Source organism: Moorena sp. SIO3E8, assembly GCF_010692445.1.
GTDB classification, from domain to species: Bacteria; Cyanobacteriota; Cyanobacteriia; order Cyanobacteriales; family Coleofasciculaceae; genus Moorena; species Moorena bouillonii.
Genome location: NZ_JAAHHM010000064.1, coordinates 1 through 40785 on the forward strand (window position 1 = coordinate 1; position 40785 = coordinate 40785).

35 protein-coding genes and 2 pseudogenes are annotated in these 40785 nt (G+C 43.4%); 14 read left to right on the forward strand and 23 right to left on the reverse strand.

Features of this window, described 5'->3' with window-relative positions:
• Window positions 1-478: 478 nt before the first annotated feature.
• From F6K46_RS23410 to F6K46_RS23435, 6 genes and pseudogenes are all read left to right on the forward strand, one after another.
• Window positions 479-895, forward strand: coding sequence for a XisH family protein (locus F6K46_RS23410; RefSeq protein ID WP_293061485.1), 417 nt, complete (start codon window positions 479-481; stop codon window positions 893-895).
• A complete protein-coding gene (locus F6K46_RS23415) occupies window positions 883-1227 on the forward strand; it encodes a XisI protein (RefSeq protein WP_293061487.1) in 345 nt (114 codons plus the stop codon). The genes F6K46_RS23410 and F6K46_RS23415 overlap by 13 nt, the downstream gene beginning before the upstream one ends.
• 424 nt (window positions 1228-1651) lie before the next feature.
• Window positions 1652-1957, forward strand: coding sequence for a type II toxin-antitoxin system prevent-host-death family antitoxin (locus tag F6K46_RS23420; protein WP_293061489.1), 306 nt, complete (start codon window positions 1652-1654; stop codon window positions 1955-1957).
• Window positions 1902-2246, forward strand: a complete 345-nt coding sequence (locus F6K46_RS23425; RefSeq protein ID WP_293061491.1) for a Txe/YoeB family addiction module toxin — start codon at window positions 1902-1904, stop codon at window positions 2244-2246. The genes F6K46_RS23420 and F6K46_RS23425 overlap by 56 nt, the downstream gene beginning before the upstream one ends.
• A 27-nt stretch (window positions 2247-2273) precedes the next feature.
• Window positions 2274-2477, forward strand: a pseudogene (locus F6K46_RS23430) (element excision factor XisI family protein); the annotation flags it as partial.
• A 106-nt stretch (window positions 2478-2583) separates the two neighbouring features.
• Window positions 2584-2850 carry a hypothetical protein gene (locus F6K46_RS23435; protein ID WP_293061493.1) on the forward strand — a complete coding sequence of 89 codons (267 nt, stop codon included), beginning with the start codon at window positions 2584-2586 and terminating at the stop codon, window positions 2848-2850.
• Window positions 2851-3074: 224 nt separating this feature from the next.
• Here F6K46_RS23435 and F6K46_RS23440 read toward each other — a convergent pair whose 3' ends face one another.
• The gene (locus tag F6K46_RS23440; RefSeq protein ID WP_293061495.1) at window positions 3075-3974 is read right to left on the reverse strand and encodes a hypothetical protein; all 900 of its coding nucleotides are present in this window, start codon (window positions 3972-3974) and stop codon (window positions 3075-3077) included.
• 65 nt (window positions 3975-4039) lie between these two features.
• On the opposite strand from F6K46_RS23440, the gene F6K46_RS23445 reads away from it, so the two are divergent.
• Window positions 4040-4639, forward strand: coding sequence for a tRNA 2'-phosphotransferase (locus F6K46_RS23445; protein ID WP_293061497.1), 600 nt, complete (start codon window positions 4040-4042; stop codon window positions 4637-4639).
• 103 nt (window positions 4640-4742) lie between these two features.
• Here the strand turns inward: F6K46_RS23445 and F6K46_RS23450 are convergent, their stop codons facing one another.
• From F6K46_RS23450 to F6K46_RS23535, 19 genes are all read right to left on the reverse strand, one after another.
• Window positions 4743-5090: a hypothetical protein gene (locus tag F6K46_RS23450; RefSeq protein WP_293061499.1), complete on the reverse strand. Its 348-nt coding sequence runs from the start codon at window positions 5088-5090 to the stop codon at window positions 4743-4745.
• Window positions 5091-5299: 209 nt separating this feature from the next.
• On the reverse strand, window positions 5300-9658 hold the full coding sequence (locus F6K46_RS23455; RefSeq protein ID WP_293061501.1) for a DUF4157 domain-containing protein: 4359 nt from the start codon (window positions 9656-9658) through the stop codon (window positions 5300-5302).
• Between the two features lie 149 nt (window positions 9659-9807).
• Window positions 9808-14469 carry a tail fiber domain-containing protein gene (locus F6K46_RS23460; RefSeq protein WP_293061503.1) on the reverse strand — a complete coding sequence of 1554 codons (4662 nt, stop codon included), beginning with the start codon at window positions 14467-14469 and terminating at the stop codon, window positions 9808-9810.
• Window positions 14470-14721: 252 nt separating this feature from the next.
• Complete coding sequence (locus F6K46_RS23465; protein ID WP_293061505.1) at window positions 14722-18630, reverse strand: tail fiber domain-containing protein; 3909 nt, start codon at window positions 18628-18630, stop codon at window positions 14722-14724.
• A 133-nt stretch (window positions 18631-18763) separates the two neighbouring features.
• Window positions 18764-19558 (reverse strand): phage tail protein, encoded by a 795-nt coding sequence (locus F6K46_RS23470; protein ID WP_070391993.1) that lies wholly within the window; start codon window positions 19556-19558, stop codon window positions 18764-18766.
• A 6-nt stretch (window positions 19559-19564) separates the two neighbouring features.
• Entirely contained in the window at window positions 19565-20578 is a 1014-nt protein-coding gene (locus F6K46_RS23475; RefSeq protein ID WP_293061515.1) for a baseplate J/gp47 family protein, read from the reverse strand.
• A gap of 12 nt (window positions 20579-20590) precedes the next feature.
• Window positions 20591-24268, reverse strand: coding sequence for a putative baseplate assembly protein (locus tag F6K46_RS23480; protein ID WP_293061517.1), 3678 nt, complete (start codon window positions 24266-24268; stop codon window positions 20591-20593).
• Window positions 24268-24660 carry a GPW/gp25 family protein gene (locus F6K46_RS23485; RefSeq protein WP_075905909.1) on the reverse strand — a complete coding sequence of 131 codons (393 nt, stop codon included), beginning with the start codon at window positions 24658-24660 and terminating at the stop codon, window positions 24268-24270. Before F6K46_RS23485 ends, F6K46_RS23480 begins: the two co-directional genes overlap by 1 nt.
• A 418-nt stretch (window positions 24661-25078) precedes the next feature.
• Window positions 25079-25474 (reverse strand): PAAR domain-containing protein, encoded by a 396-nt coding sequence (locus tag F6K46_RS23490; protein ID WP_293061521.1) that lies wholly within the window; start codon window positions 25472-25474, stop codon window positions 25079-25081.
• 143 nt (window positions 25475-25617) lie between these two features.
• On the reverse strand, window positions 25618-26265 hold the full coding sequence (locus F6K46_RS23495; protein WP_293061523.1) for a phage baseplate assembly protein V: 648 nt from the start codon (window positions 26263-26265) through the stop codon (window positions 25618-25620).
• Window positions 26262-27329 (reverse strand): contractile injection system protein, VgrG/Pvc8 family, encoded by a 1068-nt coding sequence (locus tag F6K46_RS23500; RefSeq protein ID WP_293061525.1) that lies wholly within the window; start codon window positions 27327-27329, stop codon window positions 26262-26264. Before F6K46_RS23500 ends, F6K46_RS23495 begins: the two co-directional genes overlap by 4 nt.
• 9 nt (window positions 27330-27338) lie before the next feature.
• Complete coding sequence (locus F6K46_RS23505) at window positions 27339-27506, reverse strand: hypothetical protein (protein ID WP_293061527.1); 168 nt, start codon at window positions 27504-27506, stop codon at window positions 27339-27341.
• A gap of 36 nt (window positions 27507-27542) precedes the next feature.
• On the reverse strand, window positions 27543-28292 hold the full coding sequence (locus F6K46_RS23510; RefSeq protein ID WP_293061529.1) for a LysM peptidoglycan-binding domain-containing protein: 750 nt from the start codon (window positions 28290-28292) through the stop codon (window positions 27543-27545).
• The gene (locus F6K46_RS23515; protein ID WP_293117402.1) at window positions 28283-31384 is read right to left on the reverse strand and encodes a hypothetical protein; all 3102 of its coding nucleotides are present in this window, start codon (window positions 31382-31384) and stop codon (window positions 28283-28285) included. The genes F6K46_RS23510 and F6K46_RS23515 overlap by 10 nt, the downstream gene beginning before the upstream one ends.
• A 133-nt stretch (window positions 31385-31517) precedes the next feature.
• Window positions 31518-31697: a DUF6760 family protein gene (locus F6K46_RS40240; protein WP_083305059.1), complete on the reverse strand. Its 180-nt coding sequence runs from the start codon at window positions 31695-31697 to the stop codon at window positions 31518-31520.
• Window positions 31691-32089 (reverse strand): phage tail assembly protein, encoded by a 399-nt coding sequence (locus F6K46_RS23520; RefSeq protein ID WP_366510755.1) that lies wholly within the window; start codon window positions 32087-32089, stop codon window positions 31691-31693. Before F6K46_RS23520 ends, F6K46_RS40240 begins: the two co-directional genes overlap by 7 nt.
• A 3-nt stretch (window positions 32090-32092) precedes the next feature.
• Window positions 32093-32518: a phage tail protein gene (locus F6K46_RS23525; RefSeq protein WP_293061533.1), complete on the reverse strand. Its 426-nt coding sequence runs from the start codon at window positions 32516-32518 to the stop codon at window positions 32093-32095.
• A 200-nt stretch (window positions 32519-32718) separates the two neighbouring features.
• Window positions 32719-33927, reverse strand: a complete 1209-nt coding sequence (locus F6K46_RS23530) for a phage tail sheath subtilisin-like domain-containing protein (protein ID WP_075898050.1) — start codon at window positions 33925-33927, stop codon at window positions 32719-32721.
• Between the two features lie 28 nt (window positions 33928-33955).
• Window positions 33956-34828 carry a Pvc16 family protein gene (locus F6K46_RS23535; RefSeq protein WP_293061545.1) on the reverse strand — a complete coding sequence of 291 codons (873 nt, stop codon included), beginning with the start codon at window positions 34826-34828 and terminating at the stop codon, window positions 33956-33958.
• A gap of 237 nt (window positions 34829-35065) precedes the next feature.
• Between F6K46_RS23535 and F6K46_RS23540 the strand changes: the two genes are divergently transcribed.
• The 3 genes from F6K46_RS23540 to F6K46_RS23550 all read left to right on the forward strand — a co-directional run bounded on the left by F6K46_RS23540 (window position 35066) and on the right by F6K46_RS23550 (window position 37589).
• The gene (locus F6K46_RS23540) at window positions 35066-35428 is read left to right on the forward strand and encodes a hypothetical protein (RefSeq protein ID WP_293061549.1); all 363 of its coding nucleotides are present in this window, start codon (window positions 35066-35068) and stop codon (window positions 35426-35428) included.
• A gap of 224 nt (window positions 35429-35652) precedes the next feature.
• Window positions 35653-36591: a hypothetical protein gene (locus F6K46_RS23545; protein ID WP_293061550.1), complete on the forward strand. Its 939-nt coding sequence runs from the start codon at window positions 35653-35655 to the stop codon at window positions 36589-36591.
• Window positions 36592-37100: 509 nt separating this feature from the next.
• Window positions 37101-37589 carry a LuxR C-terminal-related transcriptional regulator gene (locus F6K46_RS23550; RefSeq protein ID WP_293061552.1) on the forward strand — a complete coding sequence of 163 codons (489 nt, stop codon included), beginning with the start codon at window positions 37101-37103 and terminating at the stop codon, window positions 37587-37589.
• A gap of 112 nt (window positions 37590-37701) precedes the next feature.
• Here the strand turns inward: F6K46_RS23550 and F6K46_RS23555 are convergent, their stop codons facing one another.
• The gene (locus F6K46_RS23555) at window positions 37702-37932 is read right to left on the reverse strand and encodes a hypothetical protein (RefSeq protein ID WP_293061554.1); all 231 of its coding nucleotides are present in this window, start codon (window positions 37930-37932) and stop codon (window positions 37702-37704) included.
• 153 nt (window positions 37933-38085) lie between these two features.
• Here F6K46_RS23555 and F6K46_RS23560 point away from each other — a divergent pair, with 153 nt between their 5' ends.
• Window positions 38086-38274, forward strand: a complete 189-nt coding sequence (locus tag F6K46_RS23560; protein WP_293061556.1) for a hypothetical protein — start codon at window positions 38086-38088, stop codon at window positions 38272-38274.
• Here the strand turns inward: F6K46_RS23560 and F6K46_RS23565 are convergent.
• A complete protein-coding gene (locus F6K46_RS23565; protein WP_293061558.1) occupies window positions 38263-38502 on the reverse strand; it encodes a hypothetical protein in 240 nt (79 codons plus the stop codon). The two genes, F6K46_RS23560 and F6K46_RS23565, sit on opposite strands and share 12 nt — an antisense overlap.
• Window positions 38503-39623: 1121 nt before the next feature.
• On the opposite strand from F6K46_RS23565, the gene F6K46_RS23570 reads away from it, so the two are divergent.
• The 3 genes from F6K46_RS23570 to F6K46_RS23580 all read left to right on the forward strand — a co-directional run bounded on the left by F6K46_RS23570 (window position 39624) and on the right by F6K46_RS23580 (window position 40557).
• Window positions 39624-40034 (forward strand): XisH family protein, encoded by a 411-nt coding sequence (locus F6K46_RS23570; protein ID WP_075898016.1) that lies wholly within the window; start codon window positions 39624-39626, stop codon window positions 40032-40034.
• On the forward strand, window positions 40025-40366 hold the full coding sequence (locus tag F6K46_RS23575) for a XisI protein (protein ID WP_075898014.1): 342 nt from the start codon (window positions 40025-40027) through the stop codon (window positions 40364-40366). The genes F6K46_RS23570 and F6K46_RS23575 overlap by 10 nt, the downstream gene beginning before the upstream one ends.
• 68 nt (window positions 40367-40434) lie before the next feature.
• The gene (locus F6K46_RS23580) at window positions 40435-40557 is read left to right on the forward strand and encodes a hypothetical protein (protein ID WP_293061560.1); all 123 of its coding nucleotides are present in this window, start codon (window positions 40435-40437) and stop codon (window positions 40555-40557) included.
• On the opposite strand, the pseudogene F6K46_RS23585 reads toward F6K46_RS23580, so the two are convergent.
• Window positions 40533-40785 (reverse strand): annotated as a pseudogene (locus tag F6K46_RS23585) (hypothetical protein); the annotation flags it as partial. The gene F6K46_RS23580 and the pseudogene F6K46_RS23585 overlap by 25 nt on opposite strands.

Sequence of the window (40785 nt, forward strand, 5' to 3'; positions counted from 1 at the left end):
ATTTTGCGACCGCAGTCTTGGGAAATCCCTGTTAGTTTAATAATGGCTCTCACCACTCCTCTCCCAATCCTTGCCTAAATCCTAGTCTCTATCACTGTTTCGACTACTTTTGCCTAATGGATAGCTTTTTTAAGGGGGATAATGGGGGATCTCCGAGTTTGAAGACACGCCCTAGCCCCCCAACTTTGGGGGGAAAAAGAGTCAATTTTATTCTAAAAGTCCCCCAAAATTGGGGGATTTAGGGGGCTTGGATGTAGCAAATGAGACTTCTCAGACAAACTCTTATAAATCAGGAAAAAAGCCAATTAAAAAATTAATTGATGAATGAAAATCACTTTTACCGAAGCACTTGCGCGATCGCGCAAGTGCTGCTGCAAGTAGATCAGCTCCGCTGGTGTCGCAGGTGATCGCATTTTGGTATTCATCCGTAAATCTTGAGGGCGTTAGAATCAAAGAGGTCTGTGCTACAATAAAGCCAATGCCTGCTAAAGATATTTACCATAATGCTGTTAGATTTGCATTAGTCAAAGATGGCTGGAAGATTTTAACAGAAGATTATACTTTGGAGTATGGTGGCGATCGCTTATACGTGGATATTGCCGCAGAAAAATCGATCGCAGCAGAAAAGCAGGGGCGAAAAATTCTTGTGGAGGTCAAGAGTTTCTTGGGTCGCTCGTTTGTAAATGACCTAGAACAAGCTGTGGGTCAGTATATCGTTTATAGGGATATTTTAGTAGAAAAAGAATTAGATTTTAAACTGTATTTGGCCATCACAAAAGGAACTTACAAAAATTATTTTAAACGTCAGTTAACTCAGATGATTATTAATCGCAATCAGGTTAATGTGTTGGTCGTTGATTCAGAAAGTGAGGTGATTGAGGAATGGATAGATTAAAGCGTTATCGGGAAATTGTTCAGGAAGTTTTAAGAGAATATCATCAGCTCAATGAAAAATCTGGTTCTACAATTGAAAGTGCTTTAGCTTTTGATGAGGTACAGGATCAGTACCTTTTGCTGCTGATGGGTTGGCACAAAGATGAACGGATTAAGAGTGTGATGATTCATATCCGTTTGAAGGATGACAAGCTTTGGATTGAGGAAGATTGGACAGAGGATGGGGTGGCGACAGATTTGTTACAGAAAGGGATACTACGAGAGGAGATTGTTTTGGCATTTCATCCACCTCATGTTAGACAATATACTGAATTTGGGGCGTTGCTGAATTAAGGAATGAATGCGCGATCATATGGTTTTGTTAAAGCCCCCTAAATCCCCCAAATTTGGGGGACGCAAGAAAATTTTGTTCCCCCCAGAATTGGGGGGCTAGGGGGGCGAAACCATACCCAGAATCAGCAACGCCGAATTTGCAATTGCTTAGCGTTGCACTTTGTTTGGTGAGGGATAGGTAGGTGCGCTCTTACCATTAAGAATTAAATTCGCCACGGGTCGCACCTGAAGTTGTGGAAATGGTTAAGGGATTGCAGGAGTCGCTTAAGGTTAACTCTTTGTCTAAAGGGAAATTTTCAGTATGATTACTCATAACAATTTACAATTCATAAAGTCAGATCAGGTTTTGGTTTCAAGGAAAGCATCTGTTGCTTGATTTGGTATAAGTGATATAATATATGTACGTAAATCTGTACATAAACTGATGTTTGATTACGAGATTACATCTCCAAATGATGCTAAAAATAACTTCTTTAAGTTGTTGGATATAGTTGCACAAAATAATCAGGTATATATCATCAATCGTCGGGATGGTGAGAATGTTGCTTTGATTACAGAATCGGATTTGAGGAGTTTAGTAGAGACGGTTTATCTCTTAAGAAACTCTACTAATGCAATTCGCCTGTTGGATGCCATTGAGGAGTCTAAGACTGGAAAAATAAAACCTCAAACCATTGAAGAACTTTACTCTGAGTTGGGAATTGAGCAAGAAGAAGAAGAAAAAGGCTGAATCCGATCAAGTAAAGCCAGTTGTGGTAAATCGCAGTCCTGGTTTTAGCTCTAGGTTTAAGGAAGATTTGGCTTGGTGGTTCAAGCATGATTTTAAAGTGGCGTCGAAAATTTTGGATTTGGTTACTGCTGTAATGAACAATCCATTTGAGGGCATTGGTAAACCAGAACGGTTAAAGTATATGGATGCAGATATTTGGTCACGGCGCATTGATTTAGAGCATCGGCTGGTTGATCGGGTGGGAAGTAGTCAGATTGATTTTCTGGCTTGTCGGTATCATTATGAGTGATGTTTTGTTGGGTCTTATTTTTTACTAAGCTACTCCGTAGCCTGTGTAAGGACGTTTATAACTGGGATTGTTCATGGTTCAATGCGCCATGGTAAAGTCTGGATTCACTACGACGGTATTGAAGATGGAATCACGGATAAACTGGTTGCTTCAGGAGTACCGAAAGATAGGATTGTTCTTGCTTTTCATCCCCCCGAGATTCGTGAACATACTGGGTATGCGGTTGCATAGCGTTTGCTTTGGTGGGTTACACTGTTTAAGGGCGCACCCTTGTATATTAGAAGAAGTAGTATACCGTAAAACACCGCAATATTTGAAATATTTTAAAATAAATTCTATGACAGTCAATTTACCTATCAAACTAGAAAATCTACCTAGAAGTTTACCTCTCGATGGTGCTGTCCGGATCGATTTAGTGGAAGGGGTGCCAATTTTTCGTGCTTCTAGTTTTGTGATTGAACGAATTGAAGTACTCCTCGGCAAACAAAAAGAAACTACACTCACGGAGGAGGAAGAAAAAGAATTGGATGGATATGAAGAACTAGATGATTATTTAAGTTTGGTTAATCGTCTGATTCGTAATAATTCGATAATTTACAGTTGATTTTTGTATTTTTGAATCGAAAACGAATTATTAATATTCGCGCTGCTGACAAATAAGTTGGACGACATCCACCATAAAATGACCCTATTCAAAGTTAAAAATTGTGGGTACATAGCATAATTTTATTTTTGATAATAATTCGGCAATTCAGAGTTAATTTTTGTATTAAAATATCTCACTAACTGTGTTGCTTTGTTAGTTGTTGAGTGGAGTAATCGATTGAACTAGAAACTACTTTCGTAGACGTACACTTTCGTAGTAAGGGGAGCGTTAGGATAAAGCTTAAGCCCTACGTAGTCAAATTTTTTCTTTTCGGAAAGTTCCAAAAGGAATTGAGTTTGTTCGCGGGCTTTTTGAGAGCATCTCGTTTGCTTCATTAAATTTCCCACTGTATTAAAATCCACTCCCCCTACATCTAATTTTGCACCTGGTATGAGGTGCCCGTCCCCAAAAGTTAGTGAAAAGAATAGGGGGCGATCGCTTAAAGCATCCTGGTGAGGTACAAGAGTTTGCCAGGAGTCATCAGTCAAACCTACAAGTTGACCTGCTATACGAACTCGTTTCCAGGCATAGCCGTCCTCCCGTTGGCTAAAGTAGATTTTTTGAAGACTTTGACCGTTAGGGCATTCGGCAGCAGCGAGGAAATGAACGGAGTGCTTTTGTAATACCTGAGCGCAATCTTCTATTAAGCTGAGTTCTTTAATATCAACACCAGTATCGGCTAACCAAGCTCGCGCAACCTCCAATGAGGAACGTCGGCGAAAATAATAGGAAAACTCTACAAGTCCTTCTGAGCCAATTTCAACTTTAAAGAAGAGATTGCGATACTCCAAAAATTGGGCACGAACTAGGAAACGCCGTAATCTTTCTTCATCAATGCCGTGGGTTTCCATGTAATGTGCTACGCGGAAGGCAAAATCTTTGCCATTGCCACAAGTCATCACGCCCATATTTTCTCCCGTGTTATTCAGGGATAGTTCCTGGTAGGTATTAAGTTCATCTGAGAAAGTAGAGACATAAGGGGTTATTTGATACCAGGAGAGGTCGAGGCTGCCTAGAAGTATACCGAGGCGGGCGGCACCACGGAAAAGGTTACTGCATGAATTTGAAGTAGTTTCATACATAATGCATATGTTCTATTATTATAAAAGGAAACTTTTAACGTATCAAGGTAAAAGCAATCACTAAATTGGACCGTCAATTAGTCAATAAAAGTAAACAACTGTCCTGGCTGTTACGTCATGGTGCCCACGAGCAAAGATTGGCGATGGACGAGGCTGGGTGGATGGATGTGGACGAACTCCTAGCTTTTCTTAATATATCCCGAACTGAACTAGAACTTATTGTGAATACAAACAACAAAGCTAGATTTCAGTTGGTTGACCAACGCGTTCGCGCTTGTCAGGGACATTCAGTTGAAAATCATGCAGTGACTCGCAAGGCTCTTGAGGCTTCATGGTCAGAATATGTTGGTAACGCGTCCATCTGGCATGGAACCACAGCAGATGCAGTTGAGAATATTGCCCATCAAGGAATTTTACCTATTACACGAACTCATGTTCATTGTGCATCTGCCTGGGACAGTATTGTCGGAAAACGTGCTAACGTAGCGGTAATGCTTGAAATTTCACCAGCAAAAATTCGCAAAGCTGGTTTCAATATATTTTTTGCTCCCAATGGAGTCGTACTGGTTAGGCACATACCTCCAGATGCAATTATTAGTCTGGTAGCGCTAACCAAACGCGCAAAGAAGCGAGAAACCGAATTACGAGGATACCTGGGGCTTTAATCCTTCAACTCGTTAGGTCTTTCAAGCTGGTAACTTAATCCATCAGCTATTTTAATCATTACTTGGAACACTAAACCAATGGAGGTTGGAAAACCTAGCACTGTTAACTTGTGGATGTAGATAAAGTAGCCCAACGCTCAATGTCCTCACGAGTCAGCTTCGGTTCAACGATGATGAACTTTCTTTCACTATCTTTGAAATAGGTCTTACCCGTAGGTTCAAGGAGACTCCTTGCTAGAATAGCCTCAATAATGGCATCCTTGGGATCATTTGACTGACCCATTTCTCCACGGAGGATACTACACATTTGTTCTCGTTGCTCTGGTGCTTTGGGAGGATATTCTGCATCTACATATGTACTTGTTGATGTGTGGTACGAGTGATGTGCTCTAGCGACAAAGTCCGTTCCCACTTCAATAGGTTGCTCGACTTTAACGAGATCGGCTAACACGGGACGATTCTCAACCCACTGATTTACAGCTTGAATAAGGTCGGCAAATGGCTTGACATAAGTAGCTGGGAGATCGCTGTCGAAGTGACGAACCATTACTCTAGCTCTTCCTGGCGTAAATGGAACAAAGTAGAGAGTCCCGAGTTGACTTCCGAGAAACCTCTTCAGTCCAAGTTCAGTTTGTATATTGCTAAATTTACGCATAACTACTATTGCATATCGATGATGACAAACTTTTGCTTATTTGGCGACCAGTGAATATTATCTGATGGAGGTTGACGAAGAAGCTTGCCCCTTAAGTTTTGGAGGAACTCATTTTCAGTGCCTTCAAGTGCTTCAATGGCTGCCTGAAGTTTAGATGATATATCTGTATCATCCATCGCCCTTGGTAGTGGGATCGTATCTATGTCAAAGTCTCGAATGATCCAGTCCCTTCCTTGCTCATAAATCTTCACAACTTCAAAATCTTCCTTAAGTTTAGGATGGGCTTCAACAGCTTCTTGAATGCCCTTGAGAAGACGGATGGATTCACCCATATCTCCCAACCTCTTCTGGAACCAGCGCTTGAGAGCTAGCTCTGGATGATTTTCGGATAAGAAAAGTTGTCCTTCTCCACCACGAAATCCATCAGGAAGTTCAATGTTTTTGTCACCACGGAACTCAAGAAGCCTTTCCTTAAACTTATCATGAAGGCTAGGTTCAAAGCTCTTCCAAGACGGTGGAAAATCTTTCTTGGCAAGTTCAGTCTCATCCCTGCCTCCTGATATCCTCCTACCCTCAAAAAATATGTTTGCACGCTCTAAGTCGTAAGTTCCATCCTGGTTTTTATAAGCATTCTCCATTCCTTGGAATTCCTTCTGAGAACGAAGCCTTATCTGCTGCATAAAGCCTTCTTTGGCATCGTCAGAGAGACGGCGGGAAAGGTCTTTGAGTTCAGCCGAGAGATCGCGAAACAGCTCGGCATGATCTTCTAAACGATAAAGGGCTTTTCTAAATTGTGCAGGGTCAGAAATCTCTGCAATTTCATCTAATTTAGTTTTGATCCAATTGTTTTGATCTATCTCACCAGAAAATTTATCCGCAAATTCGGTAACATCCTGACAATATGGAGAACATAGATAGCTGCGCCCATTTTTAGTATACTTCAGTTTGTGTCTGCCGGGTAAATCTATAACCCCCTCAAGCTCACCCAAATTTTCTTCTGGCTTAATAGTAGCAGTATTAGCGGTTGGCTGTTCTAAATTAGTTGTAGATTTTTCTGCTCTAGTGCTTGGTTCTTCAGTCCTGATAGTTGATTCTGTTGTTAGAGCAGATGGCTCATCAACTCTGGCAGTTGGTTCTTCAGCGTTGATCGTCGGTTCATCAAGTGCTTTTCCCCGCAATCTTGGTCCAAAAACTTCCCCAATACTCTTGAAACCTGCCCCAGCAAAACCACCAGCAAGCCCACTCATGGCAGCATTAGTTGCCACTGACTCACCCATGTTGGAGAAGAAATCTTCAATTTCACCAGACCAAGTTTCTTCTCGCGCCATTCCTTGAATGATACCTTCTCCAATTCCACCAACTGTAGCATCTATGCTGCCTTCTAAGCCCGCCTGTAGAATCCGATTCCCCGCTTGACCAAAAACCCTCTGCACCGATGGGCCAACTGATTGAGCGAGGGCTGTTTTACCAACTCCTTGCATAACCTGACTTGCGAGTTGACCACCCACCATTGTAAGACCTATCTCTACCCCAGCCGAAACTGCATCAACAAGTGCTTGGCTACTCGTAACATCGTATCCTTCACCTTGAATAGCACGATTTAGACCAACTTTGAGAGCCGCAGCTAAAACCATTGCTTCTGCAGCAACTGCAATATTACCCCCCAAAGTGGCTGCTAGTCCAGCAACAAATGGTCCTGCTGCTCCGGCAGTTAAGATAGTAGCAGCAATACCCACAATAGCAACAGCAATCGTTGTTGCCCACTGGGAAACCGTAGCCGCAGTTTCCCGATATTCAGCCGTCATACGTTGTGAATACGCTTCATCCCGTCGAAGAAGCCCTTGCTCTTCTTCGGTAAGTTCCCCATCTTCTAGTGCCTGATTATAAGTTGCTTGATATTCTCGCCAAGCATCATCAGCTTGTTCACCACTGGAAGACAAAGAATCCATGATGCTGGCGCTGATACCACTCCGTTCGCGTTCGAGCATTTCTTTGGCGCGAGCTAAACGTTCTTCCTCTGTTTGAGGTTCACCCCGAATTAAATCAAGCGCTTGCCAGTAGTCTCGCGTACTAAGTTCGTCCTGCAAGATAGCATCTACTTCACTGTTGATTTCACCATTGCTATACCACTGGGAACCATATTGTCTGCATAGTTGAAAAACTAAATCTTCATCAGTTCCAGCCATCGCCGTAGCCCAATCCAACCGCATTCTTGCTGTGAATTGACCTGTTTGCAGTGCTTCAAGAAATACTTGATACTGAGTGTCAGACATATCATCTTGAATTTGCGATCGCAGTTGAGCATCTGCCAAAATCTCGGATGCTACTCCTTCCCGCAAAATACGGTCAATGGCATTGTAAAGTAAGCTTTCGTCTGTGCCCCAACCCTCTACTGCCTGTCGAATTGCTGTCGCTGCCGAGCCAGCACCACCTACCAAAATCTGCATAACTCGTTCATAATCGCTTTCGGACAAATCATCCCGAAGTATATTTAATACTCCCTCTGGATTGCGTTCTCGGATAAATTGTCGCTCTGCCTCTGTCAGCGAATTTAGAGTCTGCCATATTGCCTCATCATCTGTACCCAAACCTGCGGAGGCAGCCTTAAGCCGACCTACTGCTGACTGACTTTGACCTTCACCTGCAAATAAGGCCGACTGACCTTCATCTTCGAGAACATCTTCACCTAGGGATGTACTTTGTTTTCGAAGGTAAGCTTCTTGGTACTCTGGATCAAATGACAATCGCTTTTGGTGTAGAATTTCTTGGGCTTCTACCAGGTCATCTCCCGAAAGCTCAGATTCGAGCAGTTGGTCTACATTACTTGGTAAATGAGGAAATTCTTGTTCTTTTAAACCAGAAAGAGCGGCTTTGAGAGCAGTTTCATCAGTGCCCCAGCCAGCCGCCGCCATTTGAATTCGATCTACATTAGTTAATGTGCCCCTTAAACTGCGTTCGCAGCGAATCCAATCTGCTTCAGAAAGATCCTCCCGTAGATCCTTCATTAGTTTGGGTTGGGACAAAATAAAATTACGTTCTTCTTGAGTTGCTCCTTCAATCGCATGCCAAATTTCTGCTTCGTCAGTTCCCCAACTCGCTACTGCCCGTCTCAAGCGCCCTGCTAAAGTCCTTTGATCACTTAGATACGCGTTTACAAGACTTAGGTCTTCACCACTCAAATCATCTCGTAAGTGTGCTAATAATCTTCGGTCATTTCGTAGTTCATTTAATTCTTCTTCGCTAGCACGCTCTAGGGCATTAAATATTTTTTCTTCGTCTGTACCCCATCCATCAACAGATTCTCTAATTTTATCTCGCAGCGTCAGTTCACCATGTCCCAAAATTTGTAACGCTCTGCGTAAATCATCCCCAGATAGTTCATCATGTAACGCTACTTCCAGATTAGGACGGTAGCGTGCATTGTAAGCTCTTTCAATTGCTTGAGTTAAATGACGACTTCCCGTCCAAAGAGCATCCAAGACTTTTCGTTCATCTGTGCCCCACCCGTCAAACGCTTCATGGAGTTCTTGAGCTTTTTGGTCTGGATCGAAACCTGGAGGAAATTGTGGACTAGTTTCATCTGTATCTTCACTACTTTCATCTTGACGTTGTAATAGCGGTTGAAGATTAACGCCAGCCGTCTGCTGGATCGTATGGGTCAACTCATGGGCTGTCAAACTATTCTTACCAGGAGACTTCCCCGCACCATAGAAAATATCCCTACCATGGGTAAAGGCTTGGGCTCCCAACTCTTTATTCATCTGTACGGCACTAGAGTCTGTATGCACCCGCACGCTACTAAAGTCAGCCCCAAATCTGGGTTCCATGAAAGCACGGGTAGAGTCTGGCAGAGGTTGACCGGTACCCTGTCGGGATTGGATTTTGGTTTCTAAATGAGGGGATACTTGTGGGGTTTGACCAGGATTTGCTTTGGTTTGTATTTCCTCTTCGTCGGATTGTAACTGTAGGGCTATGGGCTTAGTTTGTATTTCTTCTTCGTCGGATTGTAACTGTAGGGCTATGGGCTTAGTTTGTATTTCTTCTTCGTCGGATTGTAACTGTAGCGCTATCTGCTTAGTTTGAATGTCCTCTTCCTCAGTTTGATTTTGCACTGGTGGTGCTGACATCCGCATGACTTGGGCTGCAACACTGTCTGCTTCCTTTTCGTAGACATCATTTGGTTCCCCTACTTGCATTTTGGTCTGGATCAGACGATTGACGGCTTGGTTACCGATGATGCTTTGCAGTTTCAGGAGGGGGTGAACCGGACTATGGGTACCCAAGGGGGTTGGCTTGGCTTGAACGGTTTTTCCCTTTGGGGTTGTTTGGTTGTTTTTGGTTTGGCTTGCCCGTTGATAGCCCATGAGGTTCACCTTTCAGTTAGTTGTTCAGAAGTAATTTTTGAACTAATCTTTTAGCTCCCCCCTAGCCCCCTTATCAAGGAGGGAAAGCAAAAATCAGTGTTTTCTTACCTCCCCCTTATTAAGGGGGATTGAGGGGGATCTAGTCTTAACTATTGACTTTTGTGTTCCAAAGTTTGTACCTTCTCCATTAGCAAGGAAATCGTGTTATTTTGCTCCTTCACCACTTTAGTTAAAACCGCCACAATATCCATCGGACTGAGGGTTTTGCGATCGCTACTTGCTACTAAATCCGGCACATCTTCGGCAATAAATCCAATGTGGGTTTCTTTTTGGTGATCTTCTTTGTAGCGGAATTGGACGGGATTGAGTCCTTCCAGGGTTTCTATGGCATCTTCTATTGCCAGGGTATTAATATTTTCTTTGAGCTGTCGTGAGGATCTTTGTTGGAGATTGTTAGCTCTTATAAACTCCTTAGCAGTTATATTACCTGTTACATGCACTCTACCATTGAAGTAGCCAGCATAATTGTTGCCAGCACCTATGGCACTACCGTAAACACCAAAGGAGGTACTTCCTTCACTACCTGTTACTTCACTGTAAACTCCGTAGACAGTAAATGCCCCACTATTGATAGCAGTGAAATAGCCACCATATCCAGATTTTAACAAAAGTGGCTTTGAAGGTATGTCTCCTTCAATGGTATCAATGGTATCAATAGGTTGAACAGTACCCCCTTTAATGGTATCAACTGCCTCTACAGAGATCTCAGTTCGCTCTTCGAGAAAATCCCCAGATTTCACAGACTCAGGACTGTTTTCCGGAGTAATGCCTCCTAAAATTGAAATATTCTCTTTAAGAATATCATCTGTGGTATCTTTAGGCTCATCTTTAACTATAATTTCGTCGTCTGGATGTTTTTCATCTTTTACAACGATAGACGTTAGAAAACCCTGGAAATGACCCCTAACACCGTAGCAGCGCGGAATATTATTTACTTTTTCTGTTATGGCGAAGCTGGCACCGGATACTCCTCTTTCTTGGGAGTCATTAGTTCTAGGGAGAAGGTAATTACCAACCAAAACACCGCCATTGTAGCGAATATGGTTACCGGATAAGGTCTGCCACTTTCCGTCGCCACTAATACCAGTTAAACCAGAACCATCCCCTTCAAACTTAGTAGCTTTTACAGTTCCAGATACCTCTAATTTGCTATTCCTAATGGTGATATTACCATTGCGATAGAAAATTATGCCTTTGTTCCAATCCCACTCCCCGTCAGGTTTATCACAAGTGAAGTGGAGTAAATCTCCATTTTTAAAAGTTCTTGAATGAAAAATAAACTTCTGGTTATTGGCATCTTTGCCAAGAACTAAGTCACCGACAATATGCTGTGTGCTCTTAGGGGTTTTGGTACCAATGCCGACATTGCCAGCATTATAGTAAATACTGTTACTATCACCATCAGACCACTTGGTTTCACCACCAGCGCTAATCCCAGTTAAACCAGAACCATCTCCTTCAAACTTAGTGGCTTTAACAGCTCCATCCACCTCTAATTTTTCAATAGGATTATTTGTCCCAATGCCGACATTGCCAGCATTATAGTAAATCTTGTTACTACCACCATCAGACCACTTTCCAGCACTAATACCAGTTAAAGCCGAACCATCCCCTTCAAAGTTAGTGGCCTTGACAGTTCCAGCCACCTCTAATTTTTCACTAGGATTGGTTGTCCCAATACCGACATTACCATCCACTGTCAGAGCACCAGTGGTATGTAAAGCATCATCCACCCTCAGTGCCCCAGATGAATGCCCTGAGCGAATTACCCCTGTAACTTTGACTTCATCATTATCCGCATCCCCCAAGGACACATTCCCTTTTACTTCCAGCAAACCATTCACTGTCAGGGAACCATCGATGATTGAGTCTCCTGTCAGGTTTAAGTTGGTGGCCTTAACAGTTCCAGCCACCTCTAATTTTTCACTAGGATTATTTGTGCCAATACCGACATTGCCGTTTGGCTGTAACCTCATTATTTCTTGACCATCTGCAGCACCACCGCTCGCCGCAAAAATGAATCTGAATGCATCATTGGTATTATCTCCCCATGCCAGTACAGAATCTTTGCGATCTGCCCCTTGATCTTTCAATCCTAGAAATAGATGGTCAGTATCCCAAGCAACTTGTAGTCCTCTTGTCATCCAGGGGCGGGGGGCACTAATACCTCCTACTCCAACTTGCAAAAGGGATTGTGGATTAGTTGTCCCAATACCCACATTGCCATTGGGGTCAATCGTCATACGGTGTTGATAGTTAGTAGCAAAGGTTAATGGGTGGTTCGATTCCGTTCCAATTACGCCTCTGGCTCCATTCCAATCATCATGACTAAAAACACTGGTTACTACCCCACCACCAGACCTGACATTTAACCGAGCATGCTGTGAACCTAAAATGTCTAAAACTTTGTGCCAACCCTGAGGATTATGAATAGAGGTTGTGCCAATGCCTACATTGCCATCCACTGTCAGGGAACCAAAAGCCGAATCATCCCCCTCAAACCTAGTGGCTTTGACAGTTCCAGCCACCTCTAATTTTTGACTAGGATTGGTTGTCCCAATGCCTACATTGCCGTTTCCTTTAATAACAAGGGCAGTTTCTTCAACTCCATCGTTACCCGTATTAACAAAAGCAATTCCTCCATCAGGGTTAGGGTTATTCCCATCGGTTTTTTCAATCACTAAAGCATCTTGACTAGTCCCAAAGAAATTGTTGTCGTACCTGAGTCGAAAACCATCTCCAGTAGGTGTACCGGATTCATTAGTACTATGAAAAATCTGAGTTCCTGTAGTCGCTAATTTTAAAGCACCAGATACTTCTAAAGTGCTAGCCAGCACACCACCCACAGTTAAGTTATTTTCTATGGTAAGGGAACCTGTTACCCGATCGGTCACACTTAATTGAGCAGTAGCGATCGCATTACCAACACTGAGATTCCCATCCACTGTCAGAGGACCAGTGGTATGTAACGCATCATCCACCCTCAGCGCCCCAGATGAATGCCCTGAGCGAATTACCCCTGCAATTGTCACTTCATCATTATCCGCATCCCCCAAGGAGACATTCCCTTTTACTTCCAGCAAACCATTCACTGTCAGGGAACCATCGATGGTTGAATTTCCTGCCCCCTGAAATTTAGTGGCTTTGACAGTTCCAGCCACCTCTAATTTTTCACTAGGATTATTTGTGCCAATGCCGACATTGCCGTTTGGCTGTAACCTCATTATTTCTTGACCATCTGCAGCACCACCGCTCGCCGCAAAAATGAATCTGAATACATCATTGGTATTATCTCCCCATGCCAGTACAGAATCTTTGCGATCTGCCCCTTCATCTTTCAATCCTAGAAATACATTGTCACTATCCCAAGCAACTTGTAGTCCTGTTGTCATCCAGGGGCGATTACCACCTCCTAATCCATCTCCAACTTGCAAAAGGGATTGTGGATTAGTTGTCCCAATACCCACATTGCCATTGGGGTCAATCGTCATACGGTGTTGATAGTTAGTAGCAAAGGTCAATGGGTGGTTCGATTCCGTTCCAATTACGCCTCTGGCTCCATTCCAACTATCATGACTAAAAACACTGGTTACTACCCCACCACCAGACCTGACATTTAACCGAGCATGCTGTGAACCTAAGATGTCTAAAACTTTGTTCCAATCCTGAGGATTATGAATAGAGGTTGTGCCAATGCCTACATTGCCATCCACTGTCAGAGCACCAGTGGTATGTAACGCATCATCCACCCTCAGCGCCCCAGATGAATGCTCTGAGCGAATTACCCCTGCAATTATCACTTGATCATTATCACCATTCCCCAAGGACACATTCCCAGGCATATGCTCGGTATCACGGGCAATCACATCCCCCTGTACTTCCAGGTTTCCAGCAACGGTTAGGGAACCATCGATGGTTGAGTCTCCTGTCAGGTTTAAGTTGGTGGCCTTAACAGTTCCAGCCACCTCTATTTTTTCACTAGGATTATTTGTCCCAATACCTACATTGCCATTTCCTTTAATAACAAGGGCAGTTTCTACAACTCCATCGTCACCCGTATTAACAAAAGCAATCCCTCCATCAGGATTAGGGTGATTAAGATCTCTTTGTTCAATCACTAAAGCATCTTGATTAGCCCCAAAGAAATTGTAGTCGTATCTGACTCGAAAAGCATCTGCAGTAGATAACTTAGCACCAGCAAGCTTGCGTACATAATTATCCACTGCACTAATCTTACCGTCGTTGTCTAGGGTCACCCGTGCCAACAGAATCACATTATCCTCGGGAGGAGGACTATCAGCATTTTTTAAATCTACATTACCGTCTTGGAGATTGTCTTGACTTGTGTTACTCCCGTAAATGACAAACTTGGGACGTTCAGTGGTGCGAGTGTATTTGATTTCGCTACCTACTCGGTAACCCTTGTCCTTAATTTCCCGATACATGACGGTAATTTCAATAGTTGCCTTGAGTGGTAATCCATCTAAGTTAATCGTGTTAATCGTGTCCGGTACTGTACAATTGGGTAAAACAATAATTTCTTGACCATCTTTATCAATGGCCATACCCTTACTAACCGCAATTTTTTTATCCCCGGCTCTGGTTACTTCTAATCCTTCCACCACACCCCATTCATGGAGTAAACGATTGTGACGCAGGCGCATGTCACGATGGTAGGCTTGCTCATCCTTAAAATCTTCTTCTACTAGAAACTGGGAAGTAAAGTAATTGGGACGTTGAATATTTTTCATTATGGTTATTATAGTACTTTGAAATTGGGTCTGGGAAAAATTATTGGTTTTAGGGAGCAGGGAATAGGGAGCAGGGAGCAGGGAATAGGGAATAGGGAATAGGGAACAGGGAATAGGGAGCAGGGAGCAGGGAGCAGGGGAAAGAGGCAGTATTCATAAATTTTTGTTAGTTAAATAGCCTCATTTTCCTTATAAATTAAGCTTTCTGAGTGTTTTAACTGGAAATGAGCGGATAGCAGGTACTGAAGAAGGCTAAAAAGCGCTAGATTGAGTTTTATGTTCCAAAGTTTGTACCTTCTCTATTAGCAAGGAAATCGTGTTGTTTTGCTCCTTCACCACTTTAGTTAAAACCGCCACGATATCCATCGGACTGAGGGTTTTCCGATCATGACTGGCCACTAAATCCGGCACATCTTCCGCAATAAATCCAATGTGGGTTTCTTTTTGGTGATCTTTTTTGTAGCTGAATTGGACCGGATTGAGTCCTTCCAGGGTTTCTATGGCGTCTTCTATGGCCAGGGTATTAATATTCTCTTTCAACTCTCGTGAGGATACTTGCCCAATAGTGCGATATGTTAAATGACCTGTTACATTTGCATTACCCTCGAAGTAGCCAGCATAACTAGTCTTGCCACCGCCTGCACGACCGTAGACACCGTATACAGTTGCACTGCTATTATTCTCAGCACTGGCAATGCCGTAGACACCAAATCGGGTACCACTGGTACCACCCCTTGCTTGTGCATATAAACCATATTTAGTGCCATCGTGATTGTCTTCTACACCGCAACGAACTCCGTAGGCTGTAGTATTCCCTGTATTAAGAGCACTGAAAAAACCACCAAATGGAGTTTTTCCACCCTCTGCACGACCGTAGACACCAAATTGATTACCAGTGGTACCACCCCTTACTTTTCCATACAAACCATACTTAGTGCCATTTTTACTGCCATCTACTTCGCTGTAAACTCCGTAGGCGGTACTATTGTCCGTATTAGTAGCAGTGAAATGGCCACCAAATTGAGTTTGTCCCCCAGAGGCAATACCCCTGACACCAAATCGGGCACCACTGCTACCACCCGTTGCTTGTGCATGCAAACCAAATTTAGTGCCATTGCCATTGCCACCTGCCCTGCTGTGAACTCCGAAGGCGGTAGTATTGCCCGTATTAGTAGCAGTGAAATGGCCACCAAATTGAGTTTGTCCACCCTGTGCATGACCGTAGACACCAAATCGGGCACCACTGCTACCACCCGTTGCTTGTGCATGCAAACCAAATTTAGTGCCATTGCGATTGCCTCCTACAAGGCTTTGAACTCCATAGGCCGTTCTATTGCCCGTATTAGTAGCAATGGCCTTGACGCTTCCAGCCACTTCTAATTTTTGAGTAGGATTATTTGTGCCAATGCCGACATTGCCAGCATTATAGTAAATCCTGTTACTACCACCATCAGACCACTTTGTGCCACCAGCACTAATACCAGTTAAACCAGAACCATCCCCTTCAAACCTAGTGGCTTTAACAGTTCCAGCTACCTCTAATTTCTGCCTAGGATTATTGGTGCCAATACCAACTTTTTTAGAACCAAGACCAACTGATAAAACGGGTTCTCCGCTTCCTTGAAAAACTATTAGATCTCCGTGCTCTCGGTATTCAACTCCCCAGTTTCGATGAGATGGGGAATGAGCAATGATTGGTCGAGATGCATTGTTTCTAGCACTTTGATGGATGTACATCATCGGGGCTGTCCCGTTGGCAAATCCGATTGAGCCGTTAACCGTGAGTTCAGCATAGGTGCTATTTGTCCCAATACCTACATTGCCATGGTTATAGTAAATACTGTTATTACTACCATCAGACCACTTGGTTTCACTGCCAGCCCTAATGCCAGTTAAACCAGAACCATCCCCTACAAACCTAGTGGCTTTAACAGTTCCAGCTACCTCTAATTTTTCCGTAGGATTTGTAATGCCAATACCAACTTTTTTATAACCAAGACCAACTGATAAAACGGGTTCTCCGCTTCCTTGAAAAACCATTATATCTCCGTGCTCTCGGTATTCAACTCCCCAGTTTCGATAACGTGGGGAATGAGCAATGATTGGTCGAGATGCATTGTTTGTACCACTTTGATGGATGTACATCATGGGGGCTGTCCCGTTGGCAAATCCGATTGAGCCGTTAACCGTGAGTTCAGCATAGGTGCTATTTGTACCAATACCTACATTGCCATTGTTATAGTAAATACTGTTATTACTACCATCAGACCACTTGGTTTCAGCGCCAGCCCTAATACCAGTTAAACCAGAACCATCCCCTTCAAACCTAGTGGCTTTAACAGTTCCAGCTACCTCTAATTTCTGCCTAGGATTATTGGTGCCAATACCAACTTTTTTTGAACCAAGACCAACTGATAAAACGGGTTCTCCGCTTCCTTGAAAAACCATTAGATCTCCGTGATCTCGGTATTCAACTCCCCAGTTTCGATGAGATGGGGAATGAGCAATGATTGGTCGAGGTGCATTGTTTGTACCACTTTGATGGATGTACATCATGGGGGCTGTCCCCTTGGCAAATCCGATTGAGCCGTTAACCGTGAGTTCAGCATAGGTGCGATTTGTACAAATACCTACATTGCCATGGTTATAGTAAATACTGTTATTACTACCATCAGACCACTTTGTGCCACCAGCGCTAATACCAGTTAAACCAGAACCATCCCCTTCAAACCTAGTGGCTTTAACAGTTCCATCTACCTCTAATTTTTCCGTAGGATTTGTAATGCCAATACCAACTTTTTTATAACGAAGACCAACTGATAAAACTGGTTGTCCGCTTCCTTGAAAAACCATTATATCTTCCTGATCTCGGTATTCAACTCCCCAGTTTCGATAACGTGGGGAATGAGCAATGATTGGTCGAGGTGCATTGCTTGTACCACTTTGATGGATGTACATCATGGGGGCTGTCCCGTTGGCAAATCCGATTGAGCCGTTAAGCGTGAGTTCAGCATAGGTGCTATTTGTACCAATACCTACATTGCCATTGTTATAGTAAATACCGTTACTACCACCATCAGACCACTTTCCAGCACCAATACCAGTTAAACCAGAACCATCCCCTTCAAACCTAGTGGCTTTAACAGTTCCAGCTACCTCTAATTTTTCCGTAGGATTATTTTTGCCAATACCAACATTACCATCCACTGTCAGAGCACCAGTGGTATGTAACCCATCATCCACCGTCAGCGCTCCAGATGAATGCCCTGAGCGAATTACCCCTGTAACTTTCACTTCATGATTATCCGCATCCCCCAAGGACACATCCCCAACAATATGCTCGGTATCACGGGCAATCACATCCCCTTTTACTTCCAGGTTTCCATTCACTGTCAGGTCACCATCAATGGTTGAATTTCCGGTCAGATTTAAGTTTTCGGCGGAAATGGTACCATCTAGCTCTAAGTTATCGAGGTTAGATAACTTAGCACCAGCAAGCTTGCGTACAGAATTATCCACTGCACTAACCTCACCGTTGTTGTCTAGGGTCACCCGTGCCAACAGAATCACATTATCATCGGTAGGGGCAAAACCAGTTTTTACATCTACATTACCGTCTTGGAGATTGTCTTTACTTGTTTTACTCCCGTAAATGACAAACTTGGGACGTTCAGAGGTGCGAGTGTATTTTTTATCATTACCTACCGCTACTTCGTCACCATCATCCTTAATTTCATCATAGATGACGGTAATTTCAATAGTTGTATTGGGTTCTAATACATCTACATCTAAGTTAATCGTGTTAATCGTGTCCGGTACTGTACAATCGGGTAAAAGAATAATTTCTCGACCATATTTATCAATGGCCATGCCCTCACTAACCGCAATTTTTTTCGGCTCGGCTCTGGTTACTTTTAATCCTTCCACCACACCCCATTCATGGAGTAAGCTATTGTGACGCAGGCGCATGTCACGATGGTAGGTTTGCTCATCGTTAAAGTCTTTTTCTAATAGAAACTGGGAAGTAAAGTAATTGGGACGTTGAATATATTTCATAATCATTAAGTAGTCGGAAAAAAGTAAAATTAACTGTTGAAATAGGGAGCAGGGAGCAGGGAGCAGGGAGCAGGGAGCAGAGGGACTTTTGGCAACTTTACACAAGTTACTACAGTCGTCCAGGTATAGCAGTCGCCAGGGCAGTTAGGACATGACAAAAGTCTCAAACCTAAGTAAGCGCAAGAGTTTGACTTCTGACTTCTGACTTCTGACTTCTGACTTCTGACTTCTGCTATACTTACTCTCCTAAGATAGATTCGTCATTTTCGGTAATATTGCCCAAAATAGTATTAATTCCAATCTGGGAACCCGTAACTTCTTCAGAATCAGAATCAGAATCAAAAGTACCACCAATCTGCGTGGTGTAAATAATTTCTAGTCTGTACTTGCTATGGGCTGGTTTTTCCTGTTCGATGATAGCATTAGCGATTTCTATTTGTCGTTTGAGTTGCTCTGGGTTTAATCCTTGAGCTGGAGTAATTCTTACTATAAAAAAGTGGGGTATACCACCACCAAGGTAAGTGCCTCTACCAAGCAGCGATCGCGAGGGAAGTCCTTCGGGGTAAATTGGAATTTCTTCGGGGTCAATTGGGTTTTCGGGCTCCAGGAGTTGGGTGTCACCAATTTGAAATTCGGCATTGGAAGCGTCGATAATGGTGACTTTTTCCTCGTCCTCTAGAAATAATTCTAGCAGTTCTTGTAAATTGTCTTTAGTCCCTCGGAAACGATACAGTCTGACAGTATTGGCCAGAAATTTCCGTTGTTTTTGGACATCTAAATCTGCTCTGAGACTCAACGCCACCCAGCTAGATAACCAGGGTAGGAAGTCTGGGGGTGTTTTTTGGGGATGGAAGTAATTAGAAATACGGGCAATATTTTCTTCTAAACCCTGCTCACAAAAGTTGATCCCATGTGCACGACCCAAAAGAATATTTTCAAAGGGTAGTAAAAATTGACCAACGAAAGGATCGCTTTGATAAATCTCTGGCAGATAGTCTAACAGTTTACTGGGGTAACGGGCTGAGTTTTTCATTGGTTTTTAACCGTTGAAATCAAGGGTTTCTAAGGGGGATATGATGTCTATATCGCTGGCGGTAAGATCTAAATACACTAGTTCTTCTGGTTTGACCTCGATGGCACTTAGCTGTCCGTTGGTTTTAACTAGGCGTTGTTGATTGTTTATGGCATCAGGACGAGGAAAAAATACTTCGTCTTGCTCTTTATCTTCCTGATTGGTTTTTTCTACATAATCCACACCTTCTAGTTCATCAAGTAGTTGATAAACTTCCGAAACATAAACATTTCGACCAAATGGCCAACCTTGAGGATTGTCAGGATTTGGTAGGGGATCGAAAAAGTTTTCCAGTGCGTTATTTATGTTGGTCCTAGTGGTTGCTACGTCTGCTTCTCGGTTGAGGTGTATGGTTAATCTGATGCTAATGGTGATGTAGCGTGGCATAACTACATGGATTGCCGTGCCAATCAATCGCCGTTCTTCTAAGTGGTTTTTTACCTCGTTAATCAGCCTTGAGCTTGGTTGAGGGGGGCTATTTTCACGATTATTGCTGTCGGGGATAATCACAATACTCACATGACCTGGTTGATCCACAGGTTCGACTAAGGTATTTTCGACTAAGGCATTTTCCGAATCAAGGTTACGTCGAGGTATACAGTGTGCCCTGGCAACGGTATCATCTGCATCATTTGGTTTCATTTCTCGGGCTAATTCCACAAAGTCGGCACAGGTGATGGCTCGGTAGCGATCGCGTACTTGGGTAATTGCCTCTTTAATCTCTGTCTGTAAATCCTTGGTTTGCTGCCAATCTGGTCCATTCAGCAGTTGTAAAAACATCCGCATATTGGCCTCTGTCACCCGATTTTGCCGATAGAGCAGCATTTCGGTAAGGTAGGCAAACAGCTCAATGACGGTAATACCAGGATCAGAAGGATTGTGATTAGTCCATTTCGGGGCATAGCTGGGAATCATACCCAGGGCTTCTTGCACCAAGTCGTCATAGGTGCGGTCATCAAGATTAGGCAATTCTATTGGCATGAGCTACCCTCCTCAGGATTCCACAAAGGTTAAATTGATGGTGTGATTGCCGGAATAGACTAAAAAGCGATTAGTCTGTTTAACATCTTCTAGCACTAGTTTTTCCGGGTCATCCACCTCTTCCCCCACCTCCAAGCTAGAAACATGGTCTACTCCCGGCACTCTCTCTAGTAGTCGGTATAAGTCCGATTTATAGGGTTGACGACCAAAATTCCAACCCATTCCGTCAAAACCCCCCGTGAGGGGATGCAGAAAACTAGCTAAGGTTTGTTCCACGGTTTGTGCTACCTCACGAGATCCTTCTAGGGAAGTAACCGCAATTTCAGTGGTAATATTGACACGGACATAGAGAGCGCCCACTACAGAGATTGCCACTGTGGGTTCGGTGTAGGCTTGTAGGTAGTTTTGGACGCGCTTGATTAGCTCCAAACTGGGTAGGGGTTTAGCTTCAGTGGAGCGGGGTACAATAATTATACTCACTGTTCCCGATGAATCCGGCTTGGTCTCCAGTCCAGCCAGGGGATTGGTTTTCAAATTGGCTAAGGGTACACACTTGGCTCTGCTTACCTCTGGTGAAGCCAGCTTGGCTAAATCTTCGTAGTCTTCCCTAGTCACAGCACGCTGACGATGGCGAATTTCCTTAGGTGCCCGCTCGATTAGGGAGTCAAGGCTTTCCGCTTGGGCCCCCCCTGCTGCTGCTTGATGGTTAATCACTTTGTCCACATAGGGGACTGTGGTTTTGAGTTGGACAATCGCCCCAGCCGGTTTGTTTCCAGCAGTTCCACCACCAGTTTGATAGCGACTCATGCGGATATTGCCTTGACCAGGAGGAGGAATCAGTCCATTGCGTCCATCCCCAAAGGTGATTTTTCCGGTAAGATTATCAAAGACATAATGGCGATCCCGTGGTTCTGATTGATAGAAATCCGGGACTTGATGCCAACGGACCCAAATCTCTTGCGGTCTTCCGGTGTCATTAGTAGTAACAGTAATAGCCTTTTCCCCTTCTTCAAGGAGAATTTTGTCCTTTTCTAGGGCAGAAGGTATTTCCGGTTCCCGCACTTCCAGCTCTTGACCTGCTAATATTGGCTGACTAGTTGTCTGAAATGTTTGATTTTCAGTCCCGTCACTGGAGCCAACAATTTCCTTTTGGATCGTAGCTGTTTGTGCTGCCATGGTAGTGTTAAGCAGTACTTGTTTCAGCCTAGGTTCAACCTCGTAGTCACCCTTTAACCATTTAACCCGCAGCCAATAACGGGGAGGTAAATTAAAGTCTTCCTTTGGTGAAAAATCCCCTGGTGGCAGAAATTCAATTAAACCGGAACGGGTAAAGTTTTCCGTTTCATCTCTTATGGTTAGTTGTTGCCATGCTTGGCCATCCCAATATTCCCATAATAGTTGAACTTGTTCAGTTTGATCCAATTGGAGCACATCCGTTGAATTAGGTAATAACGGGACATTATCGTCTCCATATTTTACCTCAGTTACACAGGGAAACAGGCTGATCTTACGATTGGTAAATTCTGTTCTAGCTAATGGTAAACTAAAGCCCAGATAGAAAGCTTTTTCATCAAGTTCGGTTCTTTGAAAAGGAATTATTTTATTTTTGCTGTCAATACGTTTAACTAGGTTACTTGAGTAAACTGAATCATTGTAGGTCAAAAGAGCTTCTGGTTCTTCTGATATTCTTAATTTATAGCTAACTCCAATTGAGCTAATTGATGGCGGAGCAAAAGTTGCCTCAATGAATCGATATTCTGGTGCTGGTGGCTCTGGTGTTGGGACAATGCGCTCGTAGCGAGCTTCTCTACCATAATTACCGGAACTAATTCGCACCCGAATCCAAAAATCTTCTACTCCGTTAACCATTGTGGGAACAGGCGGTTCAGGAAAAGTGAAACGCACATAACAGTCAAGCTGAAAAGAGAACGCTTGGGCAATGGTTTCTGGTTCTGTAGTTGTTGTTATCCGAATCCAATATAGATTGGCGTCATTGATATTTGTCTGTTGCCAATCCGTGGGAGTCGTAAATTCAACACAACCATCAGCAGTCCACTTTGAGGTATTATCCTCAAGGTTGTGTTCTTCTTCTGTAAGTTGAGTCCATTGAGTTCCGTTAAAATACTCAAATTTTAAGGTATAGCCTTGCCCTTTAGTAGCCAGATGAAAATGAATATATTTAAAATGCCCAGTTGAGCCTAAATAAAGAATATCACCAGTATTCTTGTTCAGTTCAAATCCTGTTCCATCCGAGGATCTTGCTTCTTCTGTCAGATCGATGTACTGTTCCTCGCTCAATAATAAAACCTGATCGAAGTATCTTGTGATAGTGAAAGCCTTGGTGGTGTCCTCAAAGGTTTGGTTAGAATTAGCTGGCAATCCCCGTTCAAGGGTGGAAGTTCCAATTGCCATCCACTTTTTGCCGTTCCAAAATTCCCATTTCAGTTTTGGATCACCATCAGTCAATGTTGGTGGAATTCCGGAAGCTGGACTCGTAAAACGAATATTAAGAGTAACCTCAGCCTTATCCTGAGAAAAAGCCTGGCTATTTGCCAAATATAATGTAGTTCCAAACTTAGGGTTTTCGCCAAAAGGAAAAAAATCTTTAGTCAAATCTAATGGTGATTGATTGGTAAACCCTGTTTCAATTAATAGGTTGCTAGAACTAATAGTCGCTTCAATTTTTATCTCATCAATTTCTGGTAGCTCATTAGCAGATACCATACCAGTTAGAGATTCCTCAGCAAGGGTAATGGGAGTAACTAACCGGCAGCGAAGCCAACGACTAGTTACTGAATTAACAGTAGTTAACGGTAAAGCCGTAATATTACTAAATTGAATGTCGCGATCGCCACGGCTCCTCAAGCCTTGAGTTTCATCATTGCTCGGTGTAATATCTTGCCAATTAGCTCCATCTTCCGTTTCCTGCCAAATTTGCCATTTTATCTTTCCCCCTTCACCAAGAGCTTTTGATAAATTAATCGTTACTTTAAAGGTATCAATTTCAGCAAACCCTAAAAGTTTGCTATGCCCAATGTATAAACTATGTTCAATCTCTTGGTTGCCCCGAAAAATATCAACGCCTGGTGATGCTGGTGTAGTAATAATTGAACTATGATTACTATACAAATCCTGTTCTGGATCCCGCACAAAAACAGAGTCTAATTTTGCGGCTGTTACTACCAATTCCCGTTCAGTTTCAAAAATAACAGGGTCTTGTTCTCCTTCCGCTGGAGGTGCAGCAACTTGTGTGCCTTTTGGCACTACTGCATCAACGATAGTTCCGGCAGCTAAGGAAAATGTTAAGGGTACTCGTGCTGGTTGGGGTGGTAAGCGAGACGCTCCTAATAAATCTAAAAAGGCTAAGAAGTTTTTATCGGGAACTTGATTGAGTCGCTCGATAATTATCTCGGCAAAACGGGCAAAGATATTAACTATAGCAGCACTCCTTCCTTGAACAGGTTGAGTTTTTCCTGTATAGTGTGTGATAAGTTCCTGAAGAGGTTTAGTTTCTCCTGTATCTGTATGTTTTCTAAATTCCTGAAGTAGTAATGCGAGTCGATATAACCTGCTCTGTATAAGGAGCGAGAAGGCAAAAATCACTACTTTACAGGAATTTTGTCCATAGAGAACTTGATCGGCAATATCCTTTGCTGTCCGTTGATCAATTTTGGGGGCTAGTTTAACCATCAACCTGCACTCCCTTCTAGATAAAATGGATACACTAGGTTAAAAACATTATTAGTTGCTCGCACTTGATAGTCGATATTGACCAGCATTTGTTCTGGAATAGGGGATTGAACGCGCACATCTATAACATCAATGCGGGGTTCAAAGAACAGTAAGGCTTCCTGTATAGCTTGGGATACTTTACCAGCAGTGGCAGGTGAATTTGGTTCAAAAACTAAGTCATAAATGCTGCAACCAAAGTCGGGACGCATGGCTCGCTCACCTTTGGCAGTACCAAGGATAATTACGATTGACTGGCGTACACTCTCTTCATATTCCGCAAGTTGGAAATCTCCCTTAGTATCTAAACTGATGGGAAATCCTACTCCAACACCTAAAAATGGTTTAGACATATAGCGTTTTTCAATAGGTTTTAGGGAACAGGGAACAGGGAACAGGGAACAGGGAACAGGGAATCATATCCCCCCCTTATTAAGCAGGGCTGTTTCAAAGTCGGACTCAAATGTAATTGGTGGGGAGGTGGGGAGATAGGGAGATAGGGAGATAGGGGGAATTTTTATTAATAAAAAAGTATTTTTAAGCTGAAAAAAACCCTCTCCCCAGCACCCCACGTCCCTTTCACCCGATTGACTGCACAATTTATTCCTGAGAATGAAACAGCCCTGCCCCTTATTAAGGGGGGTTAGGGGGGATCTCATCTCCCTTATTAAGGGGGGTTAGGGGGGATCTCATCTCCCTTATTAAGGGGGGTTAGGGGGGATCTCATCTCCCTTATTAAGGGGGGTTAGGGGGGATCCCATCTTCTCCTTTTCAGCCAATAAAAACTGTACCCACTGCTACGACTTGCCCCACTGGTAAATCTGCCGGATCATTACAAGTCTCAGCAATATCTCCATTTCTGGCTGCTTGTTTACCGTTAATTTTTACCGTTGGGCTACCAATTTTAATGGTTCCTTTATTAGCAGGAGGACTTTGAAAGGAAGTGCCAGGAGGTGTGGGAATATGAGGTGGGGTATTATCCGCAGTACTATCTACAGTTGCTGCTGGCATTCCCATAATATTGACATCACTGCTGAGGTTGCCATTGATAATGCCCGTAAAAGGATGAGGTAGGGGAGTTGGTGTCGGAGGTGCTCCCGGCACGATCACAATATGAGTATCAATAGCGGTAATTTGGTCTCCTTGTTTGGCTGCTGGTTGTCCCATAATTAAATTATACCTCTTAAAAAAATACTTTTATAATAGTGCTTTTTTTAGTTCTCTCTTCTGACTTTCCTACTCCCTGCTCCCTACTCCCTACTCCCTACTCCCTAGAAATAAAGTCTCTCAAGGAATTGAGAAATACTCTACTAGTTTAGATTAATAGTTTGACCTTTAAGATTCATGGTGCTGCTGGCTTTAATATCCATTGCTGCACCGGATTCAACTTTGGTATCTGCTGAAGATTTGATTTCAATATTTTGTGCCTCTAGTTTAATATTACCTTGAGATGCTGATAAAGTAATGTCTCCTTCAGTGGTAATAGCAATGGTGTTGTTAGCTGTATCAAAAATAATACTATTTTTCTCGGTTTTATCCACAATTTCAATAGTTTCTGCCCCCTCTTCATCATTAAGACGGATTACATGACCGCTACGGGATTTGATTACCCGGATATTATTAGCACCATCTTCATTAGTTGCTGGTGGTAATTCTTTACCATTCCACAAAGACCCGATAATATAGGGCAAGCGTACATCACCATGTTCAAAAGCTACTAATACTTCGTCATCTACTTCTGGCAAAAAATAAATCCCTCTTTCATTTCCTGCCATTAGTGTAGCTATTCGCGCCCAGTCACTTTCGTCTTCATCACTTAGCCAGGGGTATTTCACTTTAACCCGACCTAGTCCTTCTGGGTCTTCATTGTTGGTAACTACAGCAACTACGACACCATAAATACGAGATGCGATCGCTCGGTGGGATTGACTATCCAAAAGTAGTTCAGACAATTTCATTGAGCATTCCTCCGCACTGTAAATTTAGTATGATATTGGCTATTACAATAGCGATGCAGGACACTGGTAAGATAGTATTGACCGCTAAAGCGCTTGCCTACACCATCAATTTGAACTACTATTCCTGCTCGTAAATCTGTACGCCCTCGACAAATTCCTTCTCCACTAATTAACTCTAGATTGAGTTGCTGAAAACGGGCTTGAGCCAGCTGATCTGCTTCCGCTTGGGTAATCATTGGGTGATTGCTCAGGGTTTTTACTGCTGTACCAAAAGCATCTTCGCTTAAAGCTGCACCACTAGTTTCTCCCCCCATCTTGCTACCTTCATCACCAGTGGTGGCGCGTCCGATAATTGATTGCTTTTCTTTAGGATTCCAACCCTGTACTTTGACTTCATTCACTTGACTTGCAGAGGACATACAGGGATAAAATTCCAGTAGGTCATCAGTAAACATTAGGGTGAGAATGTCACTATCTTGATTAGCCGTAGGTCGAAATACTAAATTTCGATCTTCCACCATCACCTCATAATTAATTTTTCCTGCCCGTTCTTGCAAAAACTCCATATGAGTTTGATTGGCTTGGAAAATATAGTCATGCACTACCCCACTATCTTCTACTTGGGCAGAAAGTCCAACCTGCTGGGCAATTTGCGCTGCGATGTCACTATCTTTTAGTTGCACAAAAGTCTGGGTATGACGACCACGATGTAAGCGATGGCTGCGATCATAACCCCTAATCATTACTTTGGGTAATCGCTGAATCGTAAACTCTGGTTCTATAGCGGTAATTTCCCCAACCATGAGGGTAGTTAGGTTTCCCCGGTAACCCAATTTCACTTCTAGCGTACTCCCAATAGTGAACAAAGAGTTATCCAGCCACAATACTTCCCCTTTCTGCACATCCAAACTGCCCAATTCTAAGGTAAACATATTGGGCAAATTAATCTCTTCGTCTACTGTTAACCCAGTAATATGGAACTGTGCTGATTCTGGTAAACTCGAACCATTAACCAGAATTTCATAGTCGGTAAATATTGAGGCTTGGGGTTGGGTGAATGGCATTTTTAAAAGTTAAAAGGGAGTAGGGAGTAGGGAGTAGGGAGTAGGGAGTAGGGAACAGGGAACAGGCAAGAGGCAAGAGGCAAGAGGCAATAGTAGTGCGTAGGGTGCGTTAGGGGCGGACTTGCCCTTATTTTTCGCCTCGTAGCCAGCCTTGGGATAGTCCGCCCCGTAACGCACCACCCTTGGGCTTGCTACAGCAATCAATCATAACTATCAAAGCAATTTGGGAATAGTTAAGGTTTTACCAATGTCAAGCTGACGGGGATTATCCAATTGATTTTCTTCGGCAATGAGTCGCCACAGCTTAGGATTACCATAGACATCCGCCGAAATGTTGCTGAGGGTTTCACCGCTTTTGACAATACGAGTAGTTAATTCTGGATCGGTACGCCGTTTATCATCTTCTGGATTGAGATATTCCAAAAAAGTGATGTTGACTTTTGCTCGTATCGGTTTACCATTACTTTTGAACAGGGTGAAGGTTTGGGTAAGATTAGTAATCACCCCCACAAAAGGGAAGTCAGAATTAGTTGGTGCTTCACCCCAGTAAACCTTACAAGCTAGTGGTGGTTGTTCTTTACGTTCAACACGTCGCGTGCGGGTAAGGGCAACCAGTTTATTGGTTTCCTCCCGTACATCGTCGATGGAAGTACTATCTAATGAACTATTATTCTCACGCTCAAAATTCTGAGATCGTGAATTTTTAATCCCTTCGGAAACATCAAATAACAATTCCAAAGTTAGTTCCCGACTTCCCCCCCCACCAAAATCTAAAATTGGCGCATTATATTCTTTTTGGCTCGAACCACTCCAAGTAACACCTTTTTTGACGGTATAGGATTCGGGGTTAAATAAAACCTTAATCTCTGGATAATTTTCTTTATCTCCCAATACAGCACGGTACTTCTTGTCTTGAGTTTCTTCCCACTTCAAAGGAATAATACTTAGTTTCTCTAATGCCATTTTTCGATCCCCCGACGTTCCCTTTCTACCATTAGTTTACGAGCCAGAATACGACTGACTTGTTCAGCCACTTTAATTAAATCTATCCCTGATGCTGATGCTGTTTCTGGGGTAGACATCGGGGTTGTAGCATTTCCCGACTTTGCTTGAACCGTAGAGTTTTCCACTGCATTGGTTTGACGTGCGATCGCTCCATTTGGTTTTATTTGGGTGATTGCTAGAGGTAGAGGCAGTTTCTGATGATTGGAGCTTGTGCTTGATAACCCTTTACTAGCCTCGATGGTATTAGCCTCGATGGTATTGGTAGTTTTCAGCCAAACCCTGTTTAACTCAGATGAGGAAGATAACTGGGTAGGGGTTGTGGAAACTACACTAGGGTTACTAGCAATTGAGGCTTTTTGGGATAGTTGTACAGGTGAATTTTCCTGCTGTTTCTTTATGATACCAGTTGGTTGATAGTTTTTTTCGGCTAGTTTGGTTTGGATAATTCTTTTACTTAAAGGTTGATTTTTAGCTTGAATCGTGCTTTGGTATGATGGACTATTTGTTTTAGCCAGAGGTAAATTTGGACTAGAGTTACTGTGAATTATAGTTTGGGAATGATTAGCTTTACTTATTGTATCACCTTGAGAGGTAATCTGACCTAATTTGGGCTGATTCGGGATAACTTTTGCTTGAATTACCGTATCTGAGCTATCCTCTTTTCTAGATACTGTAGTTGGGGATGAGGCACTTGTAGTTTTAGCCAGAGGTAAATCTGTAATAGATTTACTGTGACTTATAGTTTGGGAATGACTAGCTTGATTGATCGTGGGACTTTGAGAGATTAGTTTACCGGAATTTGGCGAGAGTTTAGCTTGAATTACAGTCTCATCGTTATCCTCTTTTCTAGATACTTGACTTGGGGATGAGGCACTTGTAGTTTTTGCTAGAGGTAAATCTAGACTAGAGTTACTGTTAACTTGACTTGGGGAATTACTAGCTTGAGTGATGGTGGGACTTTCAGATATTAGACCGGAATTCGGGATAATATTAGCTTGAATTACCGTATCTGAGCTATCCTCTTTTCTAGATACTGTAGTTGGGGATGAGGCACTTGTAGTTTTAGCCAGAGGTAAATCTGGAATAGAGTTACTGTGACTTATAGTTTGGGAATGACTAGCTTTACTTAGGGTGGGACTTTGAGAGATTAGTTTACCGGAAGTTGGCGAGAGTTTAGCTTGAATTACAGTCTCCTCGTTATCCTCTTTTCTAGATACTGTAGTTGGGGATGAGGCACTTGCCGTTTTAGCCAGAGGTAAATCTGGACTAGAGTTACTATGACTTATAGTTGGGGAATGACTAGCTTTACTTAGGGTGGGACTTTGAGAGATTAGTTTACCAGAAGTTGGCGAGAGTTTAGCTTGAATTACAGTCTCCTCGTTATCCTCTTTTTTAGACACTGTAGTTGGGGATGAGGCACTTGTAGTTTTAGCTAGAGGTAAATCTGGACTAGAGTTACTGTGACTTCTAGTTGGGGAATTAATAGCTTTACTTAGGGTGGGACTTTGAGAGATTAGTTTACTAGAAGTTGGGGAGAGTTTAGCTTGAATTACAGTCTCCTCGTTATCCTCTTTTCTAGACACTGTAGTTGGGGATGAGGCACTTGCAGTTTTAGCTAGAGGTAAATCTTGAGCCGAGTTTTGAAAAGAATCATCTGGAGAGGTAATCTGACTTGATTTGGGCTGTAAGGGCGAAATTTTGGTTTGAATTACCGTATCTGAGCTATCCTCTTTTCTGGAAACTGTACTTGAAGATGATGGACTATTGGTTTGAGCAAGAGGTAGATCTGGAATAGATTTACTTTGAACTCTAGCAACATTACTAGGGCGTGTCTTCAAACTCGGAGATCCCCCTAAATCCCCCTTAAAAAAGGGGGACTTTGAGTATGGCTCCCCCCTTATTAAGGGGGGCTGGGGGGGATCTAAATCTTGCGGAAAACTTTGAAAACACGCCCTAGCATTAGCTGCTGTCATGGTTGCTTTTCGACTAATCCGCAACGTTCCCGATTTTTCAGGGTAGGGAGGTGACGAAGAGCTACTGGTTTCAGGTTTAGTTTGAGTTACTGTAGGATTGGTACTAGATTTAGTACTAGATTTAGTATCTCTTTGCGCTTGTACAGTATGAGACTCATGACGTGATAAGGTATTAACTTCTGCCAAGGTTGCTTTGCGATTAATCTTAAGCTGTGGTTGTGTTCCTCTCCTATTTCCCTTGTCCCCAGTTTCCTGAATTGTCTTCCCAAGGGGAGTAGAGGAAGCCGACTTAGGCTTTTTTTCTACCAATGAAACTGGGCTTGTACTCTGGTTGTGGTTAGTTTTTTTGACCAATGGCTTGGTCATTACTGTTACTTTCTGGGATATTGCTGGGCGTTGCTGAATTGAAGTATGAATGGGCGATCGTCTGGTTTTGGTCAAGCCCCCTAAATCCCCCAACTTTGGGGGACTTTCAGAGTTTTGTTCCCCCCAGAATTGGGGGGCTAGGGGGGCGGAATCATACCCAGAATCAGCAACGCCTATTGCTGTCGGACTTTTCCCTACAATTTTCCTACTATTGTCCCTACTATTCTGAAATGCTCTTGGTTGAGTCTGCACAAAGGTTTGAGCTGTTTTTCCTGTTCCTGAATAGCTGTCAGGATTGACTCGCCATTGCCCATCAAAACCGTCGGCTGATTCTGTGCGCTGTCGCTGAAGACGTGACATGATGGCTGTAGGCTGCAAAACTCCAGAACCATAACGGAATTTTACTTGTTCCGGTAACATGGACTTTTGTACAAGTCTTCCCGCCGTCCCTTGAGTAGCTTGGTAATGACCATGTAACTGCTGGGTATTAATGACCCCAGCAGGTTTAACCAGTCGCCGCTGTAGACGTTGCCCTAAGGTTGAACTGTAAGGAGAATCTTCCATTGTTTTGTTGCAATATAAAGAGCAGGGAGCAGGGAGCAGGGAGCAGGGAGCAGGGAGCAGGGAGCAGGGAGTAGGGAGTAGTAACGGGCAAGATGCCCGTTCCACCCACCAGGTCAAGTAGCTTTTAACAGATGCACCCCAGCTCAATAGCGATCGCTAATTCTGTGAGCCTTTAGATAAACTCTATCTGAACGGGCAAGATGCCCGTTCCACCCACCAGATCAAGTAGCTTTTAACAGATGCACCCCAGCTCAATAGCGATCGCTAATTCTGTGAGCCTTCAGATAAACTCTATCTGACCGGTTTGGGCATTCAAACGTCGATTAATCTGGGCAATTTCCTCCACCCACCGTCGCCGCTGACTGTGTTCCATGGCCATGATAGATTCATAGTGCCAATGAAAGTGGTAGGCCAGATAGGCTACCTCCTGATGGAGTTGATCCAGGGGGTAGCCTAAGATTCCCCCGACATATCTAGTTCCACGGCAAAATCTTTTTCACAGTGGGGACAGATAATCTGGAGCGATCGCATGCCATTGCCATTGATCCGATTGTAAAGATCCTGCAAATAAGCCAAGTCTGAGGCAAATAACCCTTCAATAACTTTTGGGTTAATCATTTCTACAGAACCGATGCGGGTGACCACCCGAGATAGCAGAATGACAATTAAATAGGCTGGGTTAGATTGTACGCGAGGGTCTTTCAGGGGCACAATTTCATCAGCAGCCGTTGCCAATCGCATTGTCCCTTCCCGATGTAAATTCCCCTGTTTGTCCACATAACCTGCTGGTAATGTAAACTCATACTCAGTTTGCAGCATTGTTGCTTGCTCAGGCATGGTGAGATTAGTCATAATTTATGCCCGCTCCAGACGTTCACAACTGACGGTGAGGGTATCAATAGCAACATCACTTCCTTTGGCATCCAAACTAGGTGCTTCATACTTACTAGCCCAGGCGTTGAAGAAGTTCCAGCGTACTTTCTCCTGTCCGGTATCATCAAGCAGAATGATGGAACCATTTTTGCGTTCAACCTTGCCATTGACTGCGGCTAAGTGCCAGTCATAGAGTTCACGAGAATCGGTTATTCCCCATTTCAGGGAAATATCAGGGTAACTGGCTTTCCCTCGCAGCTTACGTACTGTAGCATCGTCTCCACCTTCACGATATTCAACGACTTCTACTTCAGAACCAAAACCACTACATTCAGAAAATCCTGCCTGAACAATGCCATCAATTTCCATCAGGAAACGAAAGTTCTTATAGGGATCAACTCTTGCCATGACTAAATCTCCTTTCCAGTTAGTTCAAAAGTTTATAGGGTTTCGTTGAGGAGATGTAAACCTAGGAGATATTTTTTTATTTTAAAATAAAACTCCGGATCTCTTTCCCCTCTTGCCTTTTGCCTTTTGTATGCAAGCCTTTTGTATGCAAGCCTTTTTCGGCAATTCGCGTGTTTACAACCCAGATATAAATGCGCTTATTACTCACCAGCGGTTTGCTGGATGCGGAAGATAACAAATTCCGCAGGCTTGACAATGGCTACCCCAATCAGGGCAACGACTTGGCCTAACTCTCTTACTTCTTTGGGATTGGTTTCCGCGTCACATTTAACAAAGAAAGCTTGCTCTGGTGTTTCCCCAAACAAAGCTCCATCGCGCCATTCATTTAACAAGAAGTCACCTACTGTCCGTTTAATCCGTTGCCACAGGGCTAGATTATTCGGTTCAAAGACAGCAAATTGAGTACCATCATCAATAGATTCTTGTAGGTAGTTGAAATAGCGACGGGTACTGACGTAGCGAAAATCAGCATTAGCATCATCTGCCATAGTCCGGGCTCCCCAGACTTTAATGGTGCCTTTGAAAGAACGGATAACGTTAATCCCTTCCGGATTTAAACCATCCTGCTGGGCTTTACTAATGGGACGACTGACATCGAGGGCATTAACAATAACTTCGTTAGCAGGTGCTTTAAACACTCCCCGGGTGGCATCATTACGAGCATAGATTCCAGCAAGATGACCACTAGGAGGTATAGTATCTGGGGCATTGCTAACGGGATCAAAGACTTTAATCCAAGGATAGTAGATAGCAGCATAGCTGGCTTGCTGACTACGACCAACAGGACGGATACCGCTTACATTGCTAGGTTCTTGATCTGCATCACCATCTAAGATGGCCACTCTATCTCCCATCTTGGCGCAGTGAGCAATGATAGCAGTGTGTTGAATATCACTGATTGCTCCAGGGACGGCAACAATGGTGATTTCATCAACTGTTTCAAACTTCTCTAACTCTTCAGCCGGGTTATCAATGTCTGTTGCAGCGGCAACCCGCAGTACATAACAACGGGAACCTCCGTTGAAGAAGAAGCCATACACCCCATGGGCTAAGATTTTATTGCCCTCTTGGAAATCACCAAACCTAGTTTTGAACTCTTCCCAACTGGTAATTAATGTTGGTTCACCTGCGGTCGTCAGCTCATACGGGGCAGGAACAGGATTACCCTGATCATCTAAAACAGGGTTACCATCACTATCATTTTGAAACTGTCCTGGTTGCTGTGGCATAGTAACATTATCAGCTACCACACCAATAAACCCAGCGACACTGGTTGCAACTCCAGCAACAGGTAGGGAAGCGGGTGGCACGTATTCAACATATACGCCTGGCGAAAGATACTGTGGCATAATTCTTACTCCTTGATCATCACAAAAATTACTGCTGTAACTCTAAGTTGTAATTACTTGCTGGGGATTCTACTGGGATAGTGATAGTAACCTCCTGTACACCATCGTCTAACTGCACCCGTAAGGTATAAGTACCAGCAGGAATTGCCCCGATGCTATAGTTTCCATCTCTATCAGTGGCTGCCCTGAGATTACGCTCAACCAAAATAACCGTTGCGCCTACAACAGGGTTATTCTCAGCATCCGTAACTCGCCCACCAATCCGGAAAAATCCTTGTGCGGTGCCTGGCACCAGTTGTTGTGAGGATGGTGAAATCCGCTCACCTAATTGCCAATTTTGAGTAATGACAATGGGGGTTGGCTCTGGCTCAAATAGTTCCTTGATCGCAATGGTTACTGTGACTGTGATGGAAGGACGTAATTGATTCCCCAATGCAGTCCAAAACTCAGCAGTGCTTTGTACTCCATCTAGTTGAGCAGTTACCATTGGTAAGGCTGGTTCTTGCCCAGCAAGTCGGGTATTTTCTAAAAAAGGTATTTCTGGAATAGTTGGATAGGCTAAGAATACTTGCAGCACTTGGCTGAGTAATCGGTGTTCTTGCAGGGGTAATTCTTCGCCACCAATGGGCCAAGCTGTTACTAAATAAGAACAGGCTATGCGCTTTGGAGGATTATGAATAATTGCCTCTCCATTGCGCCTCTCGATCGTTGGTTCATTATTACGTAGTTCCAGGTGTTCCCGAATATCGTACAGAAATAAATTCACCGTCGTCTGTCCAGGACTAAACGTTTCTGAGGGACGCTCAAAGGAAATTTGAGCCTCCGCTAATTCTGGAAACCTCGACGATAGGCTGGTCTGTTCCAAAATTCTTCTCAACACTTGACTCAGATCGCTAATCATCCTGACTGACCTGGTTGGATTTACTTAGCAGCCACGCACCAGACTCTCACAGGCTAGGGCGTGTTTGAAAACTTATTTATTATTAATTCTTTTAAACATCCTCTACAAGTCACGTTTTCTAGCTAGTCAAATTCAACTAGCTCATTTGAACTAATCGATTTGGACTAGCCAAATTTTGTGACTTGTTTGTGAAATCCAAAATTGATAAATTAACGCTATTCCTCTGTAGATAGGGAGATGGGTAGTAAGCATTCAGCCGTCAGCCGTCAGCCGTCAGCCGTCAGCCGTCAGCCGTCAGCTAAGGTAACTCAGCATTATTCCAATGCTTACCTGTTGTCAGCCATGCAAAGCGCGAGTGGGGGAAACCACGCCAGTCGCTCATGGTTTGTTCGCGTTCGCCTTTGGCGTGGCCTACGGCCAAGCGTCGCCAAAGGCGATAGTTACCGTAAGATAGTGGAGCCTTGTCAGCCATGCAAAGCGCGAGTGGGGGAAACCACGCCAGTTGCTCATGGGGGAGACCCCCAAGACCGCACTGGCTCCCCAAGACCGCGCTGCATCGCTATTAACAAATATTTAACCCTTTTCTGCATAACCTGCTAACTATTTTGGCTCCACAATAAACAGGTTTCGTCTCCGGGGGGAACCCCCAAGACCGCGCTGCCTCCCCAAGACCGCGCTGCATCGCTTATTCAAAAGCACCATCTGTAGCACCTCAAGTAGCGTGCGCATTAGCTGATAGCTGATAGCTGAATACTTACGATGGGTAGATGGGTAGATGGGGAAATAGAGAGATGGGGAAATAGAGAGATGGGGAGATAAAATTGATGGCTAGCCGTAATTTACAGAATTGGTCTAAAAACTGCTATTTTAATGGGAGTGACGTCTTTAAAATGCTGATAACTCCCCTTTTCAGCCAACTTGATTCCAAGCAATGGATCTGTGTACTGGATCCAGCCTTAGCGCTCTCCTATTATGGAGTCCACATAGCTCAGCAGCTAGGAGAAATAATGGAACTCTGGATAGCAAGAGAGCTTTGGCATATTCTTAACAATACTAAGTTTTATTTACAACAACCAGAACTGCTTATTCCCAAAAGCACTCTCAATGAAAAGGCATCTGAACAGGAGAAAGCAACCTTAGAGAGTGTGATTTGGTCACTTAAAGAGTGGAAAGGATTACAAACCGAGAATGATTTGCTAGGACTAAATCTATTCTGGCTGGGGGATAGTCTCAGGGAGTCTTTACTGCCAAAAGGTACAACTACCAAGCTCTTGCCACGATGGGAATATTTAGCACGCTTATTAGATCGACGCATTAACCAGTCACAGGGGACCAATGATACTTTAATGGCGTCATTCCGGGATACTGTAGCTCTAAGTGCGAGTTTAGGTTCTGCTTTTATACTGAGCTATCAGAATCCTACAGATTTTAGTGATAATCGCCCTCCAGATATCTGCAAAGCTTTGGACAACTTGGGAATCTCTTGTCAACTGGTCAGTCCGCAGGATCGAATTGTGGCTTTGGAATCGGACTACTTACGCCAGTTGATGATTTACACCGGACTGGCAAAACTGTTATGGGAAGGGCTTCATTTGTGTGTTATACATCTTGTGACACCTGCAGTTACAGCATCTGAAAGAATGTCTAAGCTGTCTTGGAGCGATAACGTTGCCTGTGATCCTGAAGACTTGGGGAATTTCCCAGAGTTGAAGAAGGATCTATGGATAAATACTAAAGCGTTCTGGTATAGTCTTTCGATGTGAGATGTAAACATAGAACTAAACCCTTTAGAGAAGAGAAAACTCCGGATCGGCTAACAGGAGTAAGGAATACAGCGTTTTTTTGATTAGAAAAAATAACCATCTAGTTTTACAACTCATTTGTAAAACCTAGACACACTATAAGTTTTGTTAACAATTTAACTCCTTTTTGATTCCTATTCAACAAAATGGAAGGGGGGTAAGACCATCCATGGATCGGATCTTCCTAAATCATTTGTGAATAGTTATAGCAATCGGTGTAATGGTGTTGACAAATTTAAGGAACGAAGCTATGCAGCGCAGTCTTGGGAAGCTCAATCATTCCCTGGTCCGACGTTCCCTATTCCCTATTCCCTACGCACAGCGCTATAGTTTTTGCGTAAGGATTTAGCTGTCAGCCGTCAGCTGTCAGCCGTAGCGCATTAGCTGATAGCTGATAGCTTACTTTTATCTTTCCCCAGGTTCCGCTGATCAATCAAACAGGATGTCTATAGGTACTTGAAATTTTTCTTATGAAAGAAAAACGTAATCTTACTCTTTATCGTCAAGATATAGCTAGTAAAGATCTAGAATCAGAGTTAGGAAATCAAGTGATTGGTAAGCTGTTTATCAATAATTCTTGTTTTTTAGTTTTTGAAACAAACAACGAATTTAAACCTAGTTTAGGGTCTAGCTCTAATTCACCCCCTGAAAGCAGTTGTCCTTTGAATGCAGTTGGTTATCTGGAGGTAAATGGAAAAGTTTATGCAATTACAGAATTCCAAGACAATACTACTTCCGCCACATCTCATCTTGCTAGTCTCTTAACAGAACGAGAGTTACAAATTGTTACTCTTGTTGCCTCAGGTCAGTCTAATAAGCTAATTGCTAAACACCTTGAAATTAGTGAATGGACAGTTTCTGCTCATCTACGTCGGATCTTCCTGAAGCTGGATGTCGATAGTCGAGCCGCTATGGTTTATCAATGTGCTCCTTTGATTCAGCAATTAGAAATGAATTAGCTATAGCCTGAGTAACTGCTATCAGCGGTCAGCGGTCAGCGGTCAGCGGTCAGCGGTCAGCGGTCAGCGGTCAGCGGTCAGCGGTCAGCGGTCAGCGGTCAGCGGTCAGCGGTCAGCGGTCAGCTATTAGCTGAATGGTTACCCATAATCTTGTATGGCATGGGATGCGATCGCATGATCTGGCCGAGCACTGGATGTGATCGCATGATCTGGTACGGGTATTGGATGCGATCGCATCATCTGGTAAGGGTATTGGATGCGATCGCATCATCTGGTCGGGCACTGGATGCGATCGCTTAATCTGGTCGGGCACTGGATGCGATCGCTTAATCTGGTCGGGCACTGGATGCGATCACTTAATCTGGTCGGGCACTGGATGTGATCGCATCATCTGGTCGGGCACTGGATGTGATCGCATCATCTGGTCGGGCACTGGATGCGATCACTTAATCTGGTCGGGCACTGGATGTGATCGCATCATCTGGTCGGGCACTGGATGCGATCGCTTAATCTGGTCGGGCACTGGATGCGATCGCTTAATCTGGTCGGGCACTGGATGCGATCGCTTAATCTGGTCGGGCACTGGATGCGATCGCACTTTTGCCTATTGCCTATTGCCTCTTGCCTCTTGCCCCAAAAGATGCCATATTCCCTACTCCCTACTCCCTACTCCCTACTCCATTAAATGCTTTAATACCCCCAGGACCTGTTTATTTTCTAACAGGGGCGGATAGGCCACTAAATTAGAATAGCTCGCCTTAACCCGATCTAATCTTTCCTTTTCTGCTTCAGTAATTTCGGGTATATTATCTTGCCATTCTCTAAAAAACTGGTCATTTTCAATTAACTGCAGACCAAACTTATCCGTTAATTCATGTAAAGTAATTTCTTTGGCTGGGACAGTTGTAACCATAATTGTTCAATTTTTTAATTAGTCACATCAATGTCCACCTTAAACAAAGTGGTGTACGGCGAAGTGGATTTATAAGCGATTGACCGTAGGTCACGCGGGGCGCGTTCGCACTCAAAAAATTTTTACCAATATCTTACAGCACTCAAGGAAAGTATAGCATTTTGGGTTTCATGGCTGCCCTAGTAGTCTGTAAGACAAAAATGTCAGCCATGAGTAGGGTAGGTTAGGCCCTTGTTTGAACGATATAAAGAACATGTTGCTCTTTTGGGACTCGGCAATTTTTATTCTTATTTTTCAGACCTTGAGCGAGTAGACAATCCTCAAATATCAATGCTTATTCGTCTAAGAAGTTGGAAATTGCCATTTCAATTGTAGCTTCGATGTCACCTTAAAATTTAGTTAAAATTACACATAAATGAGTCTATAAATGGCTAGATATATTTTTGGTAAATAAATGTAAATACTTTTGATTAACTATTGCATTTTTTAGAGGATTTATGTATACTATAAGTACAGACTGAAACTAATAACCGCGCTGGTCGTAGCCGTTAATCACTACCAGCGCGGTTTTCCTCCCAAGCAAGTAGGAGTTACTTCCATAATGGCAGAAAAGCGATGCAGCGCGGTCTTGGGGGTTCCCCCCATGAGCGACTGCATCAAGACAATCACGATCATCAATCCCAACCTTTCAGCAACCCACCGGTGCTAATGATGCTGGTTTGGTTAAGAGTTGGAACGTTTTGCTTTTTTGCGCTTGCTGCCTTACCCTGTCGAGGGGGCACCCTACAATATCCTGGGATTAGCCCAAAGGGCTGCGCTTCGCGTAGGCACTAAAACCCAGAACAAAAGTACCTCGCCTATTTGGTAAATGCTATACTCCTCTTCTGTCATTTTGGGACAATCGAACGAATTTGCGTCATTTCAGCCTACGAAAAATCAAGGTTTGACCCCAGTTTGACAGAAGAAGGATAATATACAATATAATGTAGTGCCCTCTAAATAGTCTGATATGTCTGAAGGAGTGCAAGACAAGTGCGAATCAGCAGGGAGAGACTGCAATATCCCCAGGTTTATTAAATTAGGGTAGACGAGGTTAAACGATCTATGCTGAGAAGGTTGATATGGTCAAAGATCGGTTTCATTTTGTTGTGAGAACTGCTTTAGAAAAAGACAACTGGCATATCACGGCAGATCCTTACGAAATTCGGATCGATGATGTATATTTTGAGATTGATTTAGGAGCGGAGCAACTATTAGCAGCAGAACGAAAAAATCAGAAAATTGCTGTTGAAGTTAAAAGTTTTATCAGTCCATCCAAGGTTTCCGACTTTCATATGGCATTGGGGCAATTCCTAAACTATCGAGATGCACTGGCAAGGATTGAACCCGATCGCCAGCTTTATTTGGCTGTGCGAGAGCCAATTTATGAAAGTTTTTTCCAGCGACGCTTCATCATGGCAGCAGTTGATCGTTATCAGATTAGATTAGTAATTTATGATGTGAAACAGGAGGTAATTGTTCAATGGCTGTAGAGCAATATCGCCAGTATATTCGACATCTTCTTTCGCAACGTGCTCAACGGGCTTCACGGCAAACAATTGCACCAGAATACGAGGTTCAGACTGTCTTTGATACAGAGCAAGATCACTACCAACTGCTCTATGTTGGTTGGCGTGGGAATAAACGTGATTTTGGCTGTATTTTACATGTTGATATCAAGGGTGGAAAAATTTGGATTCAGCATGACGGCACGGAAGAGGGACTTGCCAACCGATTAGTAGAAATGGGAGTGCCTAAACACGATATTGTTTTAGCTTTTCATGAACCTGAAGTACGCGAGTTTACCGGTTTTGGTATAGGTTAAGGGTTAGAATAGATTTACAGATTAATCCCGAAAATACGGCAGTTTCCATAACTATCAAGTACACAGAATTGTTTTCCTGCTCCCTACTCCCTGCTCCCTGCTCCCTGCTCCCTGCTCCCTGCTCCCTAAAAACCCAGAACATGGAAACCACAAATCAACCCTTAGATCAATGGCGTGAAACCCTGTCTTGATGCAGTCGCTCATGGGGGAAACCCCCAAGACCGCGCTGCATCGCTAGAAAATATTTTAAAGTATTACGCCAATCTTCCTTACCGTTATGGTGATGTAACCAGGGCGACCGATGAAGGCGCTCAAAGGAGTGAGAATTCCATAATTCTCCATAGAGGCTAGAGTTCAAGCGAAGTTCCCACCCGAAGGGGCGCTGCGAGATGGATATATCCGGCTTCTGAGCTAGAATA

Excerpts from the sequence above, each read along its gene's own strand:
- F6K46_RS23500 (WP_293061525.1), bottom strand. The coding sequence starts at position 27,329 with ATGCCATTCACCCAACCCCAAGCCTCAATATTTACCGACTATGAAATT.
- F6K46_RS23490 (WP_293061521.1), bottom strand. The coding sequence starts at position 25,474 with ATGGGACAACCAGCAGCCAAACAAGGAGACCAAATTACCGCTATTGAT.
- F6K46_RS23415 (WP_293061487.1), top strand. The coding sequence starts at position 883 with ATGGATAGATTAAAGCGTTATCGGGAAATTGTTCAGGAAGTTTTAAGA.
- F6K46_RS23550 (WP_293061552.1), top strand. The coding sequence starts at position 37,101 with ATGAAAGAAAAACGTAATCTTACTCTTTATCGTCAAGATATAGCTAGT.
- F6K46_RS23560 (WP_293061556.1), top strand. The coding sequence starts at position 38,086 with ATGCGATCGCTTAATCTGGTCGGGCACTGGATGCGATCGCTTAATCTG.
- F6K46_RS23475 (WP_293061515.1), bottom strand. The coding sequence starts at position 20,578 with ATGCCAATAGAATTGCCTAATCTTGATGACCGCACCTATGACGACTTG.
- F6K46_RS23575 (WP_075898014.1), top strand. The coding sequence starts at position 40,025 with ATGGCTGTAGAGCAATATCGCCAGTATATTCGACATCTTCTTTCGCAA.
- F6K46_RS23470 (WP_070391993.1), bottom strand. The coding sequence starts at position 19,558 with ATGAAAAACTCAGCCCGTTACCCCAGTAAACTGTTAGACTATCTGCCA.
- F6K46_RS23440 (WP_293061495.1), bottom strand. The coding sequence starts at position 3,974 with ATGTATGAAACTACTTCAAATTCATGCAGTAACCTTTTCCGTGGTGCC.
- F6K46_RS23455 (WP_293061501.1), bottom strand. The coding sequence starts at position 9,658 with ATGGGCTATCAACGGGCAAGCCAAACCAAAAACAACCAAACAACCCCA.
- F6K46_RS23565 (WP_293061558.1), bottom strand. The coding sequence starts at position 38,502 with ATGGTTACAACTGTCCCAGCCAAAGAAATTACTTTACATGAATTAACG.
- F6K46_RS23485 (WP_075905909.1), bottom strand. The coding sequence starts at position 24,660 with ATGTCTAAACCATTTTTAGGTGTTGGAGTAGGATTTCCCATCAGTTTA.
- F6K46_RS23525 (WP_293061533.1), bottom strand. The coding sequence starts at position 32,518 with ATGGCAAGAGTTGATCCCTATAAGAACTTTCGTTTCCTGATGGAAATT.
- F6K46_RS23570 (WP_075898016.1), top strand. The coding sequence starts at position 39,624 with ATGGTCAAAGATCGGTTTCATTTTGTTGTGAGAACTGCTTTAGAAAAA.
- F6K46_RS23480 (WP_293061517.1), bottom strand. The coding sequence starts at position 24,268 with ATGGTTAAACTAGCCCCCAAAATTGATCAACGGACAGCAAAGGATATT.
- F6K46_RS23530 (WP_075898050.1), bottom strand. The coding sequence starts at position 33,927 with ATGCCACAGTATCTTTCGCCAGGCGTATATGTTGAATACGTGCCACCC.
- F6K46_RS23495 (WP_293061523.1), bottom strand. The coding sequence starts at position 26,265 with ATGAAATTGTCTGAACTACTTTTGGATAGTCAATCCCACCGAGCGATC.
- F6K46_RS23535 (WP_293061545.1), bottom strand. The coding sequence starts at position 34,828 with ATGATTAGCGATCTGAGTCAAGTGTTGAGAAGAATTTTGGAACAGACC.
- F6K46_RS23460 (WP_293061503.1), bottom strand. The coding sequence starts at position 14,469 with ATGAAAAATATTCAACGTCCCAATTACTTTACTTCCCAGTTTCTAGTA.
- F6K46_RS23510 (WP_293061529.1), bottom strand. The coding sequence starts at position 28,292 with ATGGCATTAGAGAAACTAAGTATTATTCCTTTGAAGTGGGAAGAAACT.
- F6K46_RS23410 (WP_293061485.1), top strand. The coding sequence starts at position 479 with ATGCCTGCTAAAGATATTTACCATAATGCTGTTAGATTTGCATTAGTC.
- F6K46_RS23520 (WP_366510755.1), bottom strand. The coding sequence starts at position 32,089 with ATGACTAATCTCACCATGCCTGAGCAAGCAACAATGCTGCAAACTGAG.
- F6K46_RS23540 (WP_293061549.1), top strand. The coding sequence starts at position 35,066 with ATGGGTAGTAAGCATTCAGCCGTCAGCCGTCAGCCGTCAGCCGTCAGC.
- F6K46_RS23420 (WP_293061489.1), top strand. The coding sequence starts at position 1,652 with ATGTTTGATTACGAGATTACATCTCCAAATGATGCTAAAAATAACTTC.
- F6K46_RS23435 (WP_293061493.1), top strand. The coding sequence starts at position 2,584 with ATGACAGTCAATTTACCTATCAAACTAGAAAATCTACCTAGAAGTTTA.
- F6K46_RS23545 (WP_293061550.1), top strand. The coding sequence starts at position 35,653 with ATGGCTAGCCGTAATTTACAGAATTGGTCTAAAAACTGCTATTTTAAT.